This window comes from [Actinomadura] parvosata subsp. kistnae, from assembly GCF_900323885.1.
Lineage (GTDB): Bacteria > Actinomycetota > Actinomycetes > Streptosporangiales > Streptosporangiaceae > Nonomuraea > Nonomuraea composti.
Map to the genome: position 1 here is coordinate 55,256 of NZ_OOHJ01000013.1, position 55,399 is coordinate 110,654.

Consider the following 55,399-nt stretch of genomic DNA (forward strand, 5'->3'; position numbering starts at 1 on the left):
GGCACCCGCGCCGCGTGCAGCAGCGCCGCCAGGATGCGGGTGTCACGGCCGCCGGTCAGCGCCAGGTTCACCGGCTCGCCCAGGTCGCGCAGCGGCGCCACGGTCGCCAGCAGCGCCTCGGCCAGCTCGCCGACCGCCGCCCGCTTGTGCCGCGCCGACGTGGGCGCCGGCGCCGCCTGCGGCAGCGGGGTCTCGGTGACCGTACGCACGCCGTCCCGCACCACGAGGCGCGAGCTGGGCCGCAGCGCCGACACCCCCTTGTACGGCGTCTCGTCCGACAGGAAGAACCCCTGCCTGACCATCGACTGCAGGGCGAGCACGTCGAAGTCGACCCGCTCGTCCGGCCGGGCCATCAGGTGCACGAGCAAGGCGCGGCTGCCGACGATGTGCAGCTCCGGCGTCTCGGCGTGGAAGACGGGGCAGACCCGGTTGATCGCGGTGCTCGCGCCCAGCTCGCCGTCGCGCGCGAACCAGACCGAGAAGCAGCCGCCCACGGAGTCGTCCGGCAGCGCCGTCACCTCGGACGGGTCGGCCAGGTGGCCGTTGAGCCCGATGACGCGGCCGCCGTGCTCGGTGATGAGCGGAGGCTGCCGCGCGTCGTCGGGCTCGTTGGTCCAGGCGAACAGGGAGACGCCACGGCCGTGCCATTCCCGGCCCCGGATGACGTCGGGAGGCACGGGAAAGGCCCATTCGATCACGGAACGGGCTCTATTCAGAATCGCCGGGGAAATGTCCTGTCGCTTTGCGGCCAGCCCCAAATAGACGCGCATCGCACCAGGGATACCTCATTTTCCCCATATGTCACAACTGATCACGTATCGATCGCGGTTTGCGCTCGCTTGCGTCACCTGCCCGGCCGTCATGGAGCGGATTCCGTCGTACGGCATGGAGGTGGTTGAGATGAAATTTCGCCCTTTGGCGGTTGGGGTGGGCCTTATCGCCCTCCTGGGCCTGACGGCGTGCGGCGGTGGCGCCGAGCAGGCCGGCAGCGGCCAGTCGGCCCCCGTGGGAACCGGCGCGCCACTGAAGCCGGTCGTACCCGACCAGGGTGAGGCCGAAGCCGGAACGGAAGCCCGTCCGGAGGCGTCGGCCCAGGAGAACGGCGAGGACGGCGAAAAGGACACGACGACCGCGCAGATCTCCACGTTCGCCCTCGACGTGGACACCGCCTCGTACGGCTACGCCCGCCGTACGCTCCAGGAGGGCCGCTGGCCCGCCCCCGGGGAGATTCGCCCCGAGGAGTGGGTGAACGCCTTCCGCCAGGACTACGCCCAGCCCTCCGGCGACGGGTTCACCGTGCACGTGGACGGCGCCCGGCTGCCGCAGCGCGACGAGGCCGTGCTGCGCGTCGGCCTGCAGACCCGCGCCTCCGACTCCGCCGAGCGGCGGCCGGCGAACCTGACGTTCGTCGTGGACGTGTCGGGCTCGATGGCCGAGGCCGGCCGGCTCGACCTGGTCAAGTCCAGCCTGCTGAAGCTGCTCGACCAGCTGGCCCCCGGCGACCAGGTCTCGATCGTCTCCTTCAGCGACGAGGCGCAGGTGCTGGCCTCCATGACCCCGCTGACGGCCAGGGACGAGCTGCGGGCGGCGGTCGAGCGGCTGTCCGTGGCCGGCGGCACGAACCTCCAGGCCGGGGTGCTCACCGGCTACGGGGAGGCCGTCAAGGCGTTCCGTCCCGCCGCCACCAACCGCGTCATCCTGCTGTCGGACGGCCTGGCCAACCAGGGCGCGACCGAGTGGCAGACCATCTCGGACCAGGTCAAGGAGCAGGCCGCCAAGCAGCTCACGCTGCTCACCGTCGGCGTCGGCCGCGACTACGGCGACGAGCTGATGGAGCGGCTGGCCGACACCGGCGACGGCATGGCCGTGTACGTCAGCGGCGAGGAGGAGGCCACCCGGCTCTTCACCACCCAGCTCCCCGCCACCCTCGACCTGCGCGCCCGCGACGCCAAGGCCCAGGTCGTCTTCAACCCGGCCGTGGTGGACAGCTACCGGCTCATCGGCTACGAGAACCGCGCCCTGAGCACGGAGGAGTTCCGCGACGACAGCCGCGACGGCGGCGAGATCGGCCCCGGCCACTCCGTCACCGCCCTGTACGCGGTGAAGCTCAAGCCGGGCGCCGACGGCCAGCTCGCCCAGGCCACGGTGCGCTGGCTCGACCCCGACACCAGGACCGCCTCGGAAAGCAGCAAGTCGCTCGACTCGGGTGAGCTGGCCGGCTCCATCTGGGACAAGGCGCCCGTGCGGCTGCAGGTGGACGTCGTGGTGGCGGCGTTCGCGACGTACCTGCGGGACCGGCAGGCGTTCGGCCTGGACCTGCAGACGCTCGGCGAGCACGCCGGCCGGCTGGCGGCCGACTCCGAGGACCCGATGGTCACGGAGCTGGTCACCCTCATCGATCGGGCCAAGGCGGTCGGCTGACCGTCGCGCTCGGCGCCTGCCCCTCGGTGACGTGTGCTCGGGTGGTCCTGAAGTCGGATACACTTTTACACGCAACGAGGGGCTATAGCGCAGTTGGTAGCGCGCCTCCATGGCATGGAGGAGGTCTGGGGTTCGAATCCCCATAGCTCCACCCCGTTGACGAGATCCCGTCCGATCAGCTTGATCGGGCGGGATTTTCGCGTTTCCGGGGGCGGAATCCGCGCGCTATCGAACTGGAGTTCGTATCATGGAGCAATGAGCCCTGTCGAACTGCCTGAGATCTGGCGCCCGCCGCTCGTGGAGACGGTTCCCGACGGCACGGCGCGTTACCTGCTGGCCTGGAGCGACGACGCGCAGGGGTCGCGGTGGGGATACCTGCTGTGGCCGCCCCGCACGCTGGAGGCGCACGGCGGCGTGCGGCACGAGGCGAGCGCCCGCTGGGTGCACTGGGCGGAGATCCGCCCGGTCGACGGCGAGGACTACACCACGGTTCCGATCGCCGACCCCCTGGTGGGCCCGGGAATGCCTGACTAGGGTCAGAGAATGGACGGTACGGCGATCGCGCGGGTGCGCCGCTTCCAGCGCACCGTGACGCAGCGCATCGGAGCGCTCGAAGACGCCTTCATGGGCCGCGACCGGCCGCTCGGGCAGGCGCGGGTGCTGTGGGAGATCGGCCGCGACGGCAGCGAGATCCGCGCGCTGCGGGCCCGGCTGGAGCTCGACTCCGGCTACCTGAGCAGGCTGCTGCGCGCCCTGGAGGCCGACGGCCTGGTCGTCGTCGAGGCGGGCGGGGCCGACGGGCGGGTGCGCACGGCCCGCCTCACCCCGGCCGGGGCGGCCGAGCGGGCGGAGCTCGACCGGCGCTCCGACGAGGCGGCCGCCGCGCTGCTCAGGCCGCTGTCGGCCGGGCAGCGCGAGCGGCTGGTGGCCGCGATGTCGGAGGTCGAGCGGCTGCTGGCCGCCTCCATGGTGGAGGTCGCCGCCCTCGACCCCCGGCAGCCCGCCGCCCGCCACTGCCTGACGGCCTACGTCGCCGAGCTGGGGCGGCGCTTCGAGGGCGGCTTCGACCCGGCGCGCAGCCTCCCGGCCGCCGACGACGAGCTGCGCCCGCCCGCCGGGTTGCTGCTCGTCGCCACCCTGCACGCCGAGCCGGTGGGCTGCGTGGCGCTGAAGCTCCACCGGGAGACGGCGGAGATCAAGCGCATGTGGGTGGATCCGTCGGCGCGGGGCCTCGGGCTGGGGCGGCGGCTGCTCGCCGAGGCCGAGTCGCGGGCGGCCGGGGAGGGCGTGCGCACGCTGCGCCTGGAGACCAACCGGGCGCTCACCGAGGCCGTCGCCCTCTACCGCTCCTCCGGCTACACGGAGGTGCCGGCGTTCAATGACGAGCCCTACGCCCACCACTGGTTCGAGAAGCACCTCCCCGGCCCCGCCGATCAGCCCACCCGCGCCAGCCGGTAGGCGCCGCCCTCCTCCCACAGCAGCCACGGCCCGGCCGCCAGCACGAGGCCGGGCTGCTTGAGCGTCACGCCCGTCACGGGGTCGTGCACGATCGAGGCGCCGCCCGTCGTGTACGCGACCAGCCGGTCCCCGGCCGTCATGCGGGCCTGCTCGCCCTTGCCCGGCGCCGGCACCGCGCCGGACGTCCGCTCCGGCCCCCACGAGTCGCGCGGCACGCTGTGCAGCGTCTTCCCCGTCACCCAGACGAACGCGGTGTCGGTCGCCGCCGCCTGCCACCGCTGCGCGCGCCGGCCCATCGTCTGCGCCCGCACGCCGGCCGGCAGCGGGTGCTCGGCCGCGACCCGCATCGTCCGCACGTCCACCAGCCGCAGCTTCCTGTCGTCGGCCGGCTCGACGACGAACAGGTAGGGGTAGGAGAACGCGACTGCCGTGCCGGTGGCGGGCCGGCCGTTCGTGACCGTCCGGCCGGGCTCCGCGCAGCCCACGGCCACCCAGGGCTGCAGCATGGGGTCGTTGCCGGCGATCGCGCCGCCGTCCACCCAGACGGGCGCCTCGGGGTCGGTGCCCTGGGGGCTGATCGTGCGGATGCTCCCGTCGGCCGCGCGGCAGCGCTGCTCGCCGTTCTCCGTCCAGGTGCGCAGCCCCTCGGCCGCGCCCAGGCCCGAGCGCGCCGAGAAGCCGGCGGCCTCGGGTGCGCCGCCGGTCGCGGACGTCTCCGCCACCGCGCCACCGGGGGTGAGCCCGAGCACGGTGCCGTCGGAGCCGAGCGCCGCCGGCGTGAACGGCTCGCCCGCCCCCGTACGGCCGCCGACCTCCACCATGCCCGTCACGGCCACCAGCCGGCGCAACCGCTCCGCGAACGCCTCGTTACGGCCCGAGCCAGGGGAGGGCGTGATGGTCCTCGTGGGCGTGGGCCGGTCGGCGGGCGGGGGACCGGGGGAGACCGTGACGGTCCTGGTGACCGTGGGACTGGGCGCGACCGTAGCGGCGAAGTCGCCGCTTCCGCCGCGCAGCATCAGCGGTGCCGCGACCAGCACCGCGGCCTGGCAGGCGAGCGCCGCCAGCCAGGCGGCCCGGCGCTTCCTGCGCCTGACCGCCACCGACCGGTGGATCCGGCCCGCCAGGCCCGGCGGCGGGTCCGCCCGGCCCGGCTCGCCGAGCAGCGTGCCCAGCCTGCTCTCCAGGTCATCCATGGTCCACCTCCGCACCTCGCACGGCCTCACGGAGCCGGGCGAGCCCCCGCGACGCCTGGCTCTTGACGCTGCCGCGGCTGCACCCCAGCAGACGGGCGATCTCCTCGTCGCTGCGCTCCTCGACGTAACGCAGCACCAGGACGGCCCGCGTACGAGGGGGCAGCTCGGCGACGCGGGAGCGCACCCCCGCGTCGTCCAGCAGGCGTTCCAGCCCCAGGTCCTCGGCCGCCGGCTCGGGCGGCGCGGCCACGCTGACCTCGCGCCTGGGCCGCCGCCACCGGTTGGCCATGATGCGGATCATGGCCGTGCGGACGTACCCCTCGGGGGACTCCTTCCGCCTGACGGCGGACCAGCGCAGTCCGGTACGGGTGAGCGCCTCCTGCACCAGGTCCTCGGCGTCGTGCCGGTTCTGGGTCAGGACCATGGCGTAGCGATAGAGCGCAGGTAGTCGCTGCGCCACGAATGTCTCGAACGTCGGATCGTCCACTCGCACCTCCGCCCTCCAAGGACACCTCAGAGGGCCGGAGGGTTGAGCGGGATCCTCACACGGGCGGGTTGAAGCGGTGGTAGCCGGGTGAAGTCCATCCGGCCGGCAGGGTGCCGGCGAGGTGGACGTACGCGTCGATCTCGAACCGCACGACGCGCGGCTCGCTCCACTCCACCCGCGCCCGGCCGGTGAGCTGGAGGGTCTCGCCGCGCTCCCAGTCGGGGAAGAGCAGCCCCGCGGCCGGGTCGAGCTCCAGGTTGCCGAGCGTCATGTACATGCCGTTGCCCTGGTAGTCGGGGAACTCCAGGGTGCGCGGCCCGGTGACGCGGACGAAGCCGGGGTTGCCGCCCCGGTGCGACACGTCCGCGCCGTGGCCCTCGGCGCGGGTGGCGATGAAGAACGTGTCGGCGGCGGCGATCCAGTCGCGGTGCCGCTCCTCCAGCGTGGTGCCGCGGCCGAGGCCGGCGGGGGTGCCGGGGTCCGTGGTGGGCTCGCGGGTCTGGATGTACTTGGGGCAGTTGGCGTAGACCTGCTCCGTCCAGACGACGAGGGACTGCCCGGCCTGTACGGCGGTGCCGTTCACGCGCATCCTGCGCCGCGTGTGCGGCTCGATGGCCAGCAGCCCGATGTCCCGCTCCGCCGCGAACAGCCCGTGCAGCGGGTCGTCGGCGGCGGGCAGCGCGCGCAGCACGACGGTGCGGTCATCCTCGGCCTCGGCGAACCCGGCGGGCCCGGTGAGCACGCCCGCCCACAGCCGCCCGCGGTCGTCGGCGGCGCCGGCCACGATCATGCGCTGGTCGCGCAGGAACGCGGCCGCCGCGGCCGGGATCTCGGGCCGGGTGCGCGAGCTGCCGTGCTCGGCCAGGCGCACCCCGGTGCGCCGCTGCACGGCGACCTCGCCCGGATGGCTCTTCATTAGAAGAACCCGCAGGTGGGGGCGCCGGTGGTGGGCGCGGGCCGGTCACCGGCGCCGTCGGGGGCGAAGATCTCCAGCCGGATGCCGTCGGGGTCCTCGAAGAACACGCCGCCCGACGAGGCGCCCTCGCCGTGCGGCACCACGCCGTCGTGGTAGAGGGGCGCGCCGAGCTCCCTGATCACCTGCTCGGCCCGCCGTACCGCGTCGAGGTCGGCCACCTGGAACGACAGGTGGTGCAGCCCCGGCAGGGCGGTGGCGAAGCGGCCCTCGCTCTGCTGCCAGAGCGTCAGCACCAGCGTGCCGTCCTGGGCCAGGAACGCGTAGCGCCGCCCGTCCTGCTGCGACTCGCCCGCCACCGCGAACCCGAAGACGCGCCGGTAGAACTCCTTGGACGCCTCGAGGTCGGTGACGTTGAGCCCGATGTGCCCGGTCTGAAAGGACATCCCACACTCCTCTAACGGATGCACGACTGATTTGCCGTTAGAAGCACTATAACGGCAAATCAGATGCTTTGGCGTTAGAAGAGGGTCATTTCTTGTGCTCCCGGTAGTGCCTGGCCGCTCGGGCGCGGTTCCCGCAGGCCGTCGAGCACCACTCCTGACGTGGGTGTTCCTTGACGTAATAGAGCACGCAGCGGGGCGCCTGGCAGGTGCGCAACAAGGCCCGCTCGGGGCTCGCCAGGAACTCGACGGCCGCCGTGGCGAGCCGGCCGCGCAGCCGGGCGGACGCGTCGGCGGGCGACACGGTGACGAGGGCGGGCTCGCCGTCCCAGGAGAGCTGCGGAGCCGTGGGCGCCGCCAGGGCTGTGGCGTTGACCAGCGCCAGCGCCTCCTCGAACGGGGGCAGCTCGGCCGCGTCCGCCCGGCTCGGCGGCCCGGGCGCCACGGCCCTGGCGAACAGGGCGCGGACCGCCTGGCGCAGGCGCACGGTCTCCTGCCGCAGCTCCTCCGAGGCGGTGAAGGACGCGTCGAGGCCCAGCTCCGCCGCGTGCTCGCGAGCCCAGGCCGTCATCCCCTCGACGTCGGACAGGTTGTCGACCAGGCCCGAGCGGGCGGCTCTGACCGTGCTGACGAAATCAAGGCTCAGGAACGACATCTCCCCAATCTAACGCCTGCTCGGAAGGGGAGCCGTTAGATAAAAGATGCGTGATCAGAAAATTTGCTGATCACGCAAAATCCTTCTAGAGTCGGCGGCGTGACCGGACTGCGAGAGCGCAAGAAGCAGGCCACGCGCGAGGCCCTGATGACGGCCGCGCTGCGGCTGGCCCTGGAGCGCGGCCTGGACAACGTCCGGGTCGAGGACATCGCGGCCGAGGCCGGCGTCTCGCCCCGCACGTACAACAACTACTTCGCCAGCAAGTACGAGGCGATCACCGCCCGCCACACCGACCGCGTCCGCGCGTCCGTCGAGGCGCTGCGCGCCCGGCCCGCCGGCGAGCCCTTCTGGGACGCGCTGACCGAGGCCATGGTGCAGCCGTGGGCCCGCCACGCCGGCACCACCGGCCAGGCGCCGGCGCCCGAGCTGCTGGCCGGCATCCGCATGCTCAGCGAGGAGCCCGCGCTGCGGGCCGAGTCGCTGAAGGTGGCCTTCGCCGCCGACGGCGAGCTGGCCGCGGCCATCGCCGAGCGCGTCGGCGCCGACCCCGCCCGCGACCTGTACCCCAGCCTGGTCGCGGTCACCGTGACCGCGGCCGTGCAGGCGGGCGTCGCGCACTGGCTGCGCGCCGACCCGCCCGTCCCGCTCGTGCCGGTGCTGCGCGACTGCCTGCGCGCGCTGGCCGCCGGGCTGCCCGCCCCCACCGAATGAGGAGACCCCGCATGGACATCGTGATCGCCGGAGGCGGCCCCAACGGGCTCATGCTGGCCTGCGAGCTGAGCCTGGCGGGAGTCAGGCCGCTCGTGGTCGAGCGCCTGCCGGAGCGCAGCGACCAGCCCAAGGCCAACGGCATCGTCGGCCAGGTCGTACGCCTCCTGCGCCGGCGCGGCCTGGCCGAGCAGGAGGCCCCCATGCCCGCGTTCGTGTTCGGCGCGATGCCGCTGCACCTGGCCGGGCTCGACGACAACCCGCTGCACGGCATCGGCATCAAGCAGCCCGAGCTGGAGGAGCTGCTGGAGCGGCGGGCCCTGGAGCTGGGCGTGGAGATCAGGCGCGGGCACGAGCTGACCGGGCTCGCCCAGGACGCCGACGGGGTGACGCTGGAGGTGGCGGGCCCCGGCGGGCCTTATGAGCTGCGCACCCGCTACCTCGTCGGCTGCGACGGCGCGCACAGCAAGGTGCGGAAGCTGAGCGGGATCGGCTTCCCCGGCACGCACGCCGCCGATGTCGTCAGCCGCACCGCCCACGTCACCATCCCCGGCGGGGTGGCCGGGCGGATCGAGCTGGAGGTGCCGGGAGCGGGCACGTTCGCGCTCTACACCTGGCACAGGACCGAGCGCGGGGCGTACGCGATCCTGCCGGCGGGGCCCGGCGTGTTCACGGTCGCGGCGATGGAGTGGGACTCCGCGCCGCCCGGCGACGACGTGCCCATGACCGTGGCCGAGCTGCGCGAGAGCCTGGCCAGGGTGATCGGCGCCGACCTGCCGCTGGCCGAGCCGGCCGGCCCGGGGCCGCACCTGCTGCGGCGGCTCAACGGCCGCAACACCCGCGTGGCCGACCGCTACCGCGAGGGCAGGGTGTTCGTGGCCGGCGACGCCGCGCACGTGCACTCCGCCATGGGCGCGCCGGGCCTCAACCTGGGCCTCCAGGACGCCGCGAACCTGGCCTGGAAGCTGGCCGCCGAAGTGCGCGGGTGGGCGCCGCCCGGGTTGCTCGACACGTACGACGCCGAGCGCCGGCCCGCCGCCGAGCGGGTCGCCCTGCACACCCAGGCGCAGCTCGCGCTGACCGCGCCGGGGCCCGAGGTGACGGCGCTGCGGCAGGTGTTCGGCGAACTGCTGGGCGACCCGCCCGCCCGGCGGCGCATCGCCTCCCTGCTGGCCGGCTCCGACGTGGTCTACCCGATGCCCGCGCCGCCGCATCCGCTGGTCGGCCGGTTCCTGCCCGACGTGCCCGAGCAGGCCGGGGCGCGGCCCGTGCTGCTCGGCGCGACCGGCGATCTGCGCGTCCGTCATGGGCGGGTGGACGTCGTGCCGTGCGACCGTCCCGAGGCGGTGCTGGTGCGGCCCGACGGGTACGTGGCCTGGGCGGGCGCCCCGGACGAGACGCTGGAGCAGGCGCTGCAGACCTGGTTCGCCGAGTCTGTGGCGTGAGCCGGAGCGCCTAGAGCGCGCGGCGGAAGGTGTGCCTAGAGCGCGCGGCGGAAGGTGTGCCTAGAGCGCGCGGCGGAAGGTGCGGCGGTAGGCCAGCGGCGAGACGCCGACGGCGGTGTGCAGGTGCTGGCGCAGCGACACCGCCGTGCCGAACCCGGCCCGCCTGGCCACCTCCTCCACCCCCAGGTCCGTCGTCTCCAGCAGGTGCCTGGCGTGCTGCACGCGCTGGCCGTTCAGCCACTTCGCCGGGCTCTGGCCGGTCTCCTCGCGAAAGCGCCTGGTGAACGTGCGCACGCTCATCCTCGCGTGCTCGGCCAGCGCGGCCAGGTCGAGCGGGGCGTCGAGGTGGGCGAGCATCCAGTCGCGGGTGGCCGCCGTGCCGCCGCGCTCGCCCAGGGGGAGGGGCCGGTCGATGTACTGGGCCTGGCCGCCGTCCCGCCAGGGCGGCATGACGCAGCGCCTGGCCACCCGGTTGGCCACCTCGCTGCCGTGGTCGCGCCTGATCACGTGCAGGCACAGGTCCAGGCCCGCCGCCACGCCGGCCGAGGTCAGCACGTCGCCGTCGTCCACGAACAACACGTCGGGGTCCAGCCTGACCTTCGGGAAGAGCTCGGCGAAGCGGGCCGCCTCGCGCCAGTGCGTGGTGGCCGGGCGGCCGTCGAGCAGGCCCGCCGCCGCCAGCACGAACGCGCCCGTGCAGATCGACATCGTCCTGGGCCGCCCCTGGAGGGCGGCGAGCAGGGTGTCGGTGATCGTGCCGTCCTTCATGGCCCGGCCCGCGTGGATGCCGGGCACGAGGACGGTGTCGGCCGTGTCGAGCACGTCGAGGTCGTGGTCGGGCTGCACGCTGTAGCCCGCGCCGCACCGTACGGGGCGGCGGCCTTCCGAGCAGGTCACCACCTCGTACAGCTTCTCGCCCGACGCCGTCTCCGCCGCCCAGAACACCTGGCCGGGGACGCCGAGGTCGAGGGTGGCGAAGTGGTTGAGCACCACGACGGCGACGCGATGGGGTCTCATGGCCGGATTCTTACACATATTGGCTTTCCGGCCACTCGTGACCCAGTAAGGGGATAAATCAGGATTGGCGCATGACAGTGAGCACCACCCCCTCCACCCGGCGCGGGCTGCACCGCGCCTGGTACGTCGCGGCCGTCGCGTTCGTGGCGATCCTGGGATCGGCCGGCTTCCGCGCCACCCCCGGCGTGCTGATCACGCCGTTGCAGGAGGAGTTCGGCTGGTCGGCCGGCACGATCTCGCTGGCCATCTCCGTCAACCTGGTGCTCTATGGCCTGACCGCCCCCTTCGCCGCCGCCCTCATGGACCGCTTCGGCATGCGCCGCGTGGTCGCCGTCGCGCTGCTGCTGATCGCGGCGGGCAGCGGCCTGACCGTGTTCATGAGCGCGAGCTGGCAGCTCCTGCTCTGCTGGGGCGTGCTGGTCGGGCTCGGCACCGGCTCGATGGCGCTGGTGTTCGCGGCGACGGTGGTGGACCGCTGGTTCGTCCGCCACCGCGGGCTCGTCACCGGCGTGCTCACCGCCGCGGGGGCCACCGGGCAGCTCGTGTTCCTGCCGGTGCTCGCCCAGCTCGCGCACGGCCCCGGGTGGCGCTTCGCCTCGCTGACCGTGGCCGCGGCGGCGCTGGCCGTGGTGCCGTTCGTGTGGTGGCTGCTGCGCGACCGTCCCGAGGACGTCGGCACGACGGCGCTCGGCGCGGACCCGGCCGCCCCGCGCCCCGAGCCGGCGAGGACCAACGCGGCGCTGCGAGCCGTCACCGTGCTCGCGTCCGCGGCCCGCACGCGGCCGTTCTGGCTGCTCGCGGGCGGCTTCGCGATCTGCGGCGCGAGCACGAACGGCCTGGTCAGCACCCACTTCATCCCCGCCGCCCACGACCACGGCATGGCCGAGCCGGTCGCCGCCGGCCTGCTGGCGATCATCGGCATCTTCGACATCGCGGGCACGGTCGCCTCGGGCTGGCTCAGCGACAAGGTCGACCCCAAGGTGCTGCTCGGCGTCTACTACGGCCTGCGCGGGCTGTCGCTCATGGTGCTGCCCGGCCTGTTCGCGGCCACGACCGAGCCCAGCATGCTGGTCTTCATCATCTTCTACGGCCTCGACTGGGTCGCCACCGTGCCGCCCACGGTCGCCCTGTGCCGGCGCATCTACGGGGCCGACGGCGCCGTGGTGTTCGGCTGGGTGTTCGGCTCCCACCAGGTCGGCGCCGCGATCGCGGCCGTCGGCGCCGGGCTCACCCGCGACCACCTCGGCGCCTACGACCTCGCCTGGTACGCGGCGGGCGCCCTGTGCCTCCTCGCCGCCGGCATGTCCCTGGCCATCGGGCATGCTGGTAGGCGATGAACACCGAGCTGTATGTCCTGCCCCTGGTTGTGCGGATCGAGCGGGCGGCCCCTCCCGAGCGCACCGACGCCCTGGAGGCGGCCGCCATGGCCGTGCTGAGCCTGCTCGACGACCCGGGCGAGTTCGCCGCCGAGGTGCACGCCTGGGAGTCCACCGGGAAGATCCGCAAGGTCGTGCGCCGGGCCAGAGGCGCCGAGTGGCGCCGGGCCGTCGCGCTGCCCGGCCGAACGATCGAGCACCGCACCGCCGAGGTGCGCGTGCACCCGCCCGTGCCGCTCGACGACTGGCCGCGCGACCTGGCCCGGCTGCAGGTGTCCGGCACCGAGCTGACCGACACCGCCGCGCCGGGGCCCGCCGGGCCGCCCGTCCTGTGGGCCAACCCGGCGCTGGAGATGTCCGCGGGCAAGGCCATGGCGCAGGCCGGGCACGCCGCCCAGCTCGCCTGGTGGGCCAGCGACGCGGGAGAGCGGGCCGCCTGGCGCGAGCGCGGCCTTTCCGCATCCGTACGGACGGCGGCCACGCCGGCGGAGTTCGAGGCCATGGTGGCGGCCGGGCTGCCCGTGGTGCGGGACGCCGGGTTCACCGAGATCGAGCCCGGCTCGTGCACGTTCGTGGCCGACGCGCCCTGGCTGGCCGGCCGCGTCGCCCGTTCCTAAGGCTCCTGGATCCTGAACACGTCCGCGAGCACGCCGCCCGCCGGGGTGATCCTGGCGGGCGACGGGCTGTCGTAGACCACCATGAGCCGGTCGTCGGCCAGCCGCACCATGCCCTCGGGGTGGTCGCAGCCCACGCCGTACGGCAGCTCCAGCACGGTCTCCAGCTCGTCCGCCGGGACGACGCCCGCCCGCTTGGCGCGCGGGCGCCAGCGCACGACGCGTACCGGGCCGTCGAGGTCCATGGTGGGCCCGGCCAGGAGCAGCAGCGCGTTCCCGTCGGGGCACATGTCGCGCACGCCGAGGCCGCTCAGGTTCAGGAAGTGCTTGCGGTACGGCTCGCTCAGCCGCAGGCGCCCCTTGCCCGCGTCCTCGACCCGCAGCTCCAGCACCACGGCCCAGCCGCGCAGCACGGGGCCGCGCAGGCCGAGGTAGACGCGGTCGGGGGTGACCGCGATGCCCTCGATGTCGAGCCCGTTGTCCTTGCCGGGCAGGGCCAGGAACGGCGCGAGGTGCGGGTCGTCGCGCAGGTGCTCGGTGAGGTCGCGGGAGCCCGACATGACCGCGCCGCGTTGAGGTGACTCGGTGCGGGGGTCGAGCGGCAGGCGGGCCAGGATGAAGCGGTTCTCCTCCCTGATCACCGAGGCCAGCCGTTCGGGGCCGCGCTCCGGGTCCTTCGCCCTGACCTTCCTGCGCTTCAGGCTGTGCGAGCCGACCAGCCAGAGGTAGCCGTTCGCCCGGGCCAGGCCCTCGATGTCCGCCTCGTCGCGCGGCCCGGCGGGCAGGTCGATGTAGTCGGCGAGCTGAAACGTGCGCTGGTCGCCGTAGTGGTCGCCGGTCCACGTGAGGTGCTCGAAGGAGGCGGTCTCGTCGCCGGCCACCCACAGGCCGGTGGAGCTCTGCCGGATCGCCGAGAGGTTCGTGTGCGTCTGGGACGCTCGAGAGGCGTGGTCGAAACGCAGCTCAACCTGTTCCACCCCGCCATGATTGCACTTCGATAGCTTCCGGGGCGCAATGGCGGGATTTGTCGTACGCTCCCGTCGTGCTCCAAGGGGAAGATGAGATCAAGGGTTCCCGAGTGAGAACCGCCGCAAGGCGTGGGATCCCGGTTTCTCCGCCCAAACGCTCCCGCATCGGCGATCTGCGCATGCGGGTGGTGTACCGGGGGCTGGCCGTGGCCGCCGCCGTCGCAGCGGTCGTCGCCGTGGCGGTGGTCGTGGTGCTCCCGCCGGAGCCGGACGAGGTCGCCGCGGGGCCGGTAACCGCGCCGCCGGCCGCGCCCTCCTCGTCCGGCTCCGCACCTTCTTCTGCACCGGCCGCCACACCGGCCGCCACGCCTGCGGCCGCATCGTCCTCGGCCCCGCGCGAGACGCCGTCGCCCGGTGCCTCGCTGGCGCCCGGTTACACGGCCATGGAGGCCCTGTACGCCGACCCCCGCGTCCCCAGGCTGACGCGCGGCGTGAAGCGCATGCCCCTGCGCTCCCCGGGCAAGCGCTTCGTCAAGGACACCCGTACCGGACTGGCCGTGCCCAAGCTCCCGCGCCCGTGGAAGGTGTACCGCGCGGCCCCGTTCACCACCAGGCAGGCGCTGCCGAAGCGGCGCGGCGCGAGCCCGCGCGGCATGTTCGTGACCTGCCCGCTGCCGATCATGGAGCAGAAGTCGCCCCGCGACACCGCCCTGCTGGCCGCCCGCTGGACGCTCAACCACCACCCCAAGGGCTCGCGCATCACGTGGATCGCCTCGCAGCCGGTCAAGCGCGGCTGGCTGCTCGTCTACCGCGTCGCCTACGGCAAGCGCAGCTCGCGTGCCGCCGTGGTGGTGATGGACGGGGGAACAAGCAAACCGGGTCTTGCGTTCGTAACAGTGCCTGACTCGCAGCGCAAGCAGTGGCGCGATATCGGCCGCGTGGCCTCAGGGGTGCGTGTTCTAGGCTAGAAGATCATGAATGCGGCGATAATGGGGAGTGACGCCGTGGAACGCTCTGGACCGCCGCAGGCCCCGAACAAGGGCAAGGGCAAGCCGCCCTGGCGCTCTGAGGGTCTGCCGGGCACGCCCGGAGGCAAGCCCAAGATCAACTGGTGGCGTTTCGTCGTCACCCTGCTCGTCGTCTACGCCGGCTTCTTCGTCGTCTCGTCCTTCGTCGACAGCGGCTCGGTCGAGACGATCTCCTACACCGAGTTCACCAAGCAGGTGAACGCCAAGAACGTCAAGGACATCTACGCCCAGGGCCTGTCGGTCGAGGGTGATCTGCGGGCCTCGGCGAAGAACCCCGAGAGCGGCGAGGCGTACACGAAGTTCGCCACCGAGATCCCGGCCTTCGCCAACACCGACCAGCTCGACCAGCAGCTCGCCACCGGCCAGGTCGAGATCACCTCGCAGCCCATCACCCGGGGCTTCTTCTCCAACCTCCTGCTGTCGCTGCTCCCCGTGCTGCTGCTGGCCGGCCTGTGGATCTGGATCATGCGGCGCGGCGCCAGCATGATGGGCGGCGGCCTGGGCGGGCTCGGCAAGTCGAAGGCGGCCAAGCCGGTCGAGGCCGGGAAGGTGCGCGTCACGTTCGACGACGTCGCCGGCATCGACGAGGTCGAGAACGAGCTCGTCGAGATCGTCGACTACCTCAAGGACCCCGGCAAATACCGCAAGCTGGGCGCGAAGCTGCCCAAGGGCGTGCTGCTCGCCGGGCCTCCCGGCACCGGCAAGACGCTGCTGGCCAGGGCGGTCGCGGGCGAGGCCAAGGTGCCGTACTTCTCGGCCAGCGCCTCCGAGTTCATCGAGATGATCGTCGGCGTGGGCGCCTCGCGCGTGCGCGACCTGTTCGAGGAGGCGCGCAAGGTGGCGCCGTCGATCGTGTTCATCGACGAGATCGACGCCATCGGGCGGGCTCGCGGCGGCGCGGGCGGCCTCGGCGGGCACGACGAGCGCGAGCAGACGCTCAACCAGATCCTCACCGAGATGGACGGCTTCTCCGGGGCCGAGGGCGTGATCGTCATCGGGGCCACCAACCGGCCCGAGATCCTCGACCCGGCGCTGCTGCGTCCCGGGCGCTTCGACCGTACGGTGCAGGTGGGCCTGCCCGACGCGGCGGGGCGCGCGGCGATCCTGGCCGTGCACACGCGCGGCGTGCCGCTCGACGCCGAGGTCAGTCCCGACCGCATCGCCAAGACCACGCCCGGCATGACCGGCGCCGACCTGGCGAACCTGGTCAACGAGGCCGCCCTGCTCGCCGCCAAGCGCGGCAAGGACAAGGTGACGAGCGGCGACTTCGCCGACGCGCTGGAGAAGCTGCAGCTCGGCGCGGCGCGCAGCATCGTCATGCCGGAGGAGGAGCGCACCCGCACCGCCTTCCACGAGGCCGGTCACGCGCTGCTCGGCATGCTCCAGCCGGGCGCCGACCCGGTGAGGAAGATCTCGATCATCCCGCGCGGCCGGGCGCTCGGCGTCACGCTGTCCACGCCCGACACCGACCGTTACGCCTACGACGAGCAGTACCTGCGCGGGCGCATCACCGGCGCGCTCGGCGGCATGGCGGCCGAGCAGGTCGTGTACGGCGTCATCACCACCGGCGCCGAGAACGACCTGGAGCAGGTCACCATGATCGCCCGTGGCATGGTGGGCCGCTGGGGCATGTCGGAGAAGGTCGGCCCGCTGACCATCCTGCCCAACGACGGCCAGCCCCCGCAGGCCTCGCCCGTCACGCTGGCCATGGTGGACGAGGAGGCGCGGCGGATCGTGGACGAGTGCTACGAGCGCGCGGTGCGCATCCTCACGGAAAACCGCGACAAGCTGGACGCGATCGTGGCGGCTCTGCTGGAGCACGAGACGCTCGACGAGGCCGGTGCGTACGCGGCGGCGGGCCTGCCCAGGCCGGCCGAGGACCGCCCGGCGGCGGCCGCCCCCGTCCCTGCTCACTTTTCCGATAATTAGGACAAAACGGACGTTGCTTCGAGCCCGGCGAGGGCAGGTCACCCGAGACAGACTGATCGGGGGACCGTCGTGACACTTAATGACGAGCTTCTCGCCGGACTCGGAGACCAAGGAGTGGAGCAGATCGCCGGCATGCTCGGCACGGACACGCTGACCGCCCGCAAGGTCATCGAAGCCGTGACCGGCACCATCGTCGGCGGCATGGCCCGCAACGCCACCCATCCCGACGGCGCCGACGCCCTGCGCGGAGCGCTCGACGACCACATGGACGCCGACCCGTTCAACGGCGACGTGGCCTCGCTGACCCGCGACGGGCACAGCATCCTCAGCCACGTGCTGGGCGGGCAGGGCACCGAGCAGGCCGCGGCCCAGCTCTCACAGCTCGCCGGCGTCAACTCCGCGACCATCATGAAGCTGCTGCCACTGATCGCACCCATGATCATGTCGCTGCTGGCCAACCGGGCGGCCCGCCACGACATGGACGCCGGCGCCGTCGCCGACGACCTCAACCGCGAGGAGTCCGCCATCCCCGGCGGGCTCGGGGAGCTGCTCGGGAGCCTGCTGGGCAGCATCTTCGGCGGTGCGGCCGTGCCCCGGCAGGCCGGCCCGTACGACCCGTACCACGACCCGCTACGGGAACCTCTGCGCAGCGAGCACGAGGTGGCCCCGGGCAGGTCGAACCCCGACTGGTGACCGGTAGGCTAGGCCAGTGATCGTCTTGGCCTCTGCTTCCCCCGCCCGCCTCGCCCTCCTGCGCAGCGCAGGTCTCGACCCGAAGGTGATCGTCAGCGGGGTCGACGAAGACGCCTACTCCGCCCACTCACCGGCCGCGCTCAGCAAGGTGCTGGCCACGGCCAAGGCGGAGGCGGTCGCGGGCGGGCTCGAAGAGGGGCTGGTCATCGGCTGCGACTCCATCCTCGAGCTCGACGGCCGCCCCTACGGCAAGCCCGCGAGCCGCGAGGAGGTGCTCGAGCGCTGGCGCCTGCTGCGCGGCCGCACCGGCCGCCTCGTCACCGGCCACTGCGTGATCGACGTGGCCGCCGGGCGCCAGGTCGCCGAGGTCGCCACCACCGTCGTGCGCTTCGGCCAGCCCTCCGAGGAGGAGATCGCCGCCTACGCCGCCACCGACGAGCCGCTCGGCCTGGCCGGCGCGTTCAGCATCGAGGGGCGCGGCGGCTGGTTCGTCGAGGGGATCGAGGGCGACCACGGCAACGTCCTCGGCCTCTCGCTGCCGCTCCTGCGCGACCTGTTCGCCGAGCTGGGCTACGCGGTCACCTCGTTCTGGCGCTAGCCTGCCGGGCATGCGATCAGTGCGCGACTTCACGGCCGGTGTGGGCTTCTTCTTCCAGGGGTTCGGGTGGGTCGCCAGGCACCCCCGGTGGTGGCTGTTCGGGCTGATCCCGGCGCTGATCGCCTTCGTGCTGTACGTGGCCGCGCTGATCTTCCTCGGCACGAACGCCTCCGCCGTGGCCGAGTTCCTGACCCCGTTCGCCGACTCGTGGAGCTGGCGGGAGCTGTTCAGGACGCTCGTGGGCATCGCGTTGTTCATCGGCGGGCTGGTGCTGGCGGTGCTCACCTTCGCCGCCATCACGCTGGCCATCGGGGAGCCGTTCTACGAGAAGTTGTCGGCGGCGGTGGACGTGCTGGAGAGCGAGCAGGAGCAGCCGTGGTGGCGGACGCTGCCGCGCTCGATCCGCGACAGCCTGGTGACGCTGTTCTACGTGTTGCTGTTCACCATTCCGCTGTTCTTCCTGGGGTTCGTGCCGGTGGTCGGGCAGACGGTGGTGCCCGTGCTCGGCGCCCTCGTGTCCGGATTTTTCCTGACAGTGGAGCTCACGACGCTCGCCCTCGAACGGCGCGGCCTCGCCCGCAAGCAGCGCTTCGCGCTGCTGCGGGGCAACAAGGCCAGCGCGCTGGGGTTCGGAGTGGCGGTGTTCCTGCTGTTCCTGGTGCCGTTCGTGGCGGTCATCGCGATGCCGGCGGCGGTGGCGGGCGCCGCCCTCCTCGTACGAACCCGCCTCGCCCCCGTTTCCTAGACCGGCACGCGGCTCGCGCCGAGCCTCTTTTGCCCTTTCGAACTCAGCCGAGATCGAGGCGGTCGGCCAGGCCCGCGGCGGTGAACGCCCGCACCACGTCGTCACGACCCTCGGTGAAATGCGCCCAGCTGTCGCAGTGGGCGGGCACCACCCGGCGCGCACCGAGGATCTTCGCGGCCTCGGCCGCCTGGGCGCTGTCCAGCACCAGCAACGCGCCGCCGAACGCCGGCCTGCGGGGCGCCCCGGCGAACAACACGGCGGTGTCGACCGGGCCGAACCGCTCGGCGACCTGCGCCACGAGCTCCAGTGAGGCGTTGTCGCCGCTGACGTACACGGTGGGCAGGTCGTCGGCGGTCAGCACGAACCCGATCACCTCACCCATCACCGCCTCGACGGCCCGCGCCTCCGAGGGCTCGCCGGGGCCGTGCATCGCGGGCGCACCCGTCACGGTCACCGTCCCGCCGCCCGGCCGCTCTAGCTTCACCTGCTCCCACGGCGCGATGGCCTGCGCGTTCCCGCCCAGCCTCGCCGCCCCGCTGCGAGTGGTCAGCGTGAGCGGGACGTCATCCAGCAACGCCCGCCCCGAATGGTCGAGGTTGTCGGGGTGCTGGTCGTGGGAGAGCAGGACCGCGTCGATCGGGCCGAGCTCGGCCGGGGTGATCTTCGAGGGGGCGGTCTTGGTCAGGGGCGTGCCCGGGGTGGGGTAGTCGCCTGGAGGGTCGAAGGTGGGGTCGGTCAGGAGACGCAGGCCGCCGTACTCGATGAGGGCGGTGGGCCCGCCGAAGACCTGAACGGGAATCATTGGGCGGTCACCTCGCGGATAGAGCTTCGAATCGTCGGTGATGAACGGTACTCGGGCTCCCGCGCACACCCTGCCCCAGCCCCAGCGTTTCTCTCATGCCTGAGGGCCCGAGAGTCGCCTTCCCCTTCGCGGACATCTGCTTTTGTGGACACCTGAGCGCCCTCCTGGCCGCCCGCGTGACAGGCCACCCATGTGGCAGGCCACCCACGTGACAGGCCACCCATGTGGCAGGCCACCCGCGTGACAGGCCACCCCGCCCAGCCAATCCGCCCGCCCGCACCACGATGACCCGCACGTCTCCGTCCGCCCTGGTCGCGATGGCCCGCAAGCCCCCGGTGTCCGTCCCGGTCGCGATGGCCCGCACGCCAGCCGCCTCTCCACTGCGGCGGGACGCCACGCGCGGCCCCCACCCCCTACAGACGCACCCAGCCCGGGGGAGGGGGTCACCTCCGCCCAGACTCGTCGTCCTTCAGGTCAGTCGTCTTTCACGTCAGTTGTCCGTCAGGTCAGTCCTCCGTCGGGTCGCCGGACCGGGGGAGGCGGCGGGCGCGGTTCGTCTCGCGGACGACCGTCCACGCGTCCGCGACCGGCCCCAGATGCCCCAGCTTGTCGGGATTGATCACGGCGCGGATCGTCTGGACCTGCCCGTCGAGGATGTCGAGCACCAGGATGTTGATCACCTTGCCCTCCCGGTCACGGAAGATCGCGCCCGGCTGGCCGTTCATCTCGTGCGGCTCCACGACGCCGCCGATCCGTACGAACGGGGTGATGAGCGAGGCCAGCACCCGGGCCACGTTCTCGGCGCCGAACACGCCCTCGCCCCACAGCGGCGCCTTGCCCCCGCTGTCCCCGGACATCCGCACGTCGGCGGCGAGCAACTCCCGCAGCCCGTCCATGTCCCCTTCGCGGAAGGCGTCGAAGAAGCGCCCGGCGAGTTCCTCCCGTTCCCGGCGATCCGTCTCGAAGCGGGCACGTCCGGAGTCCATGTGGCGGCGCGCCCGTACCGCGAGCTGCCGGCACGCCGCCTCGGAACGTCCCACCGCCGACGCCACCTCACCGAAGCCGAACCCGAACACCTCGCGCAGCACGAACACCGCGCGTTCGAGCGGGCTGAGCCGCTCCAGCAGCAACAGGGCCGCTATCGAGACGGAGTCGGCCAGCTCCGCGGACCGCTCGGGATCCTCGTACGGGTCGGCCAGCAGCGGCTCGGGGAACCACTGCCCGGCATACTCCTCGCGCCGCACCCGCGCCGACCGCAGCACGTCGATCGCGATCCGCGACACGGTCGCCGCCAGGAACCCCTTGACCGACGCCGGCTCCGCCGAGGAGCCCTCGAAACGCAACCAGGTCTCCTGGACGGCGTCCTCGGCCTCGCTCACGCTCCCCAGGATCCGGTAGGCGATCGAGAACAGCAGCGGCCGCAACTCCTCGAACTCCTCCGCCCGCCGGCCACTCACGCCTTACTCCCCATCCCCGCCCGGCCACTCCCCACGAACACCCGCATGACGACCACCCTCACCTTCCGGCGCACGACACCCGCGCTTGTCTCGCTTTCCCTCCCGAGACGAGACAGCCCACCCATCCGTGACATCCACGCTCCCTGGCCGGGACGGCGAGCTCCGCGACGAGAGGGCCCCACCCATGTCACAGAACGACCCCGCTGTCTCGTCCCGGGGCAGACAGACCCTCTCTGACAGGAGCTTTGATCGTGAACAAGCACCACCGAGTGGCCCTGATCAGCGGCGCGAACAAGGGCATCGGCCGCGCCACCGCCGAACAACTGGCCGCGCTCGGCATGACGGTCCTGATCGGCGCCAGGGACCCGCACCGCGGCGGGGAGACCGCCGCCGCGATCCGGGCGGAGGGCGGCGACGCCCACCCCATCACCCTGGACGTCACAGACCCGGCCACCATCGAGGCGGCGGCAAGCTGGATCGACGAGCGTTTCGGCCACCTCGACGTGCTGGTCAACAACGCCGCCATCACCGGCTCCGGCCAGGTCTCCCCGCAGGACGCCGTCGATCAGATCCCCAGCACGGTCGACCTGGACATGGTCCGCGCGGTGTTCGAGACCAACGTCTTCGGCGTGATCGCCCTGACCAACGCCCTGCTCCCGCTGCTGCGCCGCTCACCCGCCCCCCGCATCGTCAACGTCAGCAGCGGCGGCGGCTCCCTGACCATCATGAGCAACCCGGAAGGCCCGATGACGGCCCTGCCCGCGTCGGCCGCGTACTCACCTTCCAAGACCGCCCTGAACGCCCTGACCGTCCAATACGCCAACGAACTGCGCAAGGACGGCATCCTCGTCAACGCCGCCGCCCCCGGCTACGTGGCCACGGACATCAACAACCACAGCGGCGTCCTCACCCCGGCCCAGGGCGCCACGGTGGTGGTCCACCTGGCCACGCTCCCCGCCGACGGCCCAACGGCCGGCTTCTTCGACGCCAACGGCCCCATGCCCTGGTGACGCCCCCAGGCTAAGGGGTTATCCACAACCCCTTGGCCTCAACTCACCGTCATCCACAGAACCACCGCAACGCCATTCCGCCCCTCCAAAACCCGGCACCCTGTGGGCCATGACCAGCAACCGCCCCATCCCCGCTCCCCACCACCCCCGTACCACTCCCACCCCCGCTCCCCGCAACCTCCCCGGCATTCCCACCTCCGCTCCCTGCGACCTCCGCAGCGTTCCCACCTCCGCCTCACCGCCCCCACCCTCATTGGCTGACACCGCCAACTGCGCCATACCGCCCACACCCATCCCACCGCCGAGCTCTTGTGGCGTTCCCGCCCCACCCTCGAGCCCTCGTGGAGTGCCCACTCCAGCCCCGAGCCCTCGAATCGTGCCCAACCCCGCTCCGGGACGCCGAGCAGCCTCCGACTCCGCTCCGGGCCCTCGTGCCGCGCCCGGCCCGGCTCCCAGCCCTCATGCCCCACCCAGCCCCGTCCCTAGCTCTCATGCCGCGCTCAGCCCCCCGCCGGGTCCCAGCGCCACCTTCGACCCCATTCCAAGATCCCGAGCAGCCTCCGACCCTGCCCCGAGCACCCGCACCATCTCCAGCCCGGCACCGAGGTCCCGAGCAGCCTCCGACCTTGCCCCGAACCCTCACGCCGCCTCCAATCCCGCACCGAGGTCCCAAGCAGCCTCTGACCCGGCTCCGAGCCCCCGCACGATCTCCGACCCCGCACCGAGATTCCGTGCAACCCCCAACCCCGCACCGAGATCCCGAGCAGCCTCCGACCCCGCCCGAAACGCCCACGCGACCTCCGACCCCGCCCTGAACCCCCAAGCCACCTCCAACCCCACTCCGAAATCCCGAGCGGCGTCTGCCCCTGCCCCTGCCACGAGACCGACCCCGCCGGCACTATCCCCGCCCTCGCCAACCACCTCCTCGACCTCCTCCACGCCCTCAACCCCCTCGATCCCTTCCAGTTCCTCGGCCCCCTCCGGCCCAGAACCTTGCTCCGCCCCGGAGCCTTGTTCCAGCCCGGAGCCTTGCTTCAGTCCGGAGCCGTGTCTCACCCTGACCAGCCCCACCGACGTCCTGGCCGCCGTGCCTTACCTGGTGGGCTTCCACCCCAACGCCAGCCTCATCGTCGTGGGCCTGGCGCGAGGGCAGGCGAAGATGGTGGCCAGATGGAGCCTGCCGTTCCCACCGGGCACGCTGGACGGGATGTCCCTCCTGTTCGACCGCGAGGGCATCACGGAGATCGTCGTCGTCGGCTACGGCCCGGGAGATCTGGTCACTCCGGCGGTCGACGAGGCCAGACGCCTGGCGGCCAAGCACGGGGTCCACGTGGGCGAGGCCTTGCGGGCACACGAGGGCCGCTACTGGTCGTACATCTGCGACCTGACGACGTGCTGCCCAGCGGAGGGCACCCCGTACGACCTGACCACCAGCCAGATCGCCGCCGAGGCCACGGTCCGCGGCTTGGTGGCCCTCCCCAACCGGGAGGCTCTGGAACGCACCCTGGCCCCGGTCACCGGCCCCGTACGAATGGCGATGCGCCGAGCCACAGCGGAGGCGATCGCCGACTTCCAGCGCCGCATCATGTCCGCCACAGACCTGACCGACTTCACCGAGCAGTTCATCGCAGAAGCCCTGGCCAGAGTCCGCTCAGCCCTGGAAACCCATTCCGCCGGCGGCCGCCTCACCGACACGGAAGCGGCGAAGCTGGGCCTGGACCTGGCGATCATGCGCGTCCGCGACGAGGCGTGGACGTTGATGGACGACTCCCACGCCCTGCTCTGGAAAGACCTGACCCGCAGGTTGGAGCCGCGCTTCACCCCACCGGCGGCATCACTGCTGGCGATGGCGTCCTGGCGTTCGGGCAACAGCGTCCAGGCCACCATCGCCCTCGAACGCGCCCTGACCACCGACCCCTCCTACTCGATGGCCAACCTCCTCATGCACGCCCTCCAAAACCTCCTCTCCCCGACCCTCCTCCAAGACCGCCTCCCCACCCCCGCCGAACTCGACAAAACCATGGGCCCGATCTCCGCCCAATGGCTACTCCCCTTGATCAACCTCCTCGACGAGGAAGACGACCCGCCCCCACCCCTCGAATGACAGCCAGCCACCTTCCACGCCGCGCTGGTGTCGGGGTCTGATCCGTGACGCTGGACGCAGCAGAAGGCGAGCCGATCCACCGCCGTCACACGCGAAGGAGCCCCAGGGGTGAGCCATCACCGCCCTGCCAGGGTTGTTCCCGCTCGCCCTGCGAGGGCCAACCACCACCCTGGCGCTGAGGCCGATCGGACACCGCCTCACCAGGGCTGAGCCCACGCGCTGTCCTGTCAGGGCTGAGCCCGACGCCGCCCTATCAGGGCTCGGGCGACGCTGCCCTGGCAGGGCTGCACATCGCCGTCCTGCCAGGTTGGCCCCTTGCTGTGCCAAGGTTGGCCAGCGCCGAGGCCATCGGGCATCACGAAGTGAGACTCGCAGCCACTCCACTCCCGTGGAGGAGCAGGAGGTCCTTTGGATCAGAGGGAGGTGCAGGGGCCGACTGCCGCGTCCGCCACGTCGAGCTCACCCCTGCGGCGCGAGCGTCATCGAGGAGATTGACAACGTCGGCATGCAGCAGTACCGGCGCATTGGGTCAGTGGGAGGGGCAAGGGGTCAGAGGTTGCCTTCTTCCTTCCTGCGACGCTCGTTGTACGCGCGCATCCGGGGCGGGTACCCGGTGAGCTGCACGTCGTACACAGGAAGGGCAAGGTCGCGGGCGACCTTGTGGATCACGGCGGGGGAGCCGACCCTGCGCCTGGTCCATTCGCCGTCGTCGGCCACCGCCACGGCCGTCGTGTCGGTGGCGAAGGTCTCTGGCTCGACGTAAAACTCGACACCACGCCGTGACCGAGCGAAGGCGATGAGCGCCTCGATGTCGGCGTCTGTCGCCTCACGGTCGAACTTCGCGATCTTGCGGCCGCGCAGTCGACGAATGCCGTAGCGGTCTCGCCATCTCATGAATCCTTTTTATACCGTCTGGAGCCCTCGCGTCGGGGATGATCTAGGGGACGAATCCGGGATTCTCCCGATGGCACCCGCGGGAGGCAGGGAGCAGTATGAGAGGTGACCGTTCGATTCTCTGAGGAGAGGCATGGCGATTATGGCTGGGGTACCGAAAACCCCTGGGCCGGGACAGGTGCCGCCAGCTCATCTGCGCGTCACCCACCAGGACCGAGAGAACGTGGTCGAGCACGTCAAGGCCGCGTACGCGGAAGGCCGCTTCGACAAGCTCGAATTCGACGACCGGCTGGAGCGTGCCATGACGGCGCGCACGCACGGGGATCTCGTGCCCATCATGAACGAGCTGTACGGCCCGGAGGCCGTGCCCAAGGCGGTCGCGTTCCCGCATGCGCCGTCGTCCGTGACGGTTCCGGCCGAGAGCAACGAACGGCTCGGCGCGGCTCTCGCCCACGGTTTGCCGCTCGTCGGTTTCCCGATTCTCGGGCCGCTGCTCCTGCTCCTCACCGGCGGAAAGACGTCGGCCTACATTCGCAAGCACGCGCTGGAGGCGCTCAACTTCCAGATCACCGTCGTCGGGGCGTCGGTATTGTTGCCGCTGACCGTCATCGGTGTGGTGCTGCTGCCGTTCATCTGGGTCGCGGCCGTAATCCTGTCCATCGTGGGCGGCGTCGCGGCGCTGACCGAGGGGAATTTCCGTTACCCGCTGACAATTCGCCTGGTGAAGTGACCCGCTGAGGCCGTCCACTGTGTGTTCGTTTTCGCGCCGCAGCTGATTACTCATCGGTCTACTGACGGACGGGCTCGCTGGCGGCCGGGATGGCCGGTTCGGCCTGAGGGGTGGCTGGCTCATGACCGAGGTGGCCGCTGAGGGGTGGGGGCGCTGACGGGGGAGTTGGCCGGGGTGGCCGATTCGGTCTGAGGGCTGGGATCGCTGATGGTGGGCGTGACTGGTTCGGGCTGGGGTGGATCGCTCATGGCTGAGGCGGCCGCTGAGGGGTGGGATCGCTGATGGCTGAGGTGGCTGCTGAGGGGTGGGGCCGCTGACGGGGGAGTTGGGTGAGGGGGGCCGATTCGGTCTCTGGGGTGGGCTTCGCTGATGGTGGGGGTGGCTGGTTCGGGCTGGGGTGGATCGCTGATGGCCGGGGTGGCCCCTGAGGGGTGGGATTGCTAGCGGGGGTTGGCCGAGGGGGCCGATTCGGTCTGAGGGATGGGCTGCGCTGATGGCGGTGGTGGCCGATTCGGGCTGGAGGGTGGGGGCGTTGATGGTGTCAGTGGCCGATTTGGGCTGCTGAAGGGCGGGATGGCTGACGGTCGGGGGCGCCGGCTCTTTACCGGTGAGTGCGTCGGCGAGGGGCCGGTGCCGGCGATCGTCAGCTTGCCGGCGTGGTACGCCTCCGCCGGCGTGATCGTCCCCTGGACGAGTGCGGCTCGCGCGGCATCCTGCCCGCTCGCCGGGCCGTCGCCCAGTACTACGAGCAGCGCGGGATCGAGCACGTCCGGGTGGACGACGTCTACCTCGGCAACGGCGTCTCCGAGGTGGTCTCCATGGCGGTGCAGGCGCTGGTGGACGACGGGGGCGAGATCTCATCCCGTCGCCGGACTTCCCGCTGTGGACGGCCGTCATCAAGCTGGCGGGCGGCAAGGCCGTGCACTACGTGTGCGACGAGGCCGCCGACTGGTACCCAGACCTCGACGACATGGCGGCCAAGGTCACCGACCGCACGAGGGGCGTCGTCATCATCAACCCGAACAACCCCACCGGCGCCGTCTACCCGAGGGAGCTGGTGGAGGGCATTCTCGACCTGGCGCGGCGGCACGGGCTGATGGTCTTCGCCGACGAGGTGTACGACAAGATCCTGTACGACGACGCGGTGCACCACCATGTCGCCGCCCTCGCTCCCGACCTGGTGTGCCTGCCCTTCTCTGGGCTGTCCAAGTCGTATCGCGTGGCCGGTTTCCGCGCCGGCTGGCTGGCGGTCACCGGCCCCCGGCAGCACGCCGAGAACTATCTCGAAGGTCTCACCATGCTGGCCTCGATGCGCCTGTGCGCCAACGCCCCCGGCCAGCACGCGATCCAGGCCGCGCTCGGCGGGCGGCAGTCCATCGAGGACCTGGTGCTGCCGGGCGGCCGGCTGGAGGAGCAGCGGACGCGCGCCTGGGAGCGGCTCAACGAGATCCCGGGGGCCTCGTGCGTGAAGCCGCGCGGCGCCGTGTACGCCTTCCCCCGGCTGGACCCGGAGGTGCACAAGATCGTCGATGATGAGAAGTTCGTGCTGGACCTGCTGCTGCGGGAGAAGATCCAGGTCGTTCAGGGCACCGGCTCCAACTGGCCGTACCCCGACCACTTCCGCATCCTGACCCTGCCGCACGCCGACGAGCTCGACGCCGCGATCAGCCGCATCGGCCGCTTCCTCGACGGTTATCGCCAGGAGGTCTGAAGGCCGGCTTCAGGACGGCAGGCCGTGTCGGTCGTCACACCGGCAGGAGGCCCGAAGGCTAGCGGCCCAGGACCTCGTACTTGACCCGCATGACGCCCGCGCCGATGTTGCCGATGGCGGCGAAGGCGGCCCTGGACAGGTCGAGGCAGCGGCCCCCGACGTACGGCCCGCGGTCGTTGATGCGGACCGTGACCGACTCGCCGTTGTTCGGGTTGGTGACGCGGACCTTGCTGCCCAGCGGGAGCGTCTTGTGGGCGGCGGTCATGGCGGCGGGGTTGAAGCGCTCGCCGCTGGCGGTCATCTGGGGCTCGCCGTAGTACGAGGCGCCGCAGCTTCCGGTGGACAGGACGCGGTACTTCGGGCGGGTGGTCCTCGCCTTGGCCGTCCTGGTCTTGACCTTGGACTTGGCGACCGCGGAAGGGGTCGAGGCGGCGGATGATGGCGCGGCGGCGGACGGTGACGCGTCGGCGGTCGAAGGCGTCTTGGAGGGGGCGGGGGTCGAGGGTTTGGAGGGGGCCTGGGTCGAGGGGTTCGGCTGGGCGGCGGCCCCGGGTGGCTTGGGGGCGGGGGAGGAGGACGGCTTCGGGGTGGGCGGGGTGAGGGCCGCCGCCGTCCTGGTGGGGGAGTCGTCGTTGCCGATGGCGGCCCAGGCGGTGGTGGAGGCGGCGGCGAGGACCGCGGCGCTGACGGCGACGGTGCCCCAGCGGCGCTTGGCCGCCGACGGCCTGCGGTCCCGATGAGACGGCCTGCGGTCCTGCGAGGGCAGCTTGCGGTCCTGCGAAGGCAGCTTGTAGTCCTGCGAAGGCAGCTTGTAGTCCTGCGAAGGCAGCTTGCGGTCCTGCGAAGGCAGCTTGCGGTCGTCCGAAGGCAGCTCGCGGTCCTCGAAAGACAGGGTGCGGTCCTCGGAAGGCAGCCTGGGATCGCGCGATGGCGAGTTGCGGTCTTGGGGTGACGGCCTGCGGCTCTGGGGAGACGGCTTGCGGTTCTCGGAAGTCGGCTTGCGGTCCTGCGGGGACGGCTGGCGGTCCTGGCTGGACGGCTTGCGAGAGTGCTGGCCCAAGGTAAACCACGGTCCTAGATAGGGAACAGGGCGGGGAAAGGCCGGGGCCGTGGGGAGTGGGGGCGTGCGGCGGCCGATCCGGGCGCGGGGTGGGGGATCCCGCTCAGTGGGCACGAACATATGCGACAAAGTGCAGGTAAAGGCAACTTAATGGGACGGCCAGTGAAATATCTCACTTATGCCGCAAGAGTGCCTCGAAGCCCGAGCGTACGCCGTGGATCTTCGACAATCAGCGGAACGCGTAAAGGATCAGAGCATGAGCGAGCGCACCGTCTCGACGGTGTCGGCGTCCTCGACGCGCTTGTCGGGCCGGTAGCGCAGCACCCGGGCGAACCGCAGCGCCATGCCGCCGGGGTAGCGCGGTGAGCGCTGCACCCCGTCGAAGGCGATCTCCACGACCAGCTCGGGCCGCAGCCGCACCGTCCACTCGTCCGTCGGCCCCTCGGCGAGCTGCAGGAAGCGCTCGGTCTGCCAGGCCAGCAGCTCATCCGTCAGCCCCTTGAACGTCTTGCCGAGCATCACGAACCCGCCCTCCGGGTCGCGCGCCCCCAGGTGCAGGTTGGACAGCTTGCCCTCGCGCCGCCCGTGCCCCCACTCGGCCGCCAGGACCACCAGGTCGAGCGTGTGCCGCGGCTTGACCTTGATCCAGCCGGCCCCGCGCCGGCCCGCCGCGTAGGGGGAGGCCAGCGACTTGACGACCAGGCCCTCGTGCCCGGCCTTGACGACGTCGGTGAAGAACTGCTCGGCCTCGGCCGGTTCGCCGGTCACCAGGCGGGGCGTCAGCAGACCCTGCGGGACCGTGCGGGCCAGGGCCTCCTGGCGCTCGGCGTACGGGAGGTCGAGCAGGTCGGCGCCGTCGACCCGCAGCGCGTCGAAGAAGAACACGCTCAGCGGCGTCTGCGCGCGCAGCGCGGCGACGTTCGTCTTGCTGGAGACCCGGCTCGCCGTCACCTGGAACGGATGCGGCCGCCCGTCGGGCCGCAGCGCCAGCACCTCGCCGTCGAGCACGAGATCCGTGGACGGCATCTCCAGGACGGCCTCGACCAGCTCGGGCACCTGCGGCGTGATGTCGTCGAGCGTACGGGTGAAGACCCGCACCTCGGCGCCGGAGCGGTGGGCCTGCACGCGGACGCCGTCGAGCTTCCACTCCAGCGCCGCCGGCGTGCCGGCCTTCTCCAGCGCGGCGGCCACGTTGGGCGCGCTGCCCGCCAGCATGGGCGCGACCGCCCGCCCGACTTCCAGCCGGAACGCGTGCAGCGCCGCCACCCCGCCGCTCAACGCGGCCGCGCCGACGGCGGGCAGCCAGCCGCGCAGCGTCAGCGCGCGGCGCACGTCGGCCGACGGGGCGCCGGACGCCTTGGCGATGGCCTCGATCATGACGCCGTCGAGGGCGCCCTGGCGCAGCTCGCCGTGCAGCAGCCGCCGCATGAACTGCTGCTCCTGGCTGGTCAGCCCCGCGAACAGCTCGGCCACCAGCGCCTTGCGCGCCGCCTGCGAGCCTGGCCCGGACACGGCCTTGATCTTGCTCAGCAGCCGGTCGACGTCGGTGAGCGTGGCGGTGGCGGCGAGCTTGGGCTGCGGGACGTCCTCCAGCGTGCGCCAGCCCACGCCGACCTGACGTTGGGGCAGCTCGCCCGAGAGGTAGGAGATCGCGATCTCCGCCTCGTCCGGCCCGACCCGGCCCAGCAGCTCCGCCAGGTGGCCCACCTTGCCGAGCCGCGCGGACGTGCGCGTCACCGCCTCGGACACGCGTACCACGTCGATCAGAAGCACACGCCTATGGTGCCTCACGACGGGGACATTTCCCCACTTGGTATTGCCGTCAGCGGCAAGTGTCGCGAACGGGAGCGTCGCGGACGCGACTCACGTGGGTACGGGTCATGAAAGGCGTAGGCGCCGGTGCCGCGAGGGGCGCCGGCGCCTGGGCACGGAGGGTCAGCTCACGCCGAGCAGGTCGACGACGAAGATGAGCGTCTCGTTCGGCTTGATGCGCGGAGGGGCGCCACGGGTGCCGTAGCCGAGGTGCGGCGGGATGACCAGCTTGCGCCGGCCGCCGACCTTCATGCCGGCCACGCCCTGGTCCCAGCCGCCGATGACGCGCCCGGCGCCCAGCGGGAACTCGAACGCCTGGCCGTGGTTCCACGACGCGTCGAACTCCTCCCCGGTCGAGAAGGACACGCCCACGTAGTGGACGCGGACGTTCTGGCCGGGCTTGGCCTCGGGGCCGTCGCCGACGGTCAGGTCCTCGATCTCGAGGTCCTTGGGCGGGGTGCCGCCCGGAAAATCGATCTCGGGCTTCTGGAGTGCCACGAAAGTGCTCCTGTTGACGGTGGTTCTCGAAGAGAATGGACCCGACGACTCTATGCGGTCGGGATATCGTCGATGTTCATGGCCGCCCTTTCTCCTGACGCGTTCCTGCTCACCGGCCGCGTGGCCGTCGTCACCGGGGCGGCCAGGGGCATCGGCCTGGCGATCGCGGAGGCGTTCGCCGCGATGGGGGCCCACGTCGCGGTCTGCGACCGCGACAAACCCGACCGCGACTCGCCCGATCGTGACAAGCCCGACGGCGAGCTGGCGATGACGCTCGACGTGCGCGACCACCTGGCGGCGGAGGTGTTCGCCCAGGCGGTACGCGAGCGCTGGGGCCGCGTGGACGTGCTGGTCAACAACGCGGGCGGCACCTTCCACGCCGGGTTCGCCGACACCTCGGCGCGCGGCGAGCAGACCCTCATCGAGGAGAATTTCACGCAGGTCACCGGCATGATCCGGCGCCTGCTGCCGATGATGGGGACGGGCGGTTCGATCATCAACGTGACGTCGAGCGAGGCCCACCAGGCCGCGCCCGGGTTCGCCGTGTACGCGGCGATGAAGGCGGCCGTGGAGAGCCTGACGAGGACGCTGGCGCTGGAGCTGGCACCGCAGGGCATCCGGGTGAACGCCATCGCCCCCGACGCGATCCGCACCGAGGGCGAGGCGGGCGTGCGCGAGCGCATGCTGGCCCGCCCGCTGCCCCATGAGCTGCCCTACGAGCCGGTACGCGTGCCGCCGCTCGGCCACCTGGGCGAGCCGGGCGACGCCGCCGCGGCGGCCGTGTTCCTGGCCGGAGACGCGGCCAGGTTCGTGACGGGCACGACGCTGCACGTGGACGGCGGCATCAACGCGGCCGGCGGCTGGCGACGAACCTAGTGCGGCTCGCGACCCACCCAGTGCGGCTCGCGGCGAACCCGGTGCGGCTGGCCGCGAACCCAGGACCCTAGGGACATCACCAGCTCTGGTGCAGCGGCATCCCCTCCGCGTACCCGGACGAGCTCTGGATCCCCACGACCGCCTGGGCGTGGAACTCCTCCAGGTTCGACGCCCCCGCGTACGTGCACGAGGAGCGCAGCCCGGCCACGATCGCGTCGATCTGGTCCTCGACGCTGGGCCGCTTGGGGTCGAGGTACATGCGGGAGGTGGAGATGCCCTCCTCGAACAGTGCCTTCCTGGCCCGGTCGAACGCGGAGTCCTCGGCGGTGCGCAGCCGCACGGCCCGCGCGGAGGCCATGCCGTAGTTCTCCTTGTAGGCGCGCCCGTCGGCGTCGATGTGGGTGTCGCCGGGCGATTCGTACGTGCCCGCGAACCACGACCCGATCATCACGTTGGAGGCCCCGGCGGCCAGGGCGAGGGCCACGTCGCGCGGGTGGCGCACGCCGCCGTCGGCCCACACGTGCCGCCCGAGGCGGCGGGCTTCGGCCGCGCATTCCAGGACGGCGGAGAACTGGGGCCGGCCGACGCCGGTCATCATGCGAGTGGTGCACATGGCGCCGGGCCCGACGCCGACCTTGAGGATGTCGGCGCCGGCGTCGACGAGGTCGCGGACGCCGTCGGCGGTGACGACGTTGCCGGCGGCGACGGGCACGCCGGGGTCGAGGGCGGTGACGGCGCGCAGGGCCGTGATCATCTTCTCCTGGTGGCCGTGCGCGGTGTCGACGACGAGGCAGTCGATGCCGGCTTCGAGCAGTTCCTTGGCCTTGGCGGCGACGTCGCCGTTCACGCCGACGGCGGCGGCGATGCGCAGCCGGCCCTGGGCGTCGACGGCGGGCTGGTAGAGGGTGGCGCGCAGGGCGCCGGTGCGGGTGAGGATGCCGACCAGCCGGCCTTCGTCGTCGACGATGGGCGCCAGCCGGTGGCGGCCTTCGTGCAGCCGGTCGAAGGCGGCGCGCGGGTCGAGCCCGGCGGGCAGCGTGAGCAGCTCGCGCGACATGACGTGGTCGAGCTGGGTGAACATGTCGACGCCGCGGCAGTCGGCCTCGGTGACGACGCCGACGGGGCGGTTCTCCCAGTCGACGACGATGACGGCGCCGTGGGCCCGCTTGGGCAGGAGTTGCAGGGCCTCGCCGACGGTGTCGTGCGGGGTCAGGGTGAGGGGCGTGTCGTGGACGAGGTCGCGCTTCTTGACCCAGTCGACGACGTTCGCCACGACGTCGAGCGGAATGTCCTGAGGGATGACGACGATGCCGCCCCGCCGCGCGACGGTCTCGGCCATGCGCCGGCCGGCGACGGCCGTCATGTTGGCCACGACGATGGGAATGGTGGTGCCGGTGCCGTCGTTCGTCGATAGGTCGACTGCGAGCCGGGAGCCGACCGCGGAACGCGCCGGGACCATGAACACGTCGCTATAGGTCAGGTCGTAATGGGGCTCGAGGTCGTTGAGAAATCTCACGTTCATCCATCTTATGCGCTGGTGGCTCAACAAGGCTTTTCCCCGTTTCGCGGGGCCTTATGATCGGCCGGGACACTTTTGGGGGAGGGAGGGTCTGTGAACGTCACCGAACGGGCCGAACTGCTGGTGGTCGGTTTCGCCGTACGTACCACGAACGTCGATGAAATGGATCCGGCGCGGGCGAAACTGCCGGTTTTGTGGCAGCGGGCCGGTGCGCCCGGGGCCTTCGCGCATGTGCCCGGCCGCGTCGACGAGAACCTTTACGCGGTGCTCACCGACTACGAGAGCGACCATCACGGCGCTTACACGCAGATCGTGGGCACGGCCGTGCGCACGGTGCCGCGGCTGCCGGAGGGCATGGTGGCGGTGCGGGTGCCGGGCGGTCAGTCGCTGAAGCTGGAGGTACGCGGCCCGTTGCCGCAGGCGCTGGTCGAGGCGTGGCAGTCGGTGTGGAAGCACACCGAGTCGGGCGGCACGCCACCGCGTGCCTTCACGACGGATCTCGAGGTGCACCACCCCGACGGGGTGGATCTCTACATCGCGGTCTGATCGGTCAGAGTAGTCCGAGCGCGACAGCCGCCGTCTCGACGGCCGTCGGCTTGACCTCCTCCAGCGGCAGGTGCGCGAACTCCACCGCGCAGTCGGACATGCCGCCCAGCGCCACCGTGGCGCGGATCTGCTGCTCCAGCCCGAGCTCAGGGCCGAGCAGCCTGGCGACCAGCTCCCGCCGCCATTCGAACATGCGCGTGCCGAGGTCGAGGAAGCCGAGCGTGGACAGGTCGCGCACCATCATCACGATCACCTCGCGGTGCCGCCAGATCAGCTCGAAGTAGTCGGCGAGCAGCTCGCGCGGCTCGCCTGCCTGGCCCCGGTCGCGCAGGAACCGCTCGATGTCCTCCACCAGCGGCTGCACGATGCTGCGCACGAGGTCGTCGCGTGAGGAGAAGTGGTAGTAGAGCGCGGGTTTGGTGATGCCCAGCCGTTCGGAGATCTGGCGCAGGCTGGTGTTCTGGACGCCCTGCTGCACGAACAGCTCGCGGGCCACCGCCTGGATGCGGCTCTTGGTGTCACTGGGCATGATCCGAGGATATCCCTTACCTACCGTTAAGTCAGACGGCGTGCTAGCGTACTTACTTAACGATAGGTAAGGAGGGGTCATGCGGGTTCTCATCTCGGGCGCGAGCATCGCGGGGCCGGTGCTGGCGTACTGGCTGACCAGGTACGGCTTCGACGTGACCGTCGTCGAGCGGGCCCCGGCGCTGCGCAAGACGGGCGGCCACGCGGTCGACCTGTTCCGCCCCGCCATGGACATCGCCGAGCGGATGGGCGTGCTGGACGACGTGCTGGCCAAGAAGACCGGCACGGAATGGCTCACCGTGTACGACGAGGCCGGCGCGCCCCTCGCCGAGCTGGAGCTGCGGCGGATCTTCGGCGCCGTCTCCGACCGGCACGTCGAGATCATGCGCGACGACCTCAGCGAGATCCTCTACGACGCCACCCGCCACGACGCCGCCTACGTCTTCGGCGACTCCATCACCTCGATCGCAGGCGACGGCGAGGTCACCTTCGAGCGCGGCGCGCCCGCCCGGTTCGACCTGGTGATCGGCGCCGACGGCCTGCACTCCAACGTGCGCCGCCTGGTCTTCGGCCCCGAGTCCCGCTACACCACGTGGATCGGCGGGTACCTGGCGGTCGCCTCCGTCCCCAACCACCTGGGGCTGGACGGCCGCATGGTGGGCGTGGCGGGCGCCGGCCGGATGGGCGGCATGTACGCGGCCGCGCACATGGCCGACGCGCGGGCGATGTTCCTGTTCAGGACGGAGGAGCCGCTCGACTACCACCACCGCGACGTCGCCCGGCAGAAGGAGCTGCTGCGCGCGCACTTCGGCGACCTGGGCTGGGAGATCCCGAGGCTGCTGGACGAGGTGGAGCGCACGCCCGCCTTCTACTTCGACTCGATCACCCAGCTCCGCCTCGACACGTGGTCACGCGGCCGGGTCTCGCTCGTGGGCGACGCCGGCTACTGCCCGGGCCCGGCCGTCGGGGGCAGCACGAGCCTGGCGGTGGTGGGGGCGTACGTGCTGGCGGGGGAGCTGGCGGCGCACGGCGGCGACCACACGCGGGCCTTCCCGGCGTACGAGGCGGAGCTGGGCGAGTACGTGCGCCGCAGCCGGGCGTTCGCGGTGAACGCGGCACGCAGGATCGTGCCGGGCAGCCGGTTCGACCTGTGGGCGATGGCGCGCCTGGTGCGGCTGATCAACCACGTGCCCGTCGGCCTGACCAGGGCCGCGGTCAAGCTGGCCGGCCGCAACATGCGCCTGCACGACGCGATCAGGCTCAAGGACTACGCAGCACCACGGGAAACGACGTCACGCCCCTGACGAAGGCGTTGGGCAGGATGCGCGGCCCCTCGGAGTCGGCCCACGCGGCCGAGCCCACCCGGGCCAGCCACTCCTCGAAGAAGATCCGCAGCTCCAGCCGGGCCAGCGCCGCGCCCAGGCAGAAGTGGGTGCCCAGGCCGAACGCGATGTGCCCGCCCGGCTTCCTGGTCACGTCGAAGACGTCGGGGTCGGTGAACACCTCGGGGTCCCGGTTCGCCGACCCGTACATGAGCAGCACCTGCTGGCCCGCGCGGATCTCCTGCCCGTGCAGGACGGTGTCGCGGGTGGCGGCCCGGCACATGTTCAGGATCGGCGTGGTCCAGCGGATGAACTCCTCCACCGCCCCCTCCATCAGGCCGGGGTCGGCGCGCAGCAGGCGCCACTGGTCCGGATGGCGGATCAGCGCGTCGATGGCGGTGGCGATGACCGTCCTGGTGGTCTCGGCGCCGCCGTCGAGCAGCAGCAGCGCGTCGTTGGCCAGGCACTCGTCGTCGTAGCCGGGGGTGGCGCACCACAGGGACAGCAGGTCGTCGCGCGGGTCGGCGCGCCGCCGCGCGGCCAGCTCCAGCACGGCCTGGCCGTACTCGCCGGCGGCCACGGCGGCCTCGTGGGTGACGTAACGCAGCCCGCCGCCGGCCACGATCGTGGTCTCGGACCAGTGCTTGAGCCGGGGCCAGTCCTCGTCGGGGAAGCCGAGCAGCCAGCCGATCATGCGGGCGGGCAGCGGCGCGGCCAGCTCGGTCACCGCGTCCACCGTGCCCCGTTCGAGCGCCTTGGTGATCAGCTCGACGACGACCTCGCGGACGCGGTCCGCGTAGCGGTCGTGCACGTGGCGGGGCGTGAAGCGGCGGTAGACGAGGCGGCGGCGCTCGGCGTGCTCGGGGTCGTCCAGGCCGATCATGGACGGCTCGGAGGGGAGCTGGGGGCGGTAGCCGACGGTGCTGGTCCACAGGCGGGGGTCGCGTTCGATGGCGGAGATGTCGGCGTGGCGGGAGACGCCCCACAGGCCGTTGGGCTCGTCGCGGTAGACGGGGGCGTGCTCGCGCAGCCAGGCGTAGACGGGGGAGGGGTCGCCGGCGTAGAGGTCGCCGTCGAGTAAGTCGATCATGCGAGTACCCCTTGGGCGCGTAGCTTGTCCGCCTCCTCCTGGGGCAGGCCCCAGCCGGACAGGTCGTCCAGGCGGGTGGCGGGGGACAGGTCCTGCGCCGGCACGCCGAGCAGGCGCGGCGCGGGCGCGGGGTGGGTGACGCCGCCGACCTTGAGGAACGAGCGGCGGGCGGCGTTGTGCGGGTGCTCGGGCGCCTCGGCCATCGACAGGACGGGCGAGACGCAGGCGTCGGAGCCGTCGAAGATCGCCTCCCACTCGGCGCGCGTGCGCTTCCTGAACTCCTCGGCCAGGCGGGCCTTGAGCGCGGGCCACTGGGCGCGGTCGTTCCTGTCGGGCAGGTCGGTCAGGCCCATGAGGCCGGTCATGGCCGCCCAGAACTGCGGCTCCAGCGAGCCCACGGCCACGTACTCGCCGTCGGCGGTCTCGTACGTGTCGTACTGCGGGGCGCCGGTGTCGAGCAGGTTCGTGCCGTGCGGGCCCCAGTGGCCGCTCTGGACCGCCTGGTAGAACATCGAGAACAGGATCGCGGCGCCGTCCACCATGGCCGCGTCGATCACCCGGCCGAGGCCGGTGCGCTCGCGCTCGTACAGGGCCAGCAGCACCCCGTACGCGAGCATGAGGCCGCCGCCGGCGAAGTCGCCGAGGATGTTGATCGGCGGGGTCGGCTTCTCCCCCTCGCGGCCCAGCATCGACAGCACGCCGGAGACGGCGATGTAGTCGATGTCGTGCCCGGCCGTCGGGGCGAGCGGCCCGTCCTGCCCCCATCCGGTCATCCGGCCGTAGATCAGCCGCTCGTTGATCGCGTGCAGGTCGTCGGGGCCGATGCCGAGCCGTTCCGCCACTCCCGGGCGGAACACCTCGATCACGACGTCGGCGTGCCGGACCAGCTCCTTGAACGCGGCCACCCCCTCGGGCGCCTTCAGATCCAGCCCGATCGTGTGCTTGCCGCGGTCCATGACGTCGGCGCGCGGGCGGTCGGAAACCGCCTTCACCCTGTCGATACGCAGGACTTCCGCACCGTGATCGGCTAGCATCATCCCGGCGAACGGCCCAGGGGCGAGCCCGGCGAGCTCCAGCACGCGCACCCCGGACAGCGGACCTCGGCGAACCTCAGGCATCGGCCTCTCCTTGCTGTGGACCCTGCCCCAGTAGAACAACATTCGGTGAACTGGTGCAAGCGGCCTTTCCGACCTTCCGGCGAACAACTGGGAGGTATGGGAAACTTGCCCACTGTCGGGTGGTCAACAGGGGTAGGAAATGGTTTCGGATAGCAACCGGCTCATCTCAGGGCGCTACCAGTTACTGCGCGAGTTGGGCCGCGGGGGAATGGGCGTGGTCTGGGAAGGCCGCGACACTTTGCTCAACCGGCAGGTGGCCATCAAAGAGGTCCTCCTGCCGGACACGCTGTCGTCCGGCGACCGGGAGCGCCAGCTCCTGAGGACCGCTCGCGAGGCACGCACCGCCGCCAAGCTCAACCATCCCTCGGTCGTCGCCGTGTACGACGTCATCGAGGAGGACGGCCGGCCGTGGATCGTGATGGAGCTGGTCAGCCATCCGACGGTCGAGCAGGTCGTGCTCACCTCGGGCGCGCTGCCGGTGCGGGAGGCGGCCGAGCTGGGCAGGCAGGTGCTGTCCGCGCTGCGGACCGCGCACGCGGCCGGCATCCTGCACCGTGACGTCAAGCCGAGCAACATCCTGCTGTCCGAGGACGGCCGGGCGGTGCTCATGGACTTCGGCATCGCCACCGTCGAGGGCGACTCCTCGCTGACCAGGACCGGCATGGTGACCGGCTCGCCGAGCTTCCTGGCGCCCGAACGGGTGCGCGCGGAGAACGCCGGACCGGCCTCCGACCTGTGGTCGCTGGGCGCCACGCTGTACGCGTGCATGGTGGGCCGCTCGCCGTTCGAGCGCGGCGACCCCATGGCCACGCTCAACGCGCTGCTCACCGAGGAGCCGGACTACCGCAGGATCCCGCCGATCATGCACCCGGTCCTGAAGGGCCTGCTCCAGAAGGAGCCCCAGGACCGCGTGGACGCGGAGGAGGCCGACCGGCTGCTCGCGGCCATCATCGCCGCCAAGCCCCCGGCCGGCGACCTCGACGTCCCGGAGAAGCCGAAGGGGCAGGGCCCCGGCCGGGCCCTGCTCGCGGCCGCCGCGACGGTGGTGCTGGTGCTCACGGGCGGCGCGGTCGCGTACTTCAGGACCGCCACGCCGGCCGAGGGCGCGCCGCGCGCCACCACGCAGCCGGCCGCCGCGACCCAGGCGATCACGCCCAGCGCGGCGCCGTCGCCGAGCGCGACCCGCTCCGCCACGCCGACGCCCAGCGTGACCAGGGCCGCGCCCGCCGTGCGGGCGTACAAGTCGCGCGGCGGCTGGTCCGTCCTGCGGCCCATGGGCTGGCGGGGCGCGATCAACGAGGCCTCCACCGAGTGGACCCGCCGCGACGGCAACGCCCACTTCGGCGTCGAGGCCGTCTACGCCAGCCTCGACCCGAACCAGATCATCCGCGACGGGCAGGAGGCGCTCCGGCAGAACGCGCAGAGCGTGGTCACGCGGGGCCGCAGGACGCTCACCCACCACGGCGCCAAGGCCGTGCAGTGGGAGTTCACCTGGACGGCCGGCGAGGCGAACGACGCCCGCTGGGTCCGCCCCGGCACCCGCTACCACGAGATCCGCCGGGCGCTGGCGATCGGCGACACCGCGTACGTGCTGTCGTGGACCGTCACCGAGGAGCAGTGGCTGCGCAACCGCGCCCTGATGCGCCAGGTGATCAACAGCTTTACTGTGGGGGGATGAGCCCCTGGAACCTGCTCGCCCTCCCGCCGCTGCCCGAGCACGCCATGCGCCGCCTGCTCGGCCCGCTCGGCGACCGGGTGACGCTGCGTGTGCCGGCCTCCCGCGACAGGAAGGCGCTGCTGGCGGCGCTGCCGGCCGCGGAGATCGTGCTCGGCGACTGGACGGGCACGCTCGTCATGGACGCCGGCGCGGTCGCCGCGGCGCCCCGCCTGGCGTTCGTGCAGCAGCCGTCCGTGGGCGTGGACGGCCATGACCTCGCCGCCCTGGCGGCGGCGGGGGTGCCGCTGGCCAACACGCCGGGCGTCAGCGCCGGCGCCGTCTCCGAGTGGTGCCTGGCCGCCACGCTGGCGCTGTCACGCAAGCTGATCGCGGCCGACGCCGCCGTGCGCGCGGGCGACTGGCCGCAGCAGGGCCTGCTGCCGCACGAGCTGCGCGGCCGGCGCACCGGCGTGATCGGCTACGGCCCGATCGGCGCCATGTGCGCGGACCTGTTCCGCGCGCTCGGCTGCGAGGTCACGTACTGGACCCGCACGCCCCGCCCTGACCCCGGCTACCAGGACCTCGACGCGCTCGTGTCCGGCAGCGACGTCGTGGTCGTCGTGATCGCGCTGTCGGACGAGACCCGCGGCCTCGTCGACCCCCGCCGCATGAAGCAGGGCGCCCTGCTCGTCAACGCGGCCAGGGGCGGCGTGGTGGACCAGGACGCGCTGGCCGAAGCCCTGCGCTCGGGCCACCTGGGCGGCGCCGCGCTGGACGTCTTCGACGTCGAGCCGCTCCCGGCCGGCGACCCGCTGCGCGACCTGCCGAACGTCCTGCTCTCCCCGCACGTCGCGGGCGTCACGCCGGAGTCGACCGGACGCCTGGTCACCGCCGTCCTCGACAACCTCATGGCCGCCATGGACGGCCGCGCGGTGAAGGGCGTCGTGAACGGCGTATCGCCCAAGATCTCCAGGAAGTTTACGCAATCGCCTATCGCGTAGGGGATTCACCTGGCACGATGAACAGTTTTCGTGTCTTTAACGACCCCGGTCTGTTCGACGCCGCCCGCGGGAGATACGGTTTCACGGACGATCTCTACCAGCTCAAGGGGGTGCTTCCGTGACGACGACGATGTCGACACACCGGCGGGCAGTAGAGCAGATCCGGCAGTCGTACGCCGAGATTCCGGGTGACGCCGCGCCCAGGCTGGCCAAGTCGACGTCCAACCTGTTCAGGTTCCGCGACGGAGGCAAGACCGCCAAGCTCTCGGCCAGAGACCTCGACGAGGTCATCAGCGTCGATCCCGACACCATGACCGCCGAGGTCCAGGGCATGACCACGTACGAGCACCTGGTCGATGCCACGCTGCCGTACGGGCTCATGCCGTACGTGGTGCCGCAGCTCAAGACGATCACGCTGGGCGGCGCCGTGACCGGGCTCGGCATCGAGTCCACGAGTTTCAGGGACGGCCTGCCGCACGAGTCGGTCGAGGAGCTGGAGATCCTCACCGGCGACGGGCGCGTCGTCGTCGCCCGCGACGACAACGAGCACCGTGAGCTGTTCCGCGCCTTCCCCAACTCCTACGGCACGCTCGGCTACGCCCTGCGCATCAGGATCAAGCTGCGCAAGGTCCAGCCGTACGTGCACCTCACGCACGTCAAGTTCACCGACGCGGCCAAGTGCATGCTGGCCATGCAGGAGATCTGCGACAGCATGGTCTACGACGGCGACCCCGTCGACTTCGTGGACGGCGTGTTCTTCGAGCCCGGCGAGATGTACCTCACGCTGGGCCGCTTCGCCGACCGGGCGCCCTACATCTCCGACTACACGGGCATGCGGATCTACTACCAGTCGATCAGGCAGCGCAGCCGCGACTGGCTGACGGTCCGCGACTACCTGTGGCGCTGGGACACCGACTGGTTCTGGTGCTCGCGTGCCTTCGGCGTGCAGCAGCCGGTCGTCCGCTCGCTGATGCCGCGCCGCTGGATGCGCTCCGACGTCTACCGGCGCCTTGTGGCGCTCGACCGCAAGCACGGCGTGACCGCCCGCGTCGACCGCTGGCGCGGCCTGCCGGTGAGCGAGTCGGTCATCCAGGACGTCGAGACGCCCGTCGAGCGCGGGGCGGAGTTCCTGGAGTTCTTCCACGAGAAGGTGGGAATGACGCCGGTGTGGATGTGCCCGCTGCGAGCGAGCTCCCGCTGGCCGATCTATCCGCTGGAGCCGGGGAAGCTTTACGTCAACTTCGGGTTCTGGGGCATGGTGCCGCTGCCACGGGGGCAGTTCGACGGTTACTACAACCGGCTCATCGAGCGTGCGGTGCACGACCTCGATGGGCACAAGTCGCTCTACTCGACCTCGTTCTACGCCCGTGAGCAGTTCTGGCAGCTGTACAACGGCGATGCCTACTGGCCGGTCAAGCGGGAATACGACCCGAATGGGCGCCTGCTGGACCTGTACGAAAAGTGTGTACGGGGAAGGTGAGCAAGCAGATGGCTCTCGCATCCATCTTTGAAAAGATCGTCGGCACGGACACGAACATCCGGTTCACCGCGTACGACGGCAGCAAGGCCGGGCCCGACGGCGCCGACCTGGCCATCGAGGTCAAATCCCCGATCGCCGTGGCCTACCTGGCCCAGGCTCCGGGCGAGCTGGGGCTGGCCCGGGCCTACATCTCCGGGCACATCGACGTCCAGGGCGACATGTACACGCTGCTGGACCGGATGTGGAACATCACCACCAACGACCTGACCACGTCCGAGAAGCTCGAAGCGGTGCGGGCGCTGGGCCTCAAGCCGCTGCTCATGCGGGTGCCGCCGCCGCCGCAGGAGATGCGGCAGAGCGCGCTGGCCAAGCTGGGCTCCCGGCACGCCAAGCAGCGTGACGCGGAGGCCATCCACCACCACTACGACGTGTCCAACCGCTTCTACGAGTGGGTGCTGGGCCCGTCGATGGCCTACACGTGCGCCTGCTTCCCCAGCGAGGACTCCACGCTGGAAGAAGCCCAGTACACCAAGTTCGACCTGGTGGCGCGCAAGCTCGACCTCAAGCCCGGCATGCGCCTGCTCGACGTCGGCTGCGGCTGGGGCGGCATGGTCATGCACGCCGCCAAGCACTACGGCGTCAAGGCCCTGGGCGTCACGCTCAGCCGCCAGCAGGCCGAGTACGCGCAGAAGGCGATCGCCGACGCCGGGCTGCAGGATCTGGCCGAAGTCCGCTTCATGGACTACCGCGACGTCACCGAGTCGGGCTTCGACGCGGTGAGCAGCATCGGCCTGACCGAGCACATCGGCAAGGCGAACGTGCCGTCGTACTTCGCGTTCCTGTACGGCAAGCTGCGGCCGGGCGGCCGGCTGCTCAACCACTGCATCACCCGGCCGACGGGCAAGGAGAAGACGTTCAACAAGGGCGGTTTCATCAACCGCTACGTCTTCCCCGACGGCGAGCTGGAGTCGGTGGGCTGGCTGATCCGGCAGATGGAGGACCTCGGCTTCGAGATCCGCCACGAGGAGAACCTGCGCGAGCACTACGCGAAGACCCTGCGTCACTGGTGCGACAACCTCGACGCGAACTGGGAGGACGCGGTGCAGGAGGTCGGCATGGGCACGGCCCGCGTGTGGGCCCTCTACATGGCCGGCTGCATCGTGGGCTTCGAGCGCAACAAGGTGCAGCTGCACCAGGTGCTCGGGGTCAAGCTCGACTCCGACGGCCGCTCCGGGGTGCCGCTGCGCCCGGCCCGCGACTGGCCCTGATCCAGGTGAGGGGGGCGGAGCTTGCCCCGGGGTGCAAGCTCCGTTCCTAACCGGCCGGCCGGGACTCCGCGGGCTCGCCAGGCGTGCGGCGCGGATGTTCCTTGGCGTGCCGGCCCTTGCTGGGGCGGTGCTCGTCCTTGCCGGAATCGTCCTGCGGCTCCTGCTCCCTGGGGGTGCAGGGCTTCGCGTGCCTGCCCACTGGCCTCTCCTCGCCTCTCCCGACTGCTTAAAGTGACCGTATGACTACAGTCGGCGTCGAGGCAAGCGGGAAAGGTGAACCGTTTTCGAGGAGCCCCCGGCCGATCGGCTCGCGGCCCCGCAATTACCGATGGGCCGACCGGCCGGGGAGCCTTCTTCAGGAGGTGCAGGCCGTGCCGTTCAGGGTGAAGGCGGCCGGCTTGCCGGTGTCGCCGGTGTGCGTGGCCTGGAAGCCGAACGAGGCCGACGCCCCCGGGGCGATGGAGCCGTTGTAGGAGACGTTCCGCGCCGTCACCTGGCCGCTGCTGGGCGAGATCGCGGCGTTCCAGGCGGAGGTGACGGTCTGGCCGGCCGGGAGGGTGAAGGCCAGGCTCCAGGACGAGATCGCGGTCGTGCTCGTGTTCGCGATCGTCACCGCGGCCGTGAAGCCGGTGTTCCACGCGTTCGTCGTGTACGTGACCTTGCAGTTGCCCACCGGCGGGGTGACCGTGGGAGTCACGGTCGGATCGGTGCCGCCCTCCGAGAGGCCGAAGAAGTCGATCACCATGGCCGCCATCCCGCCCTGCGGCAGGCTGTGGCCCACGCCCTGGAGGCTGATCGCCTCCACCCGTTCCTTTGTGCCCGTGCCGCCGTAACGGGTCCTGGTCCAGCCCGAGCGGGGCTGGTCGGTGAGGCTGGGCGTCTGGCTCAGGCCGTGGACGTTCGTCCACTGCTTGATCTGCTCCTGGAAGTTCGGGTAGCGCAGCGTGGTGTCCTCGGTGCCGTGCCAGATCTGCATCCGCGGGCGCGGGCCGCTGTAGCCGGGGTAGGCGGCGCGCACCTGGTCGCCCCACTGCTGCGGGGTCTTGATGAGCTGGCCGTTGGCGCAGGTGCTGTTCCAGCTCGACCCGTCGGTGGTGGCGAAGCAGCCGAACGGCACGCCCATGAACGCCGCGCCCGCCTTGAACACGTCCGGGTAGGCGCCGATCAGCACGTTCGTCATCATGCCGCCGGAGGAGGCGCCGGTCACGTACGTGCGGTCGGGGTCGGCGTTGTAGCGCTGCTGGACGTACCTGACCATGGAGACGATGCCGACGGGGTCGCTGCCGCCGTTGTGGGTGAGCGCCTGCGGCGAGGAGACGTCGAAGCAGGACCCGCTCCTTGTCGCCGACGGGTAGACGACGATGAACTTGTACCGGTCGGCCAGCGAGGCGAACTCGGTGCCCGAGTAGAAGGCCGGGCCGGAGCCGGTGCAGTAGTGCACGGCCACGAGCAGGGCGGGCCGGGCGCCGACGCCGTCGGGGACGTACAGGTGCATGCGCAGGTTGCTGGGGTTCGTGCCGAACCCGGTCACCTCGGTGAGCTGGGCGGAGGCGGCCGGGGGCGCGGTGATGAGGCCGGCCGTGACGAGCGCGGCGGCGGCGATGATCGCGCTTGCTATGCGAGCTCTCAGCTTCATCGAGGTCCTCTCGCTCTGCGGCCGAAACATTGCGAGTGTCCACAGAAAATTTCGGCGTGGCAATACGCAGGCGCGGAAGGGTGCTCGCGGGCCTCCGTCAGGCCGGGTGAGAGGGCTGAGAAAGATGAAAGTTTCGCTAGGCCGCCAGCTGCTGCAGCGTGCCCGTGAGCGCGTCCCACGACTGCTCGGCGTCCGCCGTGCGGCCGTGCGGCGCGCGGAACCACGCCACGAACTCCGCCACGTCGTTCAGCGCCCACCGCAGCCGGTACAGCGCCAGCAGGTCGCGGTCCACCGCGCGGCCCGTCGCCTTCGTGTAGCGCGCCAGGTCCTCCTCGTCCCTGGCCGCCAGCCACAGGTCCCGCTCCGGCGCGGCCGTGCCCACCGTGTCCCAGTCGATCAGCAGCAGGCGCTCGCCGTCCCGCAGGACGTTGCCCGCGTGCGGCTCCCCGTGCGTGAGCACCGGCTCGCCCGGCCGCGCCGCCAGCCGGTCCAGCTCCGCCAGCCGGCGCCGCACCGTGCCGGCGTGGCTGGCGAGGAGGTCCTGGGCGGGCTCTGAGTAGGGGCCGCCGAGCCACGGCAGGGTGGTGTCGGCCAGCGCCTGCTCCAGGGCCGCCCGGCCGGGCAGCTCCACCGGCCGGGCCGGGGTCGTCCTCGGCGGCGGGGTGGTGTGCAGCTCGGCCAGCAGGTCGATGAGCCGGCCCCGGTCGGCGTCCGGCAGCTCGTCGCCGAACTCGCCGGCCGTGCCCTCCTCGTACGGGAACACGCTCATGGCGTAGCGGTCACCGTTGAGGCGGCGCAACGTGGCGCCGTCGGCGGCACGCAGCGGGGCGACGACGAACCCGAGGCCGGCCTCCTCGCGCAGCGCCGCCGCCGTCTCCATGGCGCGCCCGAGCTCGTCGTACGAGCGCAGCCGCGCGTCGGCCACCGTCACGAACCAGCGCCGCCCGCCCGCGCCGGTCGCGATCCAGTGGTGGTCGCCGAAACCGACCGGTGCATGGTCCAGGGTGGCCGCCTCGATGCCCCACGCGGTCAGGGCGGGGCGCAGCAGCTCTTCGTCGAGGTCGTCCGGTCGATCACGCATACGGGGCAAGGTATCGCCCGCCCGGTCCGGCCGCAGCCCGATAAGTCCGGCAACGCGATCACGCCAGGTCGAGAAGCAGCCCGATGGCGGCGACGACGTCGTGCACCACCCGGTCAGGGGGTGACGCCGGGGGCGGCGGAGGCTCCAGGCCGCGCCGCGCCAGTTCCTCGCGGCGGTCGATCCAGATCGTCCGCAGGCCGGCGCCGTGCCCGCCCGCGACGTCGTTGACGGCGTCGTCCCCGACCATCCAGCCGCCGTCCAGCGACCGGCCGCAGCGCGCGGCGGCGAGGGCGAACAGGCGGGCGTCCGGTTTCCTGATGCCCTCCGCCGCCGAGATCGCCCACCCGTCCACCCGCGTGGCCAGCCCGCTGTGCTGGATCTTGCCGGTCTGGTTGTCGGCCGCCCCGTTCGTCACGATGCCGACCGTCCAGCCGGCCGCGCGCAGCCGGTCGAGCCCCGACAGCACCTCCGGGCGGCAGCGCACCAGGTGCGGCAGGCGGGCCCGGTAGGCGCGCCACAGCTCGGCGGCGGGCTCGGGCAGCCCGAACCGCTCCCGTACGCGGGCGAAGAACGCCTCCATGGGCACCGACCCGTCCGCGTCCGCCGCCACCAGCCACGCCGCCGCGCCGGCGCCCAGCCCGCGCTCGGCGGCGAACGCGGCGGCCCACCGCTCGAACGCGGCCAGCCGGTCGATCAGCGTGTTGTCGAGGTCGAAGAGGGCGAGCATTCAGGCGTTCCGCGCGGTGATGAGCTCGTCGGTGGCCTCGCGGTAGGCCGCCGTGGCGCGCTCGAAGTAGCCGCACAGGACGGCCAGCTCCGCCTCCGAGAACCCCTCGAAGACGGTACGCAGCCGCGCCCTGGTGCCCTTGAGCACCTCGTCCAGCCCCTCCGGCTCGGAGACCGACTCCACCATCACCTTGCGCCGGTCGGCCGGGTCGGGCCGGCGCCGCACGAAGCCGGCCTTCTCCAGGCGGTCGATGAGCCGCGTGGTGGCGCCGGTGGTCAGCCCGGTCTGCGCGGCCAGCTCGCCCGAGGTGAGCGGGCCCATGAGGTCGAGCAGGTTGTGCGCGTAGTAGTCGGTGGCGTTGAGCCCGGCCGCCTCGGCGGTGGCCAGGCTGTTGAGGACCGTCGCGCTCAGGTAGCGACGGAAGAGCCCGCTCAGATCCGTTGACACGGTCACTCCTCTTCCTTAATCTAATATCTGCAAGCGAGCAGATATCACTTCAGCACAGACACTGTGCTGAGTAAACTACCAGAGGGAGCCTCCATGATCACCACCGCCGAGCAGGACGTCCGGACGCTCTTCGCCGACCTGGAGGACGCCTGGAACCGGGGCGACGGCCACGCCTACGGCGCCTGCTTCACCGAGGACGCCAGCTACACCACGTTCGTCGGCACCGTCTACCACGGGCGCGACGACCTCGCCGCCGCGCACCAGGCGCTGTTCGACAGCGTGCTCAAGGGCACCAGGATGTTCAACGAGATCACCGGGATCCGCTTCCTCGGGCCCGGCGTGGCCGTGGTCACCGGCAGGGGAGAGGTGGCCAAGAAGCGGCCGCGCACGTACGGCAAGGTCCAGACCTACACGCTGGTGCGCGAGGCCGACGGCCGCTGGCGCATCGCCGCCTTCCACAACACCCAGCGCAAGCCGCTGATGGAGGCGGTGTCGTTCAGGTTCGTGCCCGGCAGCGCGCCGCGCAAGTAGAAGGGGCGCGGGCCGAAGCCCGCGCCCCTGGAGCCGGAAGGGACGTCAGCGCAGCTCGCGCTTGAGGATCTTGCCCGTGGCCGTCATCGGCAACGCGTCACGGAACTCGATGATCCGCGGGTACTTGTAGGCCGCCAGGTTCTCCTTGGCCCAGGCGATCAGCTCGTCCTCGGTGATCGTGGCCCCGGGGGTGCGGATCACGTACGCCTTGACCTCCTCGCCGTGCGAGTCGTGCGGCACGCCCACCACGGCGGCCAGCGACACCGCCTCGTGGGTCATCAGCACCTCTTCGACCTCGCGCGGGTACACGTTGAACCCGCCCCTGATGACCATGTCCTTGGCCCGGTCGATGATGGAGTAGTAGCCGTCGGCGTCGCGCGTGGCGATGTCGCCCGTACGGAACCAGCCGTCCCGCATCACCTCGGCCGTCGCCTCGGGGCGGCCGTAGTAGCCCTTCATGACGTTGTGGCCGCGGATGGCGATCTCGCCGGGGCCCTCGCCCTCGATCGTCTTCCAGTCGCCGTCGACCAGCTTCATCTCCACGCCCCAGATCGGGGTGCCGATCGTGCCGGGCTTGGCGGGCCGGCCGATCTGGTTGAAGCAGGCCACGGGGGAGGTCTCCGACAGGCCGTACCCCTCCAGGATGCCGATGCCGAACGTCTGCTCGAAGTCCTTGAGCACCTCCACCGGCGAGGACGCGCCGCCGGCGACCGCGACGCGCAGCGAGCGCGGCACCTCGGCGCCCTCACTGTGGATCTTCGTGAGCATGGCCCAGTACATGGTGGGCACGCCCGCGAAGTACGTCACGCCCTCCTTGGCCATGAGCGCGAGCGCCTCGCCCGGCTCGAAGCGGGTCATCAGCACGACCGTGGAGCCGCGCAGGAAGCCCGTGTTCATGACCGTGGTCTGGCCGAAGGAGTGGAACAGCGGCAGCGCCGCCAGGTAGGTGTCGCCGCCCTCGGTGCGGGGGAACATGCGGTCGCTGATGATGGCGTTCATCAGCATGTTCTGGTGGGTGAGCTCGGCGCCCTTGGGCTGGCCGGTGGTGCCGGAGGTGTAGAGGATGACGGCGGTGTCGTCGGGCGCGGTCTGCACGGTCTCGAACTCGCCCGGCATCCCGCCGAGGGCCGCCCAGATCGACTCGCCGTACTCCGACTCGGTCGCCAGCGGCGTGGCGGGCAGCACGAAGAAGTGCTCGCAGCGCTCGGCCGCCTCGAACCCGGCCCGGCCGCGCTCGCCCAGCGGCAGCTCCGGCGTGCCCTCGAAACAGAACAGCGCCTTGGCGTCGCTGTCGTCGAGATGGTAGGTGATCTCACGGGTCTGGAGGAGGACGTTGAGCGGCACGACCGTCGCCCCGGCCTTGAGGATGCCGTAGTAGACGAACGGGAAGTACGGCAGGTTCGGGCAGGCCAGCGCCACTTTGTCGCCCTTGCCGATGCCGCGTGTCACCAACAGGTTCGCCACCTGGTTCGCTACGGTGTCGATCATGGAGAACGGCAGCCGCATGTCGCCGAAGACGATCGCGGTGCCGTCCGGGGTGTTCCTGGCGCTGTCCTCCAGGACGATCGACAGGTTGAGCATGACGCCTTCCTCCCTCTAGAACGGCTTCGGCGCCATCTTCGCAGGACCGGCATACCGACTGGTAGGTAACTCAGGTCACAAGTGCATATGGACGCGCCCGGCCCGCGTGAAGTAAGCAAGTAGGAAGTTACTTACCCCATGGAGGGGTGTCATGGAGTACGACTATGTGATCGTCGGGGCGGGCTCGGCCGGCTGCGTGCTGGCCGCCAGGCTGACCGAAGACCCCGGCGTGTCGGTGGCGCTGGTCGAGGCGGGCGGGAAGGACGACAAGCTCGAGATCCGCATGCCGGCCGGCTTCGCCAAGCTGTTCAAGACCGAGTACGACTGGGCGTTCCTGACGGCCAAGCAGAGCGAGATGTCCGGCCGCGAGCTCTACTGGCCGCGCGGCCGGGTGCTGGGCGGCTCCTCCTCGCTCAACGCCCAGATGTGGGTGCGCGGCTGCCAGCAGGACTACGACCAGTGGGGCGTCCCCGGCTGGGCCTACGACGACGTGCTGCCGTACTTCACCAAGGCCGAGCGCCGCGTCGGCAGCAACGAGGGCGGCGTCTACGGCACCGACGGTCCGCTCTACATCTCCGAGCTGCGCAGCCCCAACGTCACCACCGCCGCCTTCCTGAAGGCGTGCGAGGAGCTCGGCCACACCCGCCTGGCCGAGCTGAACGGCCGCTCCAACGAGGGCTACTGCCCCACCCCCGTCACCCAGAACCGCGGCCGGAGGTGGAGCGCCGCCGACGCGTACCTGCGGCCCGCCCTGTCCAGGCCCAACCTGCACGTGATCACCAACACCACCGTCGACCGGGTGACGTTCGACGGCAAGCGCGCCACGGGCATCGAGCACAGCGGCGGCGCCCCGATCAGGGCCAGGCTGGAGGTCATCCTGGCGGCCGGCGCGATCGGCTCGCCGTACCTGCTGCTGCGCTCCGGCGTGGGCGCGCCCGACGAGCTGCGCGACGCCGGGGTGCCGATCGTGCACGAGCTGCCCGAGGTCGGCAAGAACCTCCAGGACCACCTGTCGAGTGGCGTGTTCGTCGAGTGCAAGCAACCGGTGACGCTCACCAAGGCCGAGTCGCTGGTCAACCTGCTGCGTTACATCGTCCTGCGCTCCGGCATGCTCACCACGAACGTCGGGGAGGCCGTCGCGTTCATCAGGACCTCGCCCGAGGAGCCCGCGCCCGACATCGAGCTGGTCTTCGCGCCGGTGCCGTTCGTCGACCACGGCTTCACCCCGCCGACCGGCCACGGGCTCACCGTCGGCGTCGTGCTGCTGCAGCCGGAGAGCCGCGGCCGCATCGGGCTGAGCGGCCGGGACGTCGTGATCGACCCCGGCTACCTGACGGCCGAGGCCGACGTCAAGCGCCTGGTCGAAGGGCTGAAGGCGGCCAAGCACGTGTTCGCCACCACCGCGATGAAGCCGTACGCGGGCGGGCCGATGGCGCCCTACTGGGGGCCGGAGAGCGACGAGGAGCTGGCCCAGTGGGTACGCGAGCGCGGCGAGACCCTCTACCACCCGGTCGGGAGCTGCCGCATGGGCACCGACGAGACCTCGGTGGTGGACCCTGAGCTGCGCGTGCGCGGTATCCAGGGGCTCAGGGTCGTGGACGTCTCGATCATGCCGACGCTCAACCGCGGCCACACCCACGCGCCCGCCATCATGATCGGCGAGAAGGGAGCCGACCTGATCAGGGCGAGCAAGGCTTGACGTAAGTGGTCACTTGCGTAGGGTCGTGGGTATGACTCTGCCCGCGGATCTCGACCTGTCGCAGATCCCGTTCTGGGAGCGGTCGCAGGCCGAGCGCATGGCGGCCTTCCGCAAGCTGCGCGAGCTCGGCCGCCCCGTGTTCGTGCCGGAGCAGGCCGTGCCGTTCATCGGCGGCGGCCCCGGCTACTACGCGCTGGTGCGTCACGCCGACGTCACCGAGGCCAGCAGGAACGCGGCCGTCTTCAGCAGCGAGCCGTGCGCCAACAGCATCCCCGACATGCCGCGCTGGCTCAGCGTGTACTTCGGCTCCATGATCAACATGGACGACCCCGCGCACGCGCGGCTGCGCCGCATCGTGTCGCGGGCGTTCACGCCGCGCATCCTCGCGAAGATGGAGGAGGACCTGGCGCGGGCCGCCGCCGAGATCGTGGACCGGGCGATCGAGGAGGGGCCCGGCGACTTCGTCGCCCAGGTGGCCGCCAGGCTTCCCGTACGGGTCATCTGCGACATGATGGGCATCCCCGCGAAATTTCATGACATGGTGCTGCGGCGGACGAACGTCATCCTCGGCAACGCCGACCCCGAGTACACCGGCATCTCACCCGGCTACAGCCGCGTCAACGTCGCCCGCGGCCTGGCCAGGCTGCTGCACGCCGGCCACTCGCTCAACCGGCTGGCCGCCCGCCTCGGCGACGAGCGGCGCCGGCGGCCCACCGGCGACCTGGTCAGCCTGCTCGTCAACGGGGAGGAGCGGCTCACCTCGCAGCAGCTCGGCTCGTTCTTCATCCTGCTGGTGGTGGCGGGCAGCGAGACCACGCGCAACGCGATCGCGTACGGGCTCAAGCTCCTCACCGACCACCCCGGGCAGCGCGAGCTGCTGCTGGCGGACTTCGACGGGCGCGTGGCCGGGGCCTGCGACGAGATCGTCCGCTACGCCACGCCGGTCATCCAGTTCCGCCGCACGCTCACCCGGGACCACGAGATGAACGGCACGGCGTACAAGAAGGGTGACAAGGTGCTGCTCTTCTACAACTCCGCCAACCGCGACGAGTCCGTCTTCCACGACCCCGACGCGTTCGACATCACCCGCGACCCCAACCCGCACGTCGGCTTCGGCGGCCCCGGCCCGCACTACTGCCTGGGCGCGCACCTGGCGCGCAGGGAGATGACCGTGATGTTCCGGGAGCTGTTCACCCGGCTGCCGGACGCCAGGGCGGTCGGCGAGCCCTCCTTCCTGCTGTCGAACTTCATCAACGGGGTCAAGCATCTGCGGTGGGCGTTCTGAGATGCCCGGTGACGGAAGATCCGGCGTGCTAGGTTTCGCAGTCATGGAGATCAGGACTATCCACGCCAATGGGGTGGAGTTCGCGTATCTATCGTTGGGGGAGGGGCCGCTGGCGCTCTGCCTGCACGGCTTCCCCGACACCGCGCACACCTGGCGGCACCTGATGCCCGCGCTGGCCGAGCGCGGCTACCGCGCGGTCGCCCCCTTCCTGCGCGGCTACGCGCCCACCGAGATCCCCGCCGACGGCGCCTACGAGGACGCCGCGCTGGTCGCCGACGTGCGCGCGCTGCACGAGGAGCTGGGCGGCGGGGACGACGCCGTCGTCATCGGGCACGACTGGGGCGCCTTCCCCGCCTACGCCACCGCCGGGCGCTTCCGCCGCGCCGTCACCCTCGCCGTGCCGCCGCCCGGCTCGCTGGCCGGCGGCTTCTTCGACTACGAGCAGCTCAAGCGCTCCTTCTACATCTTCCTCTTCCAGACCGCGCTCGCCGAGACCGCCGCCGCCACGCCCGGCTTCATCGACAACCTCTGGCGCGACTGGTCGCCCGGCTACGACGCCCGCGAGGACCTGGAGTTCGTCCGGCGCAGCCTCGGAGACCCCGCCAACCTCGCCGCCGCCATCGGCTACTACCGCGCCATGCTCGGCACCACCCCGCCCTCCGGCCGCTACCCCGCCGTCGAACAGCCCGTCAGCGGGCCCGTCCTCTACCTGCACGGGGCACAGGACGGGTGCCTGAGCGCCGACCTCGCCAAGGGCGCGCTGGAGCACCTGCCGGCGGGGTCGCGGGCCGAGCAGGTGGCCGGGGCCGGGCACTTCCTGCACCTCGAACGGCCCGGCGAGGTCAACCGGCTCATCCTCGACTGGCTCGGCCCGGCCTCCTGACCGGCCCTTATCGGCTGGGCTTGAGTGCGGTGCTGCTTGAGTACGGTGCTGCTTGCGTGCGGTGATCAGCGGGGCTTCAGTACGACGATCAGGGGGTGCTGCCCCGACAGGCTCACCTCGACCACCTCCTCCACCGCGAACCCGCGCGGCACCCCGTCGTGCACCAGCGCCACGGCCAGCCCGTCCGGCGCCAGCACCCGCCGCACCTCCCGCCACAGCGGGCCAGGCCCCGGGCGAGCAGGCCGGCGGGCGGGACCTGGCGTCCCCAGGGCGGGTTCACCAGCACCCGGTCCGCGCACCCGTCCTCCACCGGTATCCGCCCGCCATCGGCCACCGCCCACGCGAGCGCCGCCCCCGCCGCCCGGGTGTTGGCGCGGGCGGCCGCGATGGCGGCCGGATCACGGTCGAACCCGAGCAGCCGTCCCCTCGTGGCGTCCGGGAGGGTGGCGCTCGCCTCGATCAGGGTGGTGCCCGCGCCGCAGCACGGGTCGAGCACCGTCGCGGCCCCGGTGAGCCGGGCGAGATGGGCCATGGCGGCGGCCACGGGCGGGTGCAGCGTGCCCGGGATCGAGGCCGTCTTGTACGCCCGCCGGTGCAACGGCCGCGCCGCCACCCGTACCGCGATGACCGCCTGATCGCCGTCGATCGTCACCCGCCACGACCGCGCGCCGGGCGGCGGCCGGCGGCCGTCGCGGCGGGAGTGGTACGGCACCCGCGCCGGCCGGGCCAGCTCGGCCCCCACCGCGTCCTCGATCTCGAACCGGGTGTAGTTGCGCCGCCCCACGAACGACGCCGACACCTCCACCCCGCTCCCGGGGTCGCCCATCAGCGCCGGGTCCACCTCGCGCGCCGCCCGGGCCAGCCGGCGCAGCGCGGCGCGGCCGGGCCCGATCCCGTCGACGACGGCGGCGGCCAGCAGCACGTCGTCGGCCGTGCGCAGCCCGAGCAGGTCGGCCCCCGGCCGGGCCTCGAACCACACCTCGCGATGGCGCACCCCGTGCACCACGCCCGTAAGTGATCGCCGGATCTCCATGGCCACCAGGGGCTCGATGCCACGCACGGCCCTGGCCACGGCAAAAGTACGCACCTGTGCTTCTCCCACGTCGCGACCCGGGACGGCGCTCGCTCAGCCGTCCCGCATCGCCGGCGGTGGGGTCGTCCGCGACCCGCCGGCGGATCGCTAACGTCGGAAGAAGCAGTACACGCGACGCACCCTACGGCCCGCCGCGCCGCAGGAGCCACAGGTTTTCCACGCCACGTACGTACGGTGTACGCCCAACCCATTGACGTAAGTGCCCGCTTTTCCAATGATGGCCTCATGAGCGTCCTGGACTTCGACCTGTCGGACCGCGACTTCTGGGCCAGGCCCATGAGCGAGCGCGAGGAGGCGTTCGAGCGGCTGCGCTCGCTCGGCACCCCGGCCTTCTTCGAGGAAGCGGAGATGGCGTACATGCCCAAGGGGCCGGGCTACTACGCGCTGGTCAGGCACGCCGACATCCTGGAGGCCAGCCGCAACCCGGAGGTGTTCTGCTCGGGCGACGGCGGCGCGACGAACATCCCCGACATGCCGGCCGAGTTCGCCGAGTACTTCGGGTCGATGATCAACATGGACGACCCGCGGCACGCCCGGCTGCGCCGGATCGTCTCCCGCGCGTTCACACCCAAGATGATCAAGCAGTTCGAGTCGGACGTCGAGGCGGCCGCCGTCGGCATCGTGGACGACCTGCTCGCCAAGGGGCCCGGCTGCGACTTCGTGACCGAGGTGGCCGCCCGCCTGCCCCTGAAGATCATCTGCGACATGATGGGCATCCCCGAGCGCGACTACCAGTTCGTCTTCGACCGCTCCAACATCATCCTGGGCGGCTTCGACCCCGAGTACACCGGCGGCGACCTCGACCAGCTCGCCGAGCGGCTGCTTAACGCCGGCATGGAGCTGCAGCAGCTCGTCCAGGACCTCGCCGCCCACCGCGCCGACCACCCCACCGGCGACCTCACCTCGTCACTGGTGAACGCCAACATCGACGGCGAGCGGCTGACCATGCAGGAGCTCGGCTCGTTCTTCATCCTGCTGGTCGTGGCGGGCAACGAGACCACGCGCAACGCCATCTCGTACGGCATGCGCCTGCTCACCAAGAACCCCGACCAGCGCGCCCTCTGGCTGGAGGACATCGACGGCCGCGCGCCCGGCGCCGTCGAGGAGATCGTCCGGCTGGCCTCCCCGGTGAACTTCATGCGCCGCAAGACCACCAGGGACTTCGAGATGAACGGCCACCTCTACCGCAAGGGGCAGAAGGTCGTGCTGTTCTACTGGGCCGCCAACCGCGACGCGTCCGTGTTCGACGACCCGCTGCGCTT

General features: G+C 71.6%; 53 protein-coding genes and 1 tRNA gene (2 of these 54 cut by a window edge). 29 read left to right on the top strand and 25 right to left on the bottom strand.

Translation table 11 applies throughout. From position 1 onward, the window contains the following. Positions 1-698, bottom strand: partial view of an asparagine synthase-related protein gene (locus tag KIS93_RS13605; RefSeq protein ID WP_230465892.1) — the 5' end (the start) only. Its footprint begins 1,027 nt before the window's first position; only the first 698 of its 1,725 coding nucleotides appear in the window; the start codon lies at positions 696-698; the stop codon falls past the left edge of the window. 202 nt (positions 699-900) lie between these two features. On the opposite strand from KIS93_RS13605, the gene KIS93_RS13610 reads away from it, so the two are divergent. The 4 genes from KIS93_RS13610 (at position 901) to KIS93_RS13625 (ending at position 3,879) form a co-directional block, all read left to right on the top strand. Then, a complete protein-coding gene (locus tag KIS93_RS13610; protein WP_080047624.1) occupies positions 901-2,421 on the top strand; it encodes a vWA domain-containing protein in 1,521 nt (506 codons plus the stop codon). A 78-nt stretch (positions 2,422-2,499) separates the two neighbouring features. Then, positions 2,500-2,572 (top strand) — tRNA-Ala (locus KIS93_RS13615). A gap of 104 nt (positions 2,573-2,676) precedes the next feature. Further along, entirely contained in the window at positions 2,677-2,955 is a 279-nt protein-coding gene (locus KIS93_RS13620) for a hypothetical protein (protein WP_080046219.1), read from the top strand. 9 nt (positions 2,956-2,964) lie between these two features. Beyond that, entirely contained in the window at positions 2,965-3,879 is a 915-nt protein-coding gene (locus KIS93_RS13625; protein WP_080046220.1) for a bifunctional helix-turn-helix transcriptional regulator/GNAT family N-acetyltransferase, read from the top strand. On the opposite strand, the gene KIS93_RS13630 is transcribed toward KIS93_RS13625, so the two are convergent. From KIS93_RS13630 to KIS93_RS13650, 5 genes are all read right to left on the bottom strand, one after another. Next, a complete protein-coding gene (locus KIS93_RS13630; protein WP_080046221.1) occupies positions 3,855-5,072 on the bottom strand; it encodes a hypothetical protein in 1,218 nt (405 codons plus the stop codon). The two genes, KIS93_RS13625 and KIS93_RS13630, sit on opposite strands and share 25 nt — an antisense overlap. Then, positions 5,065-5,565 (bottom strand): SigE family RNA polymerase sigma factor, encoded by a 501-nt coding sequence (locus KIS93_RS13635; protein ID WP_080046222.1) that lies wholly within the window; start codon positions 5,563-5,565, stop codon positions 5,065-5,067. Before KIS93_RS13635 ends, KIS93_RS13630 begins: the two co-directional genes overlap by 8 nt. A gap of 49 nt (positions 5,566-5,614) precedes the next feature. Then, positions 5,615-6,475 (bottom strand): pyridoxamine 5'-phosphate oxidase family protein, encoded by an 861-nt coding sequence (locus tag KIS93_RS13640; RefSeq protein ID WP_080046223.1) that lies wholly within the window; start codon positions 6,473-6,475, stop codon positions 5,615-5,617. Continuing rightward, positions 6,475-6,918 (bottom strand): VOC family protein, encoded by a 444-nt coding sequence (locus tag KIS93_RS13645; protein ID WP_080046224.1) that lies wholly within the window; start codon positions 6,916-6,918, stop codon positions 6,475-6,477. Before KIS93_RS13645 ends, KIS93_RS13640 begins: the two co-directional genes overlap by 1 nt. An 85-nt stretch (positions 6,919-7,003) precedes the next feature. Beyond that, the gene (locus KIS93_RS13650) at positions 7,004-7,570 is read right to left on the bottom strand and encodes a CGNR zinc finger domain-containing protein (protein ID WP_080046225.1); all 567 of its coding nucleotides are present in this window, start codon (positions 7,568-7,570) and stop codon (positions 7,004-7,006) included. A gap of 99 nt (positions 7,571-7,669) precedes the next feature. Between KIS93_RS13650 and KIS93_RS13655 the strand changes: the two genes are divergently transcribed. Further along, a complete protein-coding gene (locus tag KIS93_RS13655) occupies positions 7,670-8,281 on the top strand; it encodes a TetR/AcrR family transcriptional regulator (protein WP_230465893.1) in 612 nt (203 codons plus the stop codon). Positions 8,282-8,292: 11 nt separating this feature from the next. Further along, positions 8,293-9,723, top strand: coding sequence for an FAD-dependent monooxygenase (locus KIS93_RS13660; protein ID WP_080046226.1), 1,431 nt, complete (start codon positions 8,293-8,295; stop codon positions 9,721-9,723). Between the two features lie 60 nt (positions 9,724-9,783). Here the strand turns inward: KIS93_RS13660 and KIS93_RS13665 are convergent, their stop codons facing one another. Next, positions 9,784-10,740 (bottom strand): GlxA family transcriptional regulator, encoded by a 957-nt coding sequence (locus KIS93_RS13665; protein WP_230465894.1) that lies wholly within the window; start codon positions 10,738-10,740, stop codon positions 9,784-9,786. A 71-nt stretch (positions 10,741-10,811) separates the two neighbouring features. On the opposite strand from KIS93_RS13665, the gene KIS93_RS13670 reads away from it, so the two are divergent. Continuing rightward, entirely contained in the window at positions 10,812-12,077 is a 1,266-nt protein-coding gene (locus tag KIS93_RS13670; protein WP_080046228.1) for an MFS transporter, read from the top strand. Beyond that, entirely contained in the window at positions 12,074-12,733 is a 660-nt protein-coding gene (locus KIS93_RS13675) for a peptidyl-tRNA hydrolase (protein ID WP_080046229.1), read from the top strand. The genes KIS93_RS13670 and KIS93_RS13675 overlap by 4 nt, the downstream gene beginning before the upstream one ends. Here KIS93_RS13675 and KIS93_RS13680 read toward each other — a convergent pair. Next, entirely contained in the window at positions 12,730-13,707 is a 978-nt protein-coding gene (locus tag KIS93_RS13680; RefSeq protein ID WP_080046230.1) for a DUF3616 domain-containing protein, read from the bottom strand. The genes KIS93_RS13675 and KIS93_RS13680 overlap by 4 nt on opposite strands. A 170-nt stretch (positions 13,708-13,877) precedes the next feature. Here KIS93_RS13680 and KIS93_RS13685 point away from each other — a divergent pair, with 170 nt between their 5' ends. From KIS93_RS13685 to KIS93_RS13705, 5 genes are all read left to right on the top strand, one after another. Further along, on the top strand, positions 13,878-14,666 hold the full coding sequence (locus KIS93_RS13685; protein WP_080046231.1) for a hypothetical protein: 789 nt from the start codon (positions 13,878-13,880) through the stop codon (positions 14,664-14,666). 36 nt (positions 14,667-14,702) lie between these two features. Then, on the top strand, positions 14,703-16,655 hold the full coding sequence (ftsH, locus tag KIS93_RS13690; protein WP_080047626.1) for an ATP-dependent zinc metalloprotease FtsH: 1,953 nt from the start codon (positions 14,703-14,705) through the stop codon (positions 16,653-16,655). 69 nt (positions 16,656-16,724) lie between these two features. Then, positions 16,725-17,348: a DUF937 domain-containing protein gene (locus KIS93_RS13695; protein WP_080046232.1), complete on the top strand. Its 624-nt coding sequence runs from the start codon at positions 16,725-16,727 to the stop codon at positions 17,346-17,348. Positions 17,349-17,364: 16 nt separating this feature from the next. Next, positions 17,365-17,946 carry a Maf family protein gene (locus KIS93_RS13700; RefSeq protein WP_080046233.1) on the top strand — a complete coding sequence of 194 codons (582 nt, stop codon included), beginning with the start codon at positions 17,365-17,367 and terminating at the stop codon, positions 17,944-17,946. A 10-nt stretch (positions 17,947-17,956) separates the two neighbouring features. Beyond that, a complete protein-coding gene (locus KIS93_RS13705) occupies positions 17,957-18,691 on the top strand; it encodes an EI24 domain-containing protein (RefSeq protein WP_186404214.1) in 735 nt (244 codons plus the stop codon). A gap of 43 nt (positions 18,692-18,734) precedes the next feature. On the opposite strand, the gene KIS93_RS13710 is transcribed toward KIS93_RS13705, so the two are convergent. Further along, positions 18,735-19,493, bottom strand: a complete 759-nt coding sequence (locus KIS93_RS13710) for an MBL fold metallo-hydrolase (RefSeq protein ID WP_080046235.1) — start codon at positions 19,491-19,493, stop codon at positions 18,735-18,737. 506 nt (positions 19,494-19,999) lie between these two features. After that, on the bottom strand, positions 20,000-20,950 hold the full coding sequence (locus tag KIS93_RS13715) for an RNA polymerase sigma-70 factor (protein ID WP_080046236.1): 951 nt from the start codon (positions 20,948-20,950) through the stop codon (positions 20,000-20,002). Positions 20,951-21,201: 251 nt separating this feature from the next. Here KIS93_RS13715 and KIS93_RS13720 point away from each other — a divergent pair, with 251 nt between their 5' ends. After that, a complete protein-coding gene (locus KIS93_RS13720) occupies positions 21,202-21,960 on the top strand; it encodes an SDR family oxidoreductase (RefSeq protein ID WP_080047627.1) in 759 nt (252 codons plus the stop codon). 1,057 nt (positions 21,961-23,017) lie between these two features. Beyond that, entirely contained in the window at positions 23,018-24,064 is a 1,047-nt protein-coding gene (locus KIS93_RS65115) for a DUF4192 domain-containing protein (protein WP_268967032.1), read from the top strand. A 549-nt stretch (positions 24,065-24,613) separates the two neighbouring features. Here the strand turns inward: KIS93_RS65115 and KIS93_RS13730 are convergent. Further along, entirely contained in the window at positions 24,614-24,958 is a 345-nt protein-coding gene (locus KIS93_RS13730) for a hypothetical protein (RefSeq protein ID WP_080046238.1), read from the bottom strand. Positions 24,959-25,100: 142 nt separating this feature from the next. Between KIS93_RS13730 and KIS93_RS13735 the strand changes: the two genes are divergently transcribed. Both KIS93_RS13735 and KIS93_RS13740 read left to right on the top strand, forming a co-directional pair. Continuing rightward, positions 25,101-25,688 carry a DUF1707 and DUF4870 domain-containing protein gene (locus KIS93_RS13735; RefSeq protein ID WP_155130186.1) on the top strand — a complete coding sequence of 196 codons (588 nt, stop codon included), beginning with the start codon at positions 25,101-25,103 and terminating at the stop codon, positions 25,686-25,688. A gap of 694 nt (positions 25,689-26,382) precedes the next feature. Next, entirely contained in the window at positions 26,383-27,399 is a 1,017-nt protein-coding gene (locus KIS93_RS13740; RefSeq protein ID WP_281261967.1) for an aminotransferase class I/II-fold pyridoxal phosphate-dependent enzyme, read from the top strand. Positions 27,400-27,457: 58 nt separating this feature from the next. Here KIS93_RS13740 and KIS93_RS65120 read toward each other — a convergent pair whose 3' ends face one another. The 3 genes from KIS93_RS65120 to KIS93_RS13755 form a co-directional block, all read right to left on the bottom strand. Next, a complete protein-coding gene (locus tag KIS93_RS65120) occupies positions 27,458-28,459 on the bottom strand; it encodes a septal ring lytic transglycosylase RlpA family protein (RefSeq protein WP_230465897.1) in 1,002 nt (333 codons plus the stop codon). A 249-nt stretch (positions 28,460-28,708) separates the two neighbouring features. After that, positions 28,709-30,232, bottom strand: coding sequence for an ATP-dependent DNA ligase (locus KIS93_RS13750; protein ID WP_080046240.1), 1,524 nt, complete (start codon positions 30,230-30,232; stop codon positions 28,709-28,711). Between the two features lie 162 nt (positions 30,233-30,394). After that, on the bottom strand, positions 30,395-30,769 hold the full coding sequence (locus KIS93_RS13755) for an FKBP-type peptidyl-prolyl cis-trans isomerase (RefSeq protein WP_080046241.1): 375 nt from the start codon (positions 30,767-30,769) through the stop codon (positions 30,395-30,397). A gap of 78 nt (positions 30,770-30,847) precedes the next feature. On the opposite strand from KIS93_RS13755, the gene KIS93_RS13760 reads away from it, so the two are divergent. Beyond that, the gene (locus KIS93_RS13760) at positions 30,848-31,645 is read left to right on the top strand and encodes an SDR family NAD(P)-dependent oxidoreductase (protein WP_080047629.1); all 798 of its coding nucleotides are present in this window, start codon (positions 30,848-30,850) and stop codon (positions 31,643-31,645) included. Between the two features lie 76 nt (positions 31,646-31,721). Here KIS93_RS13760 and KIS93_RS13765 read toward each other — a convergent pair whose 3' ends face one another. Further along, positions 31,722-33,161, bottom strand: coding sequence for a GuaB1 family IMP dehydrogenase-related protein (locus KIS93_RS13765; protein WP_080047630.1), 1,440 nt, complete (start codon positions 33,159-33,161; stop codon positions 31,722-31,724). 96 nt (positions 33,162-33,257) lie between these two features. Between KIS93_RS13765 and KIS93_RS13770 the strand changes: the two genes are divergently transcribed. Beyond that, complete coding sequence (locus tag KIS93_RS13770; protein ID WP_080046242.1) at positions 33,258-33,710, top strand: GyrI-like domain-containing protein; 453 nt, start codon at positions 33,258-33,260, stop codon at positions 33,708-33,710. A gap of 4 nt (positions 33,711-33,714) precedes the next feature. Here the strand turns inward: KIS93_RS13770 and KIS93_RS13775 are convergent, their stop codons facing one another. Next, on the bottom strand, positions 33,715-34,239 hold the full coding sequence (locus KIS93_RS13775; protein ID WP_080046243.1) for a TetR/AcrR family transcriptional regulator: 525 nt from the start codon (positions 34,237-34,239) through the stop codon (positions 33,715-33,717). Between the two features lie 79 nt (positions 34,240-34,318). Between KIS93_RS13775 and KIS93_RS13780 the strand changes: the two genes are divergently transcribed. Then, positions 34,319-35,542, top strand: coding sequence for an FAD-dependent monooxygenase (locus KIS93_RS13780; protein ID WP_080046244.1), 1,224 nt, complete (start codon positions 34,319-34,321; stop codon positions 35,540-35,542). Here the strand turns inward: KIS93_RS13780 and KIS93_RS13785 are convergent. Both KIS93_RS13785 and KIS93_RS13790 read right to left on the bottom strand, forming a co-directional pair. After that, the gene (locus KIS93_RS13785; protein WP_080046245.1) at positions 35,499-36,650 is read right to left on the bottom strand and encodes a cytochrome P450; all 1,152 of its coding nucleotides are present in this window, start codon (positions 36,648-36,650) and stop codon (positions 35,499-35,501) included. The two genes, KIS93_RS13780 and KIS93_RS13785, sit on opposite strands and share 44 nt — an antisense overlap. After that, the gene (locus KIS93_RS13790) at positions 36,647-37,768 is read right to left on the bottom strand and encodes a CaiB/BaiF CoA transferase family protein (RefSeq protein ID WP_080047631.1); all 1,122 of its coding nucleotides are present in this window, start codon (positions 37,766-37,768) and stop codon (positions 36,647-36,649) included. The genes KIS93_RS13785 and KIS93_RS13790 overlap by 4 nt, the downstream gene beginning before the upstream one ends. A gap of 139 nt (positions 37,769-37,907) precedes the next feature. Between KIS93_RS13790 and KIS93_RS13795 the strand changes: the two genes are divergently transcribed. From KIS93_RS13795 to KIS93_RS13810, 4 genes are all read left to right on the top strand, one after another. Further along, positions 37,908-39,446: a serine/threonine-protein kinase gene (locus tag KIS93_RS13795; protein WP_080046246.1), complete on the top strand. Its 1,539-nt coding sequence runs from the start codon at positions 37,908-37,910 to the stop codon at positions 39,444-39,446. Beyond that, the gene (locus KIS93_RS13800) at positions 39,443-40,426 is read left to right on the top strand and encodes an NAD(P)-dependent oxidoreductase (protein WP_080046247.1); all 984 of its coding nucleotides are present in this window, start codon (positions 39,443-39,445) and stop codon (positions 40,424-40,426) included. Before KIS93_RS13795 ends, KIS93_RS13800 begins: the two co-directional genes overlap by 4 nt. A 130-nt stretch (positions 40,427-40,556) precedes the next feature. Next, a complete protein-coding gene (locus tag KIS93_RS13805; protein WP_080046248.1) occupies positions 40,557-41,906 on the top strand; it encodes an FAD-binding oxidoreductase in 1,350 nt (449 codons plus the stop codon). 8 nt (positions 41,907-41,914) lie between these two features. Continuing rightward, on the top strand, positions 41,915-43,174 hold the full coding sequence (locus KIS93_RS13810; RefSeq protein ID WP_080047632.1) for a class I SAM-dependent methyltransferase: 1,260 nt from the start codon (positions 41,915-41,917) through the stop codon (positions 43,172-43,174). 46 nt (positions 43,175-43,220) lie between these two features. On the opposite strand, the gene KIS93_RS13815 is transcribed toward KIS93_RS13810, so the two are convergent. The 5 genes from KIS93_RS13815 to KIS93_RS13835 all read right to left on the bottom strand — a co-directional run bounded on the left by KIS93_RS13815 (position 43,221) and on the right by KIS93_RS13835 (position 47,065). Then, a complete protein-coding gene (locus tag KIS93_RS13815) occupies positions 43,221-43,373 on the bottom strand; it encodes a hypothetical protein (RefSeq protein WP_155129385.1) in 153 nt (50 codons plus the stop codon). 156 nt (positions 43,374-43,529) lie between these two features. Then, positions 43,530-44,810 (bottom strand): extracellular catalytic domain type 1 short-chain-length polyhydroxyalkanoate depolymerase, encoded by a 1,281-nt coding sequence (locus KIS93_RS13820; RefSeq protein WP_080046249.1) that lies wholly within the window; start codon positions 44,808-44,810, stop codon positions 43,530-43,532. 136 nt (positions 44,811-44,946) lie between these two features. After that, on the bottom strand, positions 44,947-45,891 hold the full coding sequence (locus KIS93_RS13825; RefSeq protein ID WP_080046250.1) for a phosphotransferase: 945 nt from the start codon (positions 45,889-45,891) through the stop codon (positions 44,947-44,949). 58 nt (positions 45,892-45,949) lie between these two features. Beyond that, entirely contained in the window at positions 45,950-46,618 is a 669-nt protein-coding gene (locus KIS93_RS13830) for an HAD family hydrolase (protein ID WP_080046251.1), read from the bottom strand. Continuing rightward, complete coding sequence (locus KIS93_RS13835; protein ID WP_080047633.1) at positions 46,619-47,065, bottom strand: MarR family winged helix-turn-helix transcriptional regulator; 447 nt, start codon at positions 47,063-47,065, stop codon at positions 46,619-46,621. A gap of 93 nt (positions 47,066-47,158) precedes the next feature. Between KIS93_RS13835 and KIS93_RS13840 the strand changes: the two genes are divergently transcribed. After that, positions 47,159-47,596, top strand: a complete 438-nt coding sequence (locus KIS93_RS13840; RefSeq protein WP_080046252.1) for an SgcJ/EcaC family oxidoreductase — start codon at positions 47,159-47,161, stop codon at positions 47,594-47,596. Positions 47,597-47,641: 45 nt separating this feature from the next. Here the strand turns inward: KIS93_RS13840 and KIS93_RS13845 are convergent, their stop codons facing one another. Then, the gene (locus tag KIS93_RS13845; RefSeq protein ID WP_080046253.1) at positions 47,642-49,177 is read right to left on the bottom strand and encodes a long-chain-fatty-acid--CoA ligase; all 1,536 of its coding nucleotides are present in this window, start codon (positions 49,175-49,177) and stop codon (positions 47,642-47,644) included. 151 nt (positions 49,178-49,328) lie between these two features. Between KIS93_RS13845 and KIS93_RS13850 the strand changes: the two genes are divergently transcribed. The 3 genes from KIS93_RS13850 to KIS93_RS13860 are packed head-to-tail and all read left to right on the top strand — an operon-like array spanning position 49,329 to position 53,044. Further along, the gene (locus tag KIS93_RS13850) at positions 49,329-50,876 is read left to right on the top strand and encodes a GMC family oxidoreductase (RefSeq protein ID WP_080046254.1); all 1,548 of its coding nucleotides are present in this window, start codon (positions 49,329-49,331) and stop codon (positions 50,874-50,876) included. Positions 50,877-50,907: 31 nt separating this feature from the next. Further along, the gene (locus KIS93_RS13855; RefSeq protein ID WP_080046255.1) at positions 50,908-52,161 is read left to right on the top strand and encodes a cytochrome P450; all 1,254 of its coding nucleotides are present in this window, start codon (positions 50,908-50,910) and stop codon (positions 52,159-52,161) included. Positions 52,162-52,204: 43 nt separating this feature from the next. Beyond that, positions 52,205-53,044 (top strand): alpha/beta fold hydrolase, encoded by an 840-nt coding sequence (locus KIS93_RS13860; RefSeq protein WP_080046256.1) that lies wholly within the window; start codon positions 52,205-52,207, stop codon positions 53,042-53,044. Between the two features lie 112 nt (positions 53,045-53,156). Here the strand turns inward: KIS93_RS13860 and KIS93_RS13865 are convergent, their stop codons facing one another. Beyond that, positions 53,157-54,131 carry a methyltransferase domain-containing protein gene (locus KIS93_RS13865; protein ID WP_222107469.1) on the bottom strand — a complete coding sequence of 325 codons (975 nt, stop codon included), beginning with the start codon at positions 54,129-54,131 and terminating at the stop codon, positions 53,157-53,159. Between the two features lie 231 nt (positions 54,132-54,362). Between KIS93_RS13865 and KIS93_RS13870 the strand changes: the two genes are divergently transcribed. Beyond that, a protein-coding gene (locus tag KIS93_RS13870) for a cytochrome P450 (RefSeq protein ID WP_080046257.1) crosses the window boundary here: on the top strand, positions 54,363-55,399 show its 5' portion. Its footprint extends 205 nt past the window's final position; only the first 1,037 of its 1,242 coding nucleotides appear in the window; the start codon lies at positions 54,363-54,365; its stop codon lies off the right edge, out of view.

Excerpts from the sequence above, each read along its gene's own strand:
- KIS93_RS13665 (WP_230465894.1), bottom strand. The coding sequence starts at position 10,740 with ATGAGACCCCATCGCGTCGCCGTCGTGGTGCTCAACCACTTCGCCACC.
- KIS93_RS13735 (WP_155130186.1), top strand. The coding sequence starts at position 25,101 with ATGGCTGGGGTACCGAAAACCCCTGGGCCGGGACAGGTGCCGCCAGCT.
- KIS93_RS13840 (WP_080046252.1), top strand. The coding sequence starts at position 47,159 with ATGATCACCACCGCCGAGCAGGACGTCCGGACGCTCTTCGCCGACCTG.
- KIS93_RS13805 (WP_080046248.1), top strand. The coding sequence starts at position 40,557 with ATGTCGACACACCGGCGGGCAGTAGAGCAGATCCGGCAGTCGTACGCC.
- KIS93_RS13625 (WP_080046220.1), top strand. The coding sequence starts at position 2,965 with ATGGACGGTACGGCGATCGCGCGGGTGCGCCGCTTCCAGCGCACCGTG.
- KIS93_RS13775 (WP_080046243.1), bottom strand. The coding sequence starts at position 34,239 with ATGCCCAGTGACACCAAGAGCCGCATCCAGGCGGTGGCCCGCGAGCTG.
- KIS93_RS13850 (WP_080046254.1), top strand. The coding sequence starts at position 49,329 with ATGGAGTACGACTATGTGATCGTCGGGGCGGGCTCGGCCGGCTGCGTG.
- KIS93_RS13795 (WP_080046246.1), top strand. The coding sequence starts at position 37,908 with ATGGTTTCGGATAGCAACCGGCTCATCTCAGGGCGCTACCAGTTACTG.
- KIS93_RS13620 (WP_080046219.1), top strand. The coding sequence starts at position 2,677 with ATGAGCCCTGTCGAACTGCCTGAGATCTGGCGCCCGCCGCTCGTGGAG.
- KIS93_RS13800 (WP_080046247.1), top strand. The coding sequence starts at position 39,443 with ATGAGCCCCTGGAACCTGCTCGCCCTCCCGCCGCTGCCCGAGCACGCC.
- KIS93_RS13685 (WP_080046231.1), top strand. The coding sequence starts at position 13,878 with ATGCGGGTGGTGTACCGGGGGCTGGCCGTGGCCGCCGCCGTCGCAGCG.
- KIS93_RS13710 (WP_080046235.1), bottom strand. The coding sequence starts at position 19,493 with ATGATTCCCGTTCAGGTCTTCGGCGGGCCCACCGCCCTCATCGAGTAC.
- KIS93_RS13630 (WP_080046221.1), bottom strand. The coding sequence starts at position 5,072 with ATGGATGACCTGGAGAGCAGGCTGGGCACGCTGCTCGGCGAGCCGGGC.
- KIS93_RS13820 (WP_080046249.1), bottom strand. The coding sequence starts at position 44,810 with ATGAAGCTGAGAGCTCGCATAGCAAGCGCGATCATCGCCGCCGCCGCG.
- KIS93_RS13670 (WP_080046228.1), top strand. The coding sequence starts at position 10,812 with ATGACAGTGAGCACCACCCCCTCCACCCGGCGCGGGCTGCACCGCGCC.
- KIS93_RS13855 (WP_080046255.1), top strand. The coding sequence starts at position 50,908 with ATGACTCTGCCCGCGGATCTCGACCTGTCGCAGATCCCGTTCTGGGAG.
- KIS93_RS13705 (WP_186404214.1), top strand. The coding sequence starts at position 17,957 with ATGCGATCAGTGCGCGACTTCACGGCCGGTGTGGGCTTCTTCTTCCAG.
- KIS93_RS13810 (WP_080047632.1), top strand. The coding sequence starts at position 41,915 with ATGGCTCTCGCATCCATCTTTGAAAAGATCGTCGGCACGGACACGAAC.
- KIS93_RS13640 (WP_080046223.1), bottom strand. The coding sequence starts at position 6,475 with ATGAAGAGCCATCCGGGCGAGGTCGCCGTGCAGCGGCGCACCGGGGTG.
- KIS93_RS13830 (WP_080046251.1), bottom strand. The coding sequence starts at position 46,618 with ATGCTCGCCCTCTTCGACCTCGACAACACGCTGATCGACCGGCTGGCC.
- KIS93_RS13785 (WP_080046245.1), bottom strand. The coding sequence starts at position 36,650 with ATGATCGACTTACTCGACGGCGACCTCTACGCCGGCGACCCCTCCCCC.
- KIS93_RS13730 (WP_080046238.1), bottom strand. The coding sequence starts at position 24,958 with ATGAGATGGCGAGACCGCTACGGCATTCGTCGACTGCGCGGCCGCAAG.
- KIS93_RS13610 (WP_080047624.1), top strand. The coding sequence starts at position 901 with ATGAAATTTCGCCCTTTGGCGGTTGGGGTGGGCCTTATCGCCCTCCTG.
- KIS93_RS13645 (WP_080046224.1), bottom strand. The coding sequence starts at position 6,918 with ATGTCCTTTCAGACCGGGCACATCGGGCTCAACGTCACCGACCTCGAG.
- KIS93_RS13780 (WP_080046244.1), top strand. The coding sequence starts at position 34,319 with ATGCGGGTTCTCATCTCGGGCGCGAGCATCGCGGGGCCGGTGCTGGCG.
- KIS93_RS13760 (WP_080047629.1), top strand. The coding sequence starts at position 30,848 with ATGGCCGCCCTTTCTCCTGACGCGTTCCTGCTCACCGGCCGCGTGGCC.
- KIS93_RS13660 (WP_080046226.1), top strand. The coding sequence starts at position 8,293 with ATGGACATCGTGATCGCCGGAGGCGGCCCCAACGGGCTCATGCTGGCC.
- KIS93_RS13845 (WP_080046253.1), bottom strand. The coding sequence starts at position 49,177 with ATGCTCAACCTGTCGATCGTCCTGGAGGACAGCGCCAGGAACACCCCG.
- KIS93_RS13675 (WP_080046229.1), top strand. The coding sequence starts at position 12,074 with ATGAACACCGAGCTGTATGTCCTGCCCCTGGTTGTGCGGATCGAGCGG.
- KIS93_RS13860 (WP_080046256.1), top strand. The coding sequence starts at position 52,205 with ATGGAGATCAGGACTATCCACGCCAATGGGGTGGAGTTCGCGTATCTA.
- KIS93_RS13825 (WP_080046250.1), bottom strand. The coding sequence starts at position 45,891 with ATGCGTGATCGACCGGACGACCTCGACGAAGAGCTGCTGCGCCCCGCC.
- KIS93_RS13790 (WP_080047631.1), bottom strand. The coding sequence starts at position 37,768 with ATGCCTGAGGTTCGCCGAGGTCCGCTGTCCGGGGTGCGCGTGCTGGAG.
- KIS93_RS13650 (WP_080046225.1), bottom strand. The coding sequence starts at position 7,570 with ATGTCGTTCCTGAGCCTTGATTTCGTCAGCACGGTCAGAGCCGCCCGC.